Source organism: Rahnella victoriana, assembly GCF_004330295.1.
Classification (GTDB): domain Bacteria; phylum Pseudomonadota; class Gammaproteobacteria; order Enterobacterales; family Enterobacteriaceae; genus Rahnella; species Rahnella victoriana.
The window spans coordinates 1-57671 of the sequence record NZ_SJOJ01000009.1; the positions used below are offsets into that span (position 1 = coordinate 1).

The 57671-nt window shown below is 54.1% G+C and carries 43 protein-coding genes (1 of these 43 running past the window's edge); 23 read left to right on the forward strand and 20 right to left on the reverse strand.

The window, feature by feature from the left end; all coding sequences use genetic code 11:
* The 5 genes from EYY67_RS24600 to leuD all read left to right on the forward strand — a co-directional run.
* Positions 1-228 (forward strand): hypothetical protein (locus tag EYY67_RS24600; protein WP_207391085.1); only part of this gene is annotated, 228 nt, incomplete at its 5' end.
* A gap of 319 nt (positions 229-547) precedes the next feature.
* Positions 548-2137 carry a 2-isopropylmalate synthase gene (gene leuA, locus EYY67_RS09205; protein ID WP_095924637.1) on the forward strand — a complete coding sequence of 530 codons (1590 nt, stop codon included), beginning with the start codon at positions 548-550 and terminating at the stop codon, positions 2135-2137.
* 2 nt (positions 2138-2139) lie between these two features.
* Positions 2140-3231 carry a 3-isopropylmalate dehydrogenase gene (gene leuB / locus EYY67_RS09210; protein WP_095924636.1) on the forward strand — a complete coding sequence of 364 codons (1092 nt, stop codon included), beginning with the start codon at positions 2140-2142 and terminating at the stop codon, positions 3229-3231.
* A 1-nt stretch (position 3232) separates the two neighbouring features.
* The gene (gene leuC, locus EYY67_RS09215; protein ID WP_119822519.1) at positions 3233-4633 is read left to right on the forward strand and encodes a 3-isopropylmalate dehydratase large subunit; all 1401 of its coding nucleotides are present in this window, start codon (positions 3233-3235) and stop codon (positions 4631-4633) included.
* A gap of 10 nt (positions 4634-4643) precedes the next feature.
* Complete coding sequence (gene leuD / locus EYY67_RS09220) at positions 4644-5246, forward strand: 3-isopropylmalate dehydratase small subunit (protein WP_119822518.1); 603 nt, start codon at positions 4644-4646, stop codon at positions 5244-5246.
* Between the two features lie 72 nt (positions 5247-5318).
* On the opposite strand, the gene EYY67_RS09225 is transcribed toward leuD, so the two are convergent.
* On the reverse strand, positions 5319-6482 hold the full coding sequence (locus EYY67_RS09225) for an MFS transporter (RefSeq protein WP_095924633.1): 1164 nt from the start codon (positions 6480-6482) through the stop codon (positions 5319-5321).
* Positions 6483-6662: 180 nt separating this feature from the next.
* Entirely contained in the window at positions 6663-6848 is a 186-nt protein-coding gene (sgrT, locus tag EYY67_RS09230; protein WP_095924632.1) for a glucose uptake inhibitor SgrT, read from the reverse strand.
* A gap of 102 nt (positions 6849-6950) precedes the next feature.
* Here sgrT and sgrR point away from each other — a divergent pair, with 102 nt between their 5' ends.
* The 4 genes from sgrR to thiQ all read left to right on the forward strand — a co-directional run bounded on the left by sgrR (position 6951) and on the right by thiQ (position 12209).
* Entirely contained in the window at positions 6951-8612 is a 1662-nt protein-coding gene (gene sgrR, locus EYY67_RS09235; RefSeq protein WP_095924631.1) for an HTH-type transcriptional regulator SgrR, read from the forward strand.
* A gap of 333 nt (positions 8613-8945) precedes the next feature.
* Positions 8946-9929 carry a thiamine ABC transporter substrate binding subunit gene (gene thiB, locus EYY67_RS09240; RefSeq protein WP_119822515.1) on the forward strand — a complete coding sequence of 328 codons (984 nt, stop codon included), beginning with the start codon at positions 8946-8948 and terminating at the stop codon, positions 9927-9929.
* On the forward strand, positions 9905-11515 hold the full coding sequence (gene thiP / locus EYY67_RS09245; RefSeq protein ID WP_131693372.1) for a thiamine/thiamine pyrophosphate ABC transporter permease ThiP: 1611 nt from the start codon (positions 9905-9907) through the stop codon (positions 11513-11515). The genes thiB and thiP overlap by 25 nt, the downstream gene beginning before the upstream one ends.
* Positions 11499-12209 carry a thiamine ABC transporter ATP-binding protein ThiQ gene (thiQ, locus tag EYY67_RS09250; protein ID WP_131693373.1) on the forward strand — a complete coding sequence of 237 codons (711 nt, stop codon included), beginning with the start codon at positions 11499-11501 and terminating at the stop codon, positions 12207-12209. Before thiP ends, thiQ begins: the two co-directional genes overlap by 17 nt.
* On the opposite strand, the gene EYY67_RS09255 is transcribed toward thiQ, so the two are convergent.
* Positions 12199-12966: a DedA family protein gene (locus EYY67_RS09255; protein WP_095924627.1), complete on the reverse strand. Its 768-nt coding sequence runs from the start codon at positions 12964-12966 to the stop codon at positions 12199-12201. The two genes, thiQ and EYY67_RS09255, sit on opposite strands and share 11 nt — an antisense overlap.
* A gap of 250 nt (positions 12967-13216) precedes the next feature.
* Here EYY67_RS09255 and EYY67_RS09260 point away from each other — a divergent pair, with 250 nt between their 5' ends.
* From EYY67_RS09260 to EYY67_RS09275, 4 genes are all read left to right on the forward strand, one after another.
* Positions 13217-15610: a DNA polymerase II gene (locus EYY67_RS09260; protein ID WP_278248208.1), complete on the forward strand. Its 2394-nt coding sequence runs from the start codon at positions 13217-13219 to the stop codon at positions 15608-15610.
* A 209-nt stretch (positions 15611-15819) separates the two neighbouring features.
* The gene (gene rapA / locus EYY67_RS09265; RefSeq protein ID WP_095924625.1) at positions 15820-18717 is read left to right on the forward strand and encodes an RNA polymerase-associated protein RapA; all 2898 of its coding nucleotides are present in this window, start codon (positions 15820-15822) and stop codon (positions 18715-18717) included.
* A gap of 66 nt (positions 18718-18783) precedes the next feature.
* Positions 18784-19485 (forward strand): bifunctional tRNA pseudouridine(32) synthase/23S rRNA pseudouridine(746) synthase RluA, encoded by a 702-nt coding sequence (gene rluA / locus EYY67_RS09270; RefSeq protein WP_095924624.1) that lies wholly within the window; start codon positions 18784-18786, stop codon positions 19483-19485.
* Positions 19486-19683: 198 nt separating this feature from the next.
* On the forward strand, positions 19684-23478 hold the full coding sequence (locus EYY67_RS09275) for a S6 family peptidase (RefSeq protein ID WP_131693375.1): 3795 nt from the start codon (positions 19684-19686) through the stop codon (positions 23476-23478).
* 66 nt (positions 23479-23544) lie between these two features.
* Here EYY67_RS09275 and djlA read toward each other — a convergent pair whose 3' ends face one another.
* Positions 23545-24366, reverse strand: coding sequence for a co-chaperone DjlA (gene djlA, locus EYY67_RS09280; RefSeq protein ID WP_095924623.1), 822 nt, complete (start codon positions 24364-24366; stop codon positions 23545-23547).
* Positions 24367-24547: 181 nt separating this feature from the next.
* On the opposite strand from djlA, the gene lptD reads away from it, so the two are divergent.
* From lptD to apaH, 6 genes are all read left to right on the forward strand, one after another.
* On the forward strand, positions 24548-26923 hold the full coding sequence (gene lptD, locus EYY67_RS09285; protein ID WP_095924622.1) for an LPS assembly protein LptD: 2376 nt from the start codon (positions 24548-24550) through the stop codon (positions 26921-26923).
* Positions 26924-26990: 67 nt separating this feature from the next.
* Positions 26991-28286 carry a peptidylprolyl isomerase SurA gene (gene surA, locus EYY67_RS09290; RefSeq protein ID WP_095924621.1) on the forward strand — a complete coding sequence of 432 codons (1296 nt, stop codon included), beginning with the start codon at positions 26991-26993 and terminating at the stop codon, positions 28284-28286.
* Entirely contained in the window at positions 28276-29283 is a 1008-nt protein-coding gene (gene pdxA, locus EYY67_RS09295) for a 4-hydroxythreonine-4-phosphate dehydrogenase PdxA (protein WP_131693376.1), read from the forward strand. Before surA ends, pdxA begins: the two co-directional genes overlap by 11 nt.
* 5 nt (positions 29284-29288) lie before the next feature.
* Positions 29289-30116: a 16S rRNA (adenine(1518)-N(6)/adenine(1519)-N(6))-dimethyltransferase RsmA gene (gene rsmA, locus EYY67_RS09300; RefSeq protein WP_095924619.1), complete on the forward strand. Its 828-nt coding sequence runs from the start codon at positions 29289-29291 to the stop codon at positions 30114-30116.
* A 4-nt stretch (positions 30117-30120) separates the two neighbouring features.
* Positions 30121-30498: a Co2+/Mg2+ efflux protein ApaG gene (gene apaG, locus EYY67_RS09305; RefSeq protein ID WP_112286979.1), complete on the forward strand. Its 378-nt coding sequence runs from the start codon at positions 30121-30123 to the stop codon at positions 30496-30498.
* Positions 30499-30503: 5 nt separating this feature from the next.
* On the forward strand, positions 30504-31358 hold the full coding sequence (gene apaH / locus EYY67_RS09310; RefSeq protein WP_131693377.1) for a bis(5'-nucleosyl)-tetraphosphatase (symmetrical) ApaH: 855 nt from the start codon (positions 30504-30506) through the stop codon (positions 31356-31358).
* Between the two features lie 73 nt (positions 31359-31431).
* Here the strand turns inward: apaH and folA are convergent, their stop codons facing one another.
* On the reverse strand, positions 31432-31917 hold the full coding sequence (gene folA / locus EYY67_RS09315; RefSeq protein ID WP_095924616.1) for a type 3 dihydrofolate reductase: 486 nt from the start codon (positions 31915-31917) through the stop codon (positions 31432-31434).
* A 413-nt stretch (positions 31918-32330) separates the two neighbouring features.
* On the opposite strand from folA, the gene EYY67_RS09320 reads away from it, so the two are divergent.
* Positions 32331-32945 (forward strand): LysE family translocator, encoded by a 615-nt coding sequence (locus EYY67_RS09320; protein WP_095924615.1) that lies wholly within the window; start codon positions 32331-32333, stop codon positions 32943-32945.
* A gap of 56 nt (positions 32946-33001) precedes the next feature.
* Here EYY67_RS09320 and kefC read toward each other — a convergent pair whose 3' ends face one another.
* The 6 genes from kefC to dapB all read right to left on the reverse strand — a co-directional run bounded on the left by kefC (position 33002) and on the right by dapB (position 44141).
* On the reverse strand, positions 33002-34855 hold the full coding sequence (gene kefC, locus EYY67_RS09325) for a glutathione-regulated potassium-efflux system protein KefC (protein WP_131693378.1): 1854 nt from the start codon (positions 34853-34855) through the stop codon (positions 33002-33004).
* The gene (kefF, locus tag EYY67_RS09330; RefSeq protein WP_095925275.1) at positions 34848-35402 is read right to left on the reverse strand and encodes a glutathione-regulated potassium-efflux system oxidoreductase KefF; all 555 of its coding nucleotides are present in this window, start codon (positions 35400-35402) and stop codon (positions 34848-34850) included. The genes kefC and kefF overlap by 8 nt, the downstream gene beginning before the upstream one ends.
* Positions 35403-35519: 117 nt before the next feature.
* Positions 35520-38111 carry a glycosyl hydrolase family 18 protein gene (locus EYY67_RS09335; protein WP_131693379.1) on the reverse strand — a complete coding sequence of 864 codons (2592 nt, stop codon included), beginning with the start codon at positions 38109-38111 and terminating at the stop codon, positions 35520-35522.
* 338 nt (positions 38112-38449) lie between these two features.
* Entirely contained in the window at positions 38450-41674 is a 3225-nt protein-coding gene (gene carB, locus EYY67_RS09340) for a carbamoyl-phosphate synthase large subunit (RefSeq protein ID WP_095924612.1), read from the reverse strand.
* A gap of 16 nt (positions 41675-41690) precedes the next feature.
* Positions 41691-42842, reverse strand: coding sequence for a glutamine-hydrolyzing carbamoyl-phosphate synthase small subunit (gene carA, locus EYY67_RS09345; protein ID WP_119822508.1), 1152 nt, complete (start codon positions 42840-42842; stop codon positions 41691-41693).
* 477 nt (positions 42843-43319) lie between these two features.
* Positions 43320-44141: a 4-hydroxy-tetrahydrodipicolinate reductase gene (gene dapB, locus EYY67_RS09350; RefSeq protein ID WP_131693380.1), complete on the reverse strand. Its 822-nt coding sequence runs from the start codon at positions 44139-44141 to the stop codon at positions 43320-43322.
* A gap of 688 nt (positions 44142-44829) precedes the next feature.
* On the opposite strand from dapB, the gene EYY67_RS09355 reads away from it, so the two are divergent.
* Together EYY67_RS09355 and EYY67_RS09360 are read left to right on the forward strand one after the other, a co-directional pair.
* On the forward strand, positions 44830-45975 hold the full coding sequence (locus EYY67_RS09355) for a porin (protein WP_095924609.1): 1146 nt from the start codon (positions 44830-44832) through the stop codon (positions 45973-45975).
* Between the two features lie 159 nt (positions 45976-46134).
* A complete protein-coding gene (locus EYY67_RS09360; RefSeq protein ID WP_131693381.1) occupies positions 46135-47010 on the forward strand; it encodes an SMP-30/gluconolactonase/LRE family protein in 876 nt (291 codons plus the stop codon).
* 66 nt (positions 47011-47076) lie between these two features.
* Here EYY67_RS09360 and ispH read toward each other — a convergent pair whose 3' ends face one another.
* The 5 genes from ispH to ribF all read right to left on the reverse strand — a co-directional run bounded on the left by ispH (position 47077) and on the right by ribF (position 52809).
* Entirely contained in the window at positions 47077-48030 is a 954-nt protein-coding gene (ispH, locus tag EYY67_RS09365) for a 4-hydroxy-3-methylbut-2-enyl diphosphate reductase (RefSeq protein WP_095924607.1), read from the reverse strand.
* On the reverse strand, positions 48011-48481 hold the full coding sequence (fkpB, locus tag EYY67_RS09370; RefSeq protein WP_047605761.1) for an FKBP-type peptidyl-prolyl cis-trans isomerase: 471 nt from the start codon (positions 48479-48481) through the stop codon (positions 48011-48013). Before fkpB ends, ispH begins: the two co-directional genes overlap by 20 nt.
* A 5-nt stretch (positions 48482-48486) precedes the next feature.
* A complete protein-coding gene (gene lspA / locus EYY67_RS09375; protein ID WP_015698717.1) occupies positions 48487-48993 on the reverse strand; it encodes a signal peptidase II in 507 nt (168 codons plus the stop codon).
* The gene (ileS, locus tag EYY67_RS09380; protein WP_131693382.1) at positions 48993-51809 is read right to left on the reverse strand and encodes an isoleucine--tRNA ligase; all 2817 of its coding nucleotides are present in this window, start codon (positions 51807-51809) and stop codon (positions 48993-48995) included. Before ileS ends, lspA begins: the two co-directional genes overlap by 1 nt.
* Positions 51810-51870: 61 nt before the next feature.
* Complete coding sequence (gene ribF / locus EYY67_RS09385) at positions 51871-52809, reverse strand: bifunctional riboflavin kinase/FAD synthetase (protein ID WP_119822504.1); 939 nt, start codon at positions 52807-52809, stop codon at positions 51871-51873.
* A 439-nt stretch (positions 52810-53248) separates the two neighbouring features.
* Between ribF and rpsT the strand changes: the two genes are divergently transcribed.
* The gene (gene rpsT / locus EYY67_RS09395) at positions 53249-53512 is read left to right on the forward strand and encodes a 30S ribosomal protein S20 (protein WP_013577064.1); all 264 of its coding nucleotides are present in this window, start codon (positions 53249-53251) and stop codon (positions 53510-53512) included.
* Positions 53513-53584: 72 nt separating this feature from the next.
* On the opposite strand, the gene nhaR is transcribed toward rpsT, so the two are convergent.
* The 4 genes from nhaR to dnaK form a co-directional block, all read right to left on the reverse strand.
* Positions 53585-54472: a transcriptional activator NhaR gene (nhaR, locus tag EYY67_RS09400; protein WP_095924603.1), complete on the reverse strand. Its 888-nt coding sequence runs from the start codon at positions 54470-54472 to the stop codon at positions 53585-53587.
* A gap of 39 nt (positions 54473-54511) precedes the next feature.
* The gene (nhaA, locus tag EYY67_RS09405; RefSeq protein WP_095924602.1) at positions 54512-55687 is read right to left on the reverse strand and encodes a Na+/H+ antiporter NhaA; all 1176 of its coding nucleotides are present in this window, start codon (positions 55685-55687) and stop codon (positions 54512-54514) included.
* Positions 55688-55917: 230 nt separating this feature from the next.
* On the reverse strand, positions 55918-57051 hold the full coding sequence (gene dnaJ / locus EYY67_RS09410) for a molecular chaperone DnaJ (protein WP_095924601.1): 1134 nt from the start codon (positions 57049-57051) through the stop codon (positions 55918-55920).
* A 99-nt stretch (positions 57052-57150) separates the two neighbouring features.
* Positions 57151-57671, reverse strand: the 3' end of a protein-coding gene (gene dnaK / locus EYY67_RS09415; RefSeq protein WP_119822503.1) for a molecular chaperone DnaK. The gene runs 1381 nt beyond the window's last position; only the last 521 of its 1902 coding nucleotides appear in the window; the start codon falls outside the window, past its right edge; it ends in the stop codon at positions 57151-57153.

Here is a 57671-nt window from a genome sequence, read left to right on the forward strand (position 1 = left end):
TGGCTAATAAAGTGCTGGCCGGGTGAAGATTTTCTGCGCGAAGCGGAACAAAAAACGCAAAAAATGAATAATAAATTAAGCCCGACTAAATCATCTCCAATTACTTGTATTACAAAGACAAATTATTCGTTTAGCCCAAACTGCTGTCTATTTTTTGCGTTTTTTGTTCCGCTTCGCGCAGAAAATCTTCACCCGGCCAGCACTTTATTAGCCAGTGTTTTATGCTAAATGAAACAAAATGTCATCTTAGCGATTTTCCGGAATTTCCACACAGCGAAGGTTGACATACCGCACACATTCCCGTATCACTTTAAGCACTGTTTGAACGATATCCGTTCTGACCACCCATTACGAGAAGCTGAAAACACATGTTCATGATGACCCGTCTCCTAGGCCTACTACTCAACGCAGAAAATTTGCGCGGTAAGCCAGTGGGCGAAAATCAGAACTGATTTCAACTTCCACAGACAATAAACCCGCGCCGATGCGCGGGTTTTTTTTTACCTCCCCGCAGGGCGCGAAAATAAAAGCAGACAAGGAACAACCCATGAGCGAGCAAGTCATTATTTTCGATACCACGCTGCGTGACGGTGAACAGGCGTTACAAGCCAGCCTGAGTGTTAAAGAGAAGATTCAGATTGCAATGGCGCTGGAAAGAATGGGCGTTGACGTGATGGAAGTCGGCTTCCCGGTCTCTTCTCCCGGCGATTTCGAGTCTGTACAAACTATTGCGCGCCAGATTAAAAACAGCCGTGTTTGCGGTCTGGCCCGTTGCGTGGATGGGGATATCGATGCCGCTGCCGAAGCCTTACGCGTCGCAGAAGCTTTCCGTATCCACGTGTTCCTGGCGACCTCAACCCTGCACATTGAATCCAAACTGAAGCGTTCGTTTGATCAGGTGCTGGAGATGGCCACGCATTCCGTGAAACGCGCCCGTAATTACACCGACGACGTGGAATTCTCCTGCGAAGATGCCGGTCGTACGCCGCTGGATAATCTGTGTCGCGTGGTAGAAGCCGCGATCAAAGCCGGTGCGACCACCATTAATATCCCGGACACGGTGGGTTACACCACCCCGGTGCAGTTCGGCGGCATCATCACCAATCTGTATGAGCGCGTTCCAAACATTGATAAAGCGATTATCTCCGTACACTGCCACGACGATCTGGGCATGGCGGTCGGTAACTCCATCGCGGCTATTCAGGCCGGTGCACGTCAGGTGGAAGGCACGCTGAACGGTATCGGTGAACGTGCCGGGAATACCGCGCTGGAAGAAGTGATCATGGCGATCCGCACCCGCAGCGACTACATGAACGTGCACACCAACATCAATCATAAAGAAATCTACCGCACCAGCCAGATTGTCAGCCAGATCACCAACATGCCGATCCCGGGCAACAAAGCGATTGTGGGTTCTAACGCCTTCGCGCACTCCTCCGGTATTCATCAGGACGGCGTGCTGAAAAACCGCGAAAACTACGAAATCATGACCCCGGAATCCATCGGCCTGAATCAGGTGCAGCTGAACCTGACCTCCCGCTCTGGTCGTGCTGCCGTTAAGCATCGTATGGAAGAAATGGGCTACAAAGAAGCCGATTACAACCTGGATCATCTGTATGCCGCATTCCTGAAGCTGGCCGACAAAAAAGGGCAGGTTTTCGACTACGATTTAGAAGCACTGGTGTTTATTAATAAGCAGCAGGAAGAGCCTGAATTCTACCGTCTGGATAATTTCAGCGTGCAGTCAGGGTCCAAAATTACCGCGACCGCGTCAGTCAATCTGGCCTGCGGCGAAGAAATCATCACCGAAGCCGCCACCGGCAACGGTCCGGTGGATGCCGTCTATCAGGCCATCAACCGCATCACCGGTTATCAGATTGAACTGGTGAAATACCAGCTGAGTGCGAAAGGACAGGGCCGCGATGCACTGGGCCAGGTCGACGTCGTCGTCTCCTTCAATGGCCGCCGCTTCCACGGTGTTGGTCTGGCGACCGACATTGTCGAATCCTCCGCAAAAGCGATGGTGCACGTACTGAATAACATCTGGCGCAGCAAACAAGTTGAGATTGAAAAACAACGTTTGCAGCAGGCAGGTCAGCAACACAACAACATTCAAAATAATCAGGAAACGGTGTGAACATGAGCAAGACCCATCATATTGCCGTCTTACCCGGAGACGGAATTGGCCCGGAAGTTATGGCCCAGGCATATAAAGTTCTGGAAGCAGTACGTCAGCGTTTTGGCCTGAAGATCACCACCAGCGAATACGATGTCGGTGGCGCAGCCATCGACAAACACGGCAGCCCGTTGCCGGAAGCGACCGTTGCCGGTTGCGAACAGGCGGATGCGATTTTGTTCGGCTCGGTCGGTGGCCCGAAATGGGAACATCTGCCCCCTAACGATCAGCCTGAGCGTGGCGCATTGTTGCCACTGCGCAAACATTTCAAACTGTTCAGCAACCTGCGCCCTGCCCGTCTGTATCAGGGACTGGAAGAGTTTTGCCCGCTGCGTGCTGACATCGCCGCAAAAGGTTTCGATATTCTGTGTGTGCGTGAACTGACCGGCGGTATTTATTTCGGTCAGCCCAAAGGCCGCGAAGGTCAGGGTATGCACGAGAAAGCCTTTGATACCGAAGTGTATTACCGCTTTGAGATCGAACGTATCGCCCGCATTGCCTTTGAATCTGCGCGCAAACGCCGCAGCAAAGTGACTTCCATCGATAAAGCGAACGTCTTGCAGACCTCGATCATGTGGCGCGAAGTGGTTAACGAAATCGCCAAAGATTACCCGGACGTCAGCCTGAGCCACATGTACATCGATAACGCGACCATGCAGCTGATTAAAGATCCGTCTCAGTTTGACGTGCTGCTGTGTTCCAACCTGTTCGGCGACATCCTGTCCGACGAATGCGCGATGATCACCGGTTCCATGGGTATGTTGCCCTCCGCGAGCATGAATGAGCAGGCATTTGGTCTGTTCGAACCTGCGGGCGGTTCCGCACCGGATATCGCGGGCAAAAATATTGCTAACCCGATTGCCCAAATCCTGTCTGCTGCGCTGTTATTGCGTTACAGCCTGGGTGCGGATGACGCGGCCAACGCCATCGAGCAGGCCGTCAATAAAGTACTGGAAGCAGGTCACCGTACCGGCGATCTGGCTAACGGCCAGCAGGCGCTGGGTACCAGTGAAATGGGCGATATCATTGCCCGCTTTGTGAAAGAAGGGGCATAACATGGCCAAGACGCTGTATCAGAAATTGTTTGATGCCCACGTGGTTTACGAAGCGGAAAACGAAACGCCATTGTTGTACATCGACCGCCATCTGGTTCACGAAGTGACCTCGCCGCAGGCATTCGACGGTCTGCGTGCGATGGGCCGTCCGGTGCGTCAGCCGGGCAAAACCTTTGCGACCATGGACCATAACGTGTCCACGCAAACCAAAGACATCAATGCGAGCGGCGAAATGGCACGCATCCAGATGCAGGAATTAATCAAAAACTGTGCCGAATTCGGTGTGCAGTTGTATGACCTGAATCACCCGTATCAGGGCATCGTTCACGTTATCGGCCCTGAGCAGGGCATGACCTTACCGGGCATGACCATTGTCTGCGGCGATTCCCATACCGCCACGCACGGTGCGTTTGGCTCACTGGCCTTTGGTATCGGGACGTCGGAAGTGGAACACGTTCTGGCAACGCAAACCCTGAAACAGGGTCGCGCCAAAACCATGAAAATCGAAGTGACCGGCGATGCCCCGGTGGGTATCACGGCGAAAGACATCGTTCTGGCGATTATCGGTAAAACCGGCAGCGCGGGCGGTACCGGTCACGTGGTGGAATTCTGCGGCAAAGCGATTGAAGCCTTAAGCATGGAAGGTCGTATGACCCTGTGCAACATGGCGATCGAAATGGGCGCAAAAGCCGGTCTGGTTGCGCCGGATGAAACCACCTTTGCCTACCTGAAAGGTCGTCAGTTCGCACCAAAAGATCAGAACTGGGACGCGGCGGTTGAATACTGGAAAACCCTGAAAACCGAAGATGGCGCGACGTTCGACAGCATTGTCACGCTGGATGCCTCTGAAATCGCGCCACAGGTCACCTGGGGTACCAATCCGGGTCAGGTCATGGCGGTGAATCAGACCATCCCGAATCCGGCCTCCTTTGCCGATCCGGTAGAACGTGCCTCTGCTGAAAAAGCGCTGGCGTATATGGATCTGCAACCGGGCATTAAACTGACCGACGTGGCGATCGATAAAGTCTTCATCGGTTCCTGCACCAACTCCCGTATCGAAGATTTACGTGCTGCGGCAGCCATTGCCAAAGGCCGTAAAGTGGCGAACGGCGTACAGGCGATTGTCGTGCCAGGTTCCGGCCCGGTAAAAGCACAAGCCGAAGAAGAAGGCCTGGATAAGATCTTTATCGAAGCCGGTTTCGAATGGCGTCTGCCGGGCTGCTCAATGTGTCTGGCGATGAACAATGACCGTCTGGAACCGGGCGAACGTTGCGCGTCAACCAGCAACCGTAACTTCGAAGGCCGTCAGGGTCGTGGCGGGCGCACGCATCTGGTCAGCCCGGCAATGGCTGCGGCAGCAGCGGTCACTGGCCGTTTCGCTGATATCCGTGAACTGAACTGAGGAAAACACCATGGCTAAATTTACCCAACACATCGGTCTGGTGGTTCCGCTGGATGCAGCTAACGTCGATACCGATGCCATTATCCCGAAACAGTTTTTACAGAAAGTCACCCGTACCGGTTTCGGCCAGCACCTGTTCAACGACTGGCGTTTTCTGGACGATGCCGGCCAGGTGCCAAACCCTGATTTCGTGCTGAACAAGCCGCGCTATAAAGGCGCGAGCATTTTGCTGGCGCGCGAAAACTTCGGTTGCGGCTCTTCCCGTGAACATGCGCCGTGGGCGCTGACCGATTACGGCTTCCATGCGGTGATCGCGCCAAGCTTTGCCGATATCTTCTACGGTAACTCTTTCAATAACCAGTTGCTGCCGATCACCCTGAGCGAAGCGCAAGTGGATGAATTGTTCGAACTGGTTAAAAACAACGAAGGCATTCAGTTCGAAGTAGATCTGGAAGCGCAAACCGTGAAAGCGGGCGATAAAAGCTATCCGTTTGTCATCGATAGCTTCCGCCGTCACTGCATGATCAACGGTCTGGACAGCATCGGCCTGACGTTGCAGCACGAAGAAAATATCTCCGGCTACGAGAAGAATCAGCCTGCGTTTATGCAGTAATTTCCGGAGACTGAGCATAAAAAAACCCGCGGATTTGCGGGTTTTTCTTTATCTGAAAAGCGACGGGTTATGTCAGACGTCTTTGACTTTATACATCAGCCCGAGCGCCACCACCGCCAGCACAGTCGCCGCCCAGTAGACCGGAAAGTGGCCGAAGTTCTCCACGATAAAGCCCTGCAACAAACCAGCGCAAATCACACCGGTAGAAATGCTGTTGGTGAACAATGTGGTTGCTGACCCCGCCCTGCCCGGCATCAGATCCTGAAAATACAACATGCCGATCCCCGCCACGATACCGATGAAAATCGCATTGAACAGTTGCAGAATCATCAGCGCCGCCTTGAACTGAAACGCCACCAGTCCGGCATAGAAAATGACGCCGCTCGCCACGGCATACAGCATCAGCTTGCGTTTGCCGGTACGTTTCACCAGATAGCCTGCCAGCAACATTGCCGGGATTTCCAGCCCGGCGGCTGTCCCCATCAGCAAACCTGCCAGCCCTTCCGGTAAACCTAAATCACTGGTGATGTACAACGGCATATCAATGACATACATGATATTGCAGGTCCACATCAGCAAAGAGGAAAAGAACAGCAGACGCACATCTTTGTTGCGCCAGGCGCTGACGTGTACCACTTTTTCATCCACCGGTTGTTCGAGGCGCGGCACCGACGGTAGGAAAAACAGGATCATCAGAATACTGCCGACAAACACGGCGGCGGCGCTCAGGTACATCGGAGTAAAACCGTAATTCAGCGCCAGCATGAATGACAGCGGCGGGCCGAGCACCCAGGCCAGCGACAACATCGCACGCATCATTGAGCTGAACATCACCACTTCACTGGCGGAGCGGTCGGCATGTTCACGCGCCAGCGCAAACAACTGCGGCATTGATGCATTCCCTATCGCCGCCAGCAATACGCCGACGGTGATCAGCACCAGATAATCACGGCTGAAGGCGAAAACCAGGCTGTTCCCGAGCGCCATCAGGCAGCAAAACATCAGCAGTTTTCGCCGGTCACCTTTGTTATCCGAACGGTTGGCCAGCAGGAAACTGATGGCAATCCCGGCCACCGCATTGACGGTATAGAACAGACCGACCCACATTGGCCGGACTTTCACTTCATTGGTCAGAAACAAGCTGAGTGTGGGCGCCTGCAACGCTCCCGCGATACCACACAGCAAAGACACCACCAGAAAGGTGACATAAATGGCATTAATACGAGGTTTTGACATGACGCCGTCCCTGAGAAATGAAAGCCCATAAAACAAGACAGACAGTGTAGCGAAGTTTCAGGAAGTTCTGGGGAATGAACAAAAAAAGCGTGTAAAAAAACCAGTGAGTTTCCTCACTGGCTGGTGACATTACACCATTACTCAGAAAATCGAATTTTGACGGGCCTGCCATGAGCCGGATTACAAATGCTGGCGATAGTCTTTTTCATCCACAGAATCTAAATCCCACTGCGTGAGACGGGACAAAATATCCAGGCGGTATTGCACCGGCACCCAGGACAACCAGTCAGCATGATTTTTAGAGGCGTTCCTCTTAATGGCTTCAAAATAACGCTGGTAAAAACGGGCGTTCAGACTGCGTTTCATGCTGACCTCCGGTCATTCACAACAGGCTTTCGTTGAGAAACAGTATCGGAGTATTATGAGGAAAGATAAATTGATGAAGATCGCCCACGGAGTTCCTCTTTTATGTCCTCGTCCCGTTTGCAACAGCAGTTCATCCGCCTGTGGCAAAGCTGCCACGGTGAAGAAACCGAAACCACGTTGCAGGCGTTGTCTGAGGTTCTCAATTGTTCACGCAGACATATGCGATCCTTGCTCAGTACCATGCAGGAACAGGGCTGGCTGCAATGGGATGCCGAAGCCGGACGCGGCAAACGTTCCACGCTGAAATTCCTGTATACCGGGCTGGCTCTCCAGCAACAGCGCGCCGAAGAGCTGCTGGAACAGGACCGGATTGATCAGCTGGTGCAACTGGTCGGCGATAAGGATCGGGTGCGTCAGATGTTGCTGTCCCAGCTCGGACGCAGCTTCCGTCAGGGTAAACATATTCTGCGCGTGCTGTATTACCGCCCGCTGATTAACCTGCTGCCCGGCACCATGTTACGCCGTTCAGAAACGCATATTGCCCGGCAAATTTTCAGCGGCCTGACACGCATAAATGAGGAAAACGGGGAAGTAGAAGGGGATCTTGCCCATCACTGGCAGGAAATTTCTCCGTTGCACTGGCGTTTTTATCTGCGTCCGGCCATTCATTTTCATCATGGCCGTGAACTGGAGATGGCCGACATCATCGCCACGTTCACCCGCCTGACCGCCCATCCGCTGTTCAGCAACCTGAAAACGGTCACCACGCCCACGCCGAATGTCATTGATATCCATCTGAATGCCCCTGACCGCTGGCTGCCGTGGCTGTTCGGCAATATCCACGCGATGATCCTGCCGCAGGAATGGCAATCCCTGCCTGATTTTGCCCGTCATCCGGTCGGTACCGGCCCTTACGCTGTGGTGCGTAATCTTAAAACACAACTGCGCATACGCGCCTTTGATGAGTATTTTGGCTTCCGGGCGCTGATAGACGAAGTGAATATCTGGGTGCTGCCGGAACTGAGTGAAGAACTGGTGCATTCCGGCGTACAGCTTCAGGCCGATGAATCCGGCAAAAGTGAGCTGGAAAGTCGTCTGGAAGAAGGCTGCTATTTCCTGCTTTTTGACCAGCGTTCGCCGGTCGGACAATGCGATGCAACGCGCCAGTGGTTGTGCGATTTACTGAATCCCATCGCCCTGCTGAACAATGCAGAACCGATTTATCAGCGCTACTGGTCTCCGGCGTATGGCTTGTTGCCGCGCTGGCACCATAAAGCCCCGCAGCCGCGTCCGCCCCGACCGCAAGGTCTGACACAGGTGACCCTGACCTTCTACGGCGAGCATTCTGAACATCAGGCAATTTGTAATGCCCTGCAACCGCTGCTGGCGGCGGAAGGCATCGAACTGATCATTCAGGTGGTGGATTACGCCGTCTGGCACCGCGGCGACGCCAAAAGTGATCTGTGGCTCGGCAGTGCCAACTTTACCCTGCCGCTGGAATTCTCACTGTTTGCGCATTTCCATGAATTGCCGCTGGCGAAACATTGCTTCAGTGAAGGAATGGAAGAGGACGCCGCGCAGTGGCACGCGGGCAATTTGTCGATGGCGAAATGGAGTCAGAAACAGACAGTCAGCCATCAGATCCACCCGCTGTTCCATCACTGGCTGGTGTTGCAGGGGCAACGAAGCATGCGCGGCGTACGTATGAATACCCTCGGCTGGTTCGACTTTAAATCCGCGTGGTTTGCGCCACCGGACAGTTAATCGGACTATCGCATCGCGCCGTTAGTCTCTAGAATGACATCCGTTCTCAACGGGGTGCCAGAGTGATTTCTTTTTTAAGAAGAATGAACTCGATCTTTAAACGCCGCGAGCGCGTGTTCAGCGGGTGAAGTCCAGCGCACAGAAAGCGGAGCGTACACAAAGTACGTGAGCATTTCGAGCACTGCACGACGCCCGATCAACACACGCACAGCAAGTTTAAAAGGCTGAGAGTATACCCGTCGAACCTGATCCGGTTAATCCCGGCGGAGGGATTTGAGACTGCGCGATGCTTACTCAAAATCCTTTGCCCTTTCATTTTTTTGGAGCGCAAAGTTGAAAAAATTATTGTCCTGCCTGCTGTTACTTTCTGCACCTGCATTTGCGGCAAAACCTGTTCTGACGGTTTATACCTATGATTCTTTTTCTGCCGACTGGGGTCCGGGTCCGGCGATCAAAAAAGCCTTTGAAGCCCAATGCGGCTGCGAGCTGAAATACGTCGCGCTGGAAGATGGTGTGTCTTTGCTGAACCGTTTGCGGATGGAAGGTAAAAACAGCCAGGCCGACGTCGTCCTCGGGCTGGACAACAACCTGTTGCAGGCGGCTGAACAAACCGGTTTATTCGCCAAAGCGCCGAAAACCGACGCCGTACTCACCGTCCCCGGCGGCTGGAATGACAGCACCTTCGTGCCTTACGATTACGGCTATTTCGCCTTCGTCTATGACAAAAACAAACTGAAGAACCCGCCAAAAAGCCTCGATGAGCTGATCAACAGTGACCAGAACTGGAAAGTGATTTACGAAGATCCGCGCACCAGTACGCCGGGTCTGGGCCTGATGCTGTGGATGCAAAAAGTCTACGGCGATAAGGCACCGCAGGCGTGGCAAAAACTGGCGAAGAAAACCGTCACTGTCACTAAAGGCTGGAGCGAGGCCTACGGGTTATTCCTCAAAGGCGAAAGCGATCTGGTGCTGAGCTACACCACCTCTCCGGCGTATCACATCGTCGAGGAGAAGAAAGATAATTACGCGGCAGCGGATTTCACCGAAGGGCATTACATGCAGGTGGAAGTGGCAGGTCAGCTGGCGAACAGCAAGCAACCGAAACTGGCTGAAGCCTTCATGAAATTCATCACCACAGAAGATTTCCAGAAAGTGATCCCGGCCGGCAACTGGATGTATCCGGTGGTGGATACGCCGCTGCCAGACGCCTTTAAACAGCTGACCGTACCGGCCAAATCTCTGCAATACAGCGCACAAGACGTCGCGACTCACCGTTCACAATGGATCCAGGCATGGCAGAACGCCGTCAGCCGTTGATCCCGCGCTGGCTGTGGCCGGGCGTCATCGCCTCACTGGCTATGCTGCTGGTGGCGGCGCTGGCACTCGGCTCTTTGTGGCGTCATGCGCCACAGATCAGCGGTGCCTCGCTGTGGCAGGATCCCTATCTCTGGCATGTGATCCGCTTTACCTTCTGGCAGGCGCTGCTGTCGGCGCTGTGCTCGGTGCTGCCCGCGATTTTACTGGCACGCACCTTGTTCCGCCGCCGTTTTCCCGGCCGTCAGCTGTTACTGCGTTTATGCGCGATGACGCTGGTCTTGCCGGTTTTAGTCGCCGTGTTTGGCATCCTCAGTGTTTACGGAAGACAGGGCTGGCTGGCGCAAATTTGCGGCTGGCTGGGCGTGGATTACCGTTTCTCGCCGTACGGTCTACAGGGCATTTTGCTGGCGCATGTCTTTTTCAATCTGCCGCTGGCGACACGTCTGTTATTGCAGGCACTGGAGAATATCGCCGTTGAGCAGCGCCAGCTCGCCGCGCAACTGGGCATGAACGTCTGGCAGCAATTCCGCTTTGTGGAGTGGCCCGCGCTGCGCAGGCAGATTTTCCCCGCCGCCGCCTTAATTTTCATGCTGTGTTTCGCCAGCTTCGCCACGGTGCTGTCGCTGGGCGGCGGTCCGCAGGCGACCACCATTGAACTGGCAATTTATCAGGCGCTGAGTTACGACTACGATTTAAGCCGCGCCGCGACACTGGCGCTGATCCAGCTGTTTTGTTGTCTTGCGCTGGTGTTGCTCAGCCAGAAACTCAGTCAGGCGTTGCCGGTCGGACAAACGCATGCTCAGCGCTGGCGTAACCCGGATGACTCGCCGCTGCGTCGCATCGCCGACGGCGTGCTGATTGCCCTCGCGTTGCTGCTGATCCTGCCGCCGTTGCTGGCGGTGATCGCCGATGGCATCAACCGCGCGGTGGTCAGCGTATTACAACAGCCTGCATTGTGGCAGGCGTTATGGACGTCAGTGCGTATCGCGGCCGGTAGCGGGATCTTATGTGTGCTGCTGACCATGATGTTGCTGTGGAGCAGCCGCGAGCTGCGCTTACGCCAGAGAAATGGCTGGGCGCAGGCGATGGATCTCAGCGGCATGCTGATCCTCGCCATGCCGGGCATTGTACTGGCGACCGGCTTTTTCCTGCTGCTCGGCGATACCACCGGTTTGCCGCAATCGCCGTGGCCGCTGGTGATCCTCACCAATGCGCTGATGGCAGTGCCTTACGCCCTGAAAGTGCTGGATAATCCGATGCGCGATGTGGCGGAACGCTACACGCTGCTGTGCCTTTCGCTGGATATGCGCGGCTGGCAGCGGTTGCGCCGGGTGGAACTCAGCGCGCTGAAACGCCCGATTGCCCAGGCGCTGGCGTTTGCCTGTGTGCTGTCGCTGGGGGATTTCGGCGTGATTGCCTTGTTCGGCAATGAAAATTTCCGCACCTTACCGTTTTATCTGTACCAGCAGATTGGCTCTTACCGCAGCCAGGACGGTGCGGTGACGGCGCTGTTATTACTGCTGTTATGCTTTCTGTTATTCACCCTGATTGAGAAACTGCCGGGCCGCCATGCTGACGCTGAATAAACTGACGTATTTGTATGAACATCTGCCGATGCGCTTCGATTTACAGATCGAAGCCGGTGAACGGGTGGCGATCCTCGGCCCGAGCGGCGCGGGAAAAAGCACCCTGCTCAGTCTGGTCGCCGGTTTTCTGGCACCGGTCAGCGGACAAATCCGGCTTAACGGCGCGGATCACAGCACCACGCCACCGGCGAAGCGCCCGGTCTCGATGTTATTTCAGGAAAACAATCTGTTCTCGCATCTGACGGTGCGCCAGAACATGGGGCTGGGACTGCATCCGGGGCTGAAACTCACCCCGCAACAGAAGCAGGAACTGGAAGACATCGCCCGGCAGGTCGGGCTGGAAGAGTGTCTGGATCGCCTGCCATCGCAGCTTTCCGGCGGCCAGCGTCAGCGCGTCGCACTGGCACGCTGCCTGCTGCGCAGCCAGCCAATCTTATTGCTCGACGAACCCTTCTCCGCACTGGATCCGGCGCTGCGCAGTGAGATGCTGAGTTTGCTGGACAGGGTGTGCGGACAGCGCAACCTCACGTTGCTGATGGTGTCGCACAATCTGGATGACGCCGCGCGGATTGCGCCACGGACATTACTGATCGTCGATGGCCGGATTTTTTACGACGGACCGACGCAGGCACTGGCCGACGGCAGTGCGCCGGAAGCCAGAGTTCTCGGGATTATGCCGGGGCTTAGCGGGTGATCACTTTCCACAGCAAATGACCGTAAACCGGCATCATGGGTTGCTGGCTCAGCATCACCAGGCTGACCACTGTCGCGATCAGACTCAGTACGCACACCACGCGTAAACGCGGCAAGGGCAGCCATTTGCTCATCGCATCAGGCGAGGCTTTGCCAGCACGGAACCAGCGCCACAGCAGCCACGCACTCAGCCAGATCAGCACAACCGCCGTAAACAGCAACCATTTGAAGACCGAGCTGTTATGGCTGGCGGGAATATCAATGGCGACACCGGCCAGAATGCCGGGCAGGAAGTAAACAGGTGGCCAGCAAAGACAGCCGATGATATTCGGCGGCGCAAATTTATACGGCGGCAGATTCAGCATACCTGCGACCATCGGCACCAGCGGACGGGTCGGACCAATAAAACGCCCGATAATCACCGTGGCAAAACTGTGGCGATCCAGCGCATAACCGGTTTTATCCAGTAATGACTGGTAACGTTTGAGGAAACGCCAGCGGTGCAGCGGCTCCTTGAAACCCCGGCCGATAAAATACGAGGTCCAGTCACCAAAGAAACAGCCCAGCCCTGCCGCCAGCCAGGCTTCGTACAATCCCACCTGACCGCTGCCGATCAGCGTCCCCAGCGTGGCCATCATGACGGTGCCGGGCAAAATCAGCCCCACCAGCGCCAGTGACTCGAAGAAAGCCACGACAGCGACAATAATTAATGCGAAGCCCACCGACTGAGCGACCAGATGTTGTAGATAGGCTTCCATACATTCCCAGAATTCTGTTACGCCAATTGCGTAGATAAATGAGACAACTGTGAGTTTTACGCCTTCTCATTGTAGTAAATACATCAAGCGGCTGAATTGTCAGCGCATGAACTATCACAGTCAACCGGGTAATTGTATGCGTATTTGGCAGAGTCCGGAGTCGTAGACAAAGACTGTATAAATAACCATACTCTGTTTCTGATCTTTATCTGTTCATCTCTACCGTTCCGAGGCGCTTATTACTTCCACCATTGCCCGTCCCGCTGCTGCCACCCCTGACACCCCGCCGCGTCAGGGATTTGTGCTGACCCGCCACTGGCGCGACACGCCGCGCGGTACGGAGGTGGAATTGTGGCTGGCGACGGACGCAGGCCCGCAGAAAGTGCGCCTGCCGTTACAGGAATCGGTGGCGTTTATTCCGGCCGAACAGCGTGCGACAGCGGAACGCCTGCTGGCCGATGAAAAAAATGTCAGCCTGCGCGAGTTGCCGTTACAGGATTTCCGCTCGCGGCCGGTTCTCGGCCTGTATTGCCCGCAACACCGGCAGCTTATGCGGATGGAAAAACTGCTGAAAGAAGGCGGTGTCAGCATTTTCGAAGCCGATATCCGTCCGCCGGAACGTTTCCTGATGGAACGCTATATCACCGCGCCGGTGTGGTTCAGCGGCAAACCGGGGCCGGGAAATCTGCTGGTGGAGACCAAAATGAAGCCCGCCGACAATTACCGTCCGCCGCTGAAACTGTGTTCGCTGGATATCGAAACCAGCGGCAACGGCGAGCTGTACTGCATCGGTCTGGAAGGCTGCGGGCAGCGCCACGTGTATATGCTCGGCCCGCCAAACGGTGCGCCTGACGCGCAGTTTGATTTCAACATGGTTTACGTCGACAGCCGTCCGCAGTTGCTGGAAAAACTCAATGAGTGGCTGGAGAGGTACGATCCCGACGCGATCATCGGCTGGAGCGTGGTGCAGTTTGACCTGCGCGTTTTACAGAAACACGCGGATCGTTACAAAATTCCGCTCAAATTCGGGCGCGGCGGCGGTGAACTGGAATGGCGCGAGCACGGTTTCAAACAGGGCCACTTTTTTGCGGCCGCCGCCGGACGCCTGATCATCGACGGCATTGAAGCCCTGAAATCGGCATTCTGGAACTTCAACTCGTTCAGTCTGGAATTTGTCTCGCAAAGTTTATTGGGCGAAGGCAAAGCCAGCGACAATCCCTATCAGCGGCTGGCCGAAATCGAACAGCGTTTTCGTGAAGATAAACCGGCGCTGGCACGCTATAACCTGAAAGACTGCGAACTGGTCACGCGGATTTTCGCCAAAACCGAGCTGATGCCGTTTTTGCTGGAACGCGCCTCGGTGACCGGTCTGGCGGTCGACCGCAGCGGCGGGTCGGTGGCGGCATTCACCCATCTTTATTTACCCCGTATGCACCGCGCCGGTTACGTCGCGCCCAATCTGGGCGAATTAGAGGGCGAAATGAGCCCGGGTGGCTTTGTGATGGATTCGCGCCCCGGCCTGTATGATTCGGTGCTGGTGCTCGATTATAAAAGCCTGTACCCGTCGATTATCCGCACCTTTCTGATTGACCCGGTCGGGCTGGTCGCCGGACTGCAACAACCGGATGACGAACATTCCGTGCCCGGCTACCGTAACGCCCGCTTCTCGCGGGAAAAACATTGTCTGCCGGAAATTGTCCGCCAGATCTGGATGGGACGCGAAGACGCTAAAAAGCAAAAAAACAAACCACTGTCGCAGGCACTGAAAATCATCATGAACGCCTTTTATGGCGTGCTCGGCTCCAGCGGCTGCCGTTTCTTTGATCCGCGCCTTGCGTCCTCCATTACCCTGCGCGGGCACGACATCATGCGCCAGACCCGCGAGCTGATTGAAGCCGAAGGCTTTCAGGTGATTTACGGCGACACCGATTCCACTTTTGTCTGGCTGAACAAAGCCCATTCGCAGGAAGAGGCCGACGCGATTGGCCGCCGTCTGGTTGAACAGGTGAATGCGTGGTGGAAAGGCCATCTGCAACAGGAATACGGGCTGGAAAGCGCACTGGAACTGGAATTCGAAACGCATTATCAGCGTTTCCTGATGCCGACCATTCGCGGCTCGGAAACCGGCAGCAAAAAACGTTATGCCGGTCTGGTGAAAGACGCCGACGGCGAGCACATCGTTTATAAAGGGCTGGAAACGGTGCGCACCGACTGGACACCGCTGGCGCAGGAGTTTCAGCAGGCGCTGTATGAGCGGGTGTTTCACCGCCAGCCGTATCAGGATTACGTGCGCGATTACGTGGCGCGCACGCTCAGCGGCGAGTTTGATGACAAACTGGTGTACCGCAAACGCCTGCGCCGCAAGCTGAGCGATTATGAGAAAAACGTCCCGCCGCATGTCCGCGCGGCGCGGCTGGCGGATGACTATAATGTGCTGCACGGTCGCGCCAAACAGTATCAGAATGGCGGCTGGATCAGCTACGTGATGACCACGTCCGGCCCTGAACCGCTGGAAAACCGTCAGTCGCCCATCGACTATGACCATTATATCGAGCGTCAGCTGGAGCCGGTCGCCGATGGCATTTTACCTTTCCTTCACGACGATTTTGCTACACTCATTACAGGGCAGATGGGATTATTCTGAGCAAAAAACGGGGCACTTTGGGATTCACAGGTGACGAAACGCTTACCTTCCATTACCATAGCGCCCTTTCCCATTTCTGAATCATCCTCACACAGTGAACAACTCCGCGCCATCTGGCGGGGAAAGAAAACTATTGCCCGTGAAACATCGCGGGCTGAGCAAGCATTGCGCAGTCGCCGTATACAGAGCACACAACACAGAGAGAGATTATGCCGTTTACATTGGGTCAACGCTGGATAAGCGATACGGAAAGCGAATTAGGATTAGGAACCGTGGTCGCGCTGGATGTGCGCATGGTCACCCTGCTTTTCCCCGCCACCGGTGAAAACCGTTTGTATGCCCGAAATGATTCCCCGATCACCCGCGTGATGTTCAATCCCGGTGATACCATCAGCTGTCACGAAGGCTGGCAGTTGCAGGTCGAAGAAGTCGTTGAAGACAAAGGTCTGTTGACCTATATCGGCACCCGTCTGGACACCGAAGAAACCGGCGTCGCCATGCGCGAAGTGCTGCTCGACAGCAAACTGACTTTCAGTAAACCGCAGGATCGCCTGTTCGCCGGTCAGATCGACCGTATGGACCGCTTCGCCCTGCGTTTCCGCGCCCGTAAATACCAGCGTGAACAGTTCCGTCTGGAATTCGGCGGCCTGCGCGGTATGCGTGCCAGCCTGATCCCGCATCAGTTGCACATCGCTTACGAAGTCGGTCAGCGTCATGCGCCACGCGTTTTACTGGCCGATGAAGTGGGTCTGGGTAAAACCATCGAAGCAGGCATGATTATCCATCAGCAACTGCTGTCCGGCCGTGCCGAGCGTGTGCTGATCGTGGTGCCGGAAACCCTGCAACACCAGTGGCTGGTGGAAATGCTACGCCGCTTCAACCTGCGCTTCTCTCTGTTTGATGACGACCGCTATGCCGAGTCCGTCCACGAAGCGACCAATCCGTTCGAAACCGAACAGCTGGTGATCTGCTCGCTTGATTTCGTGCGCCGCAATAAATCCCGTCTTGAGCAGCTTTCCGATGCGGCGTGGGACATGCTGGTGGTCGACGAAGCGCACCATCTGGTGTGGAGCGAAGATGCGCCGAGCCGCGAATATCAGGTAATCGAGCAGCTTTCCCAGCAAATCCCGAGTGTTCTGTTGCTGACCGCCACGCCGGAACAATTGGGTCAGGAAAGCCACTTTGCGCGTCTGCGCCTGCTGGATCCGGATCGTTTCCACGACTACGAAGAATTCATCGAAGAACAACAGCAGTATCAGCCGGTGGCCGATGCCGTCACGCTGTTACTCAACAAAGAACCGCTGACGCCGGAAGCCCTGGCGTTGCTGGGTGAAAGTGTCGGCAACGCCGATACCGATGCCCTGCTGACCGCCGCCAATAAAGGCGACGAAGCCGCAGCGAAACAACTGGTTTCCATGCTGATGGATCGCCACGGCACCAGCCGCGTGCTGTTCCGTAACACCCGTAACGGTGTGAAAGGTTTCCCTGAGCGTCACCTGCATGCGGTGAAACTGCCGCTGCCGACCCAGTATCAGACCGCAATTAAAGTCTCGGGCATCATGGGCGCGAAGAAAACCGCCGAAGCCCGCGCCCATGACATGCTGTATCCGGAGCAGATTTATCAGGAATTCGAAGGCGAGAACGCCACCTGGTGGAACTTTGATCCGCGCGTCGAATGGCTGCTCGGTTATCTGACCGCCAACCGCGACGAGAAAGTGCTGGTGATCTGTGCCAAAGCCGCCACCGCCTTGCAGCTGGAACAGGTACTGCGTGAGCGTGAAGCGATCCGTGCCGCCGTATTCCATGAAGGGTTGTCGATCATCGAACGTGACCGCGCGGCAGCCTATTTTGCCTCGCAGGAAGAAGGCGCGCAGGTGCTGCTGTGTTCTGAAATCGGCTCCGAAGGCCGTAACTTCCAGTTCGCCAGCAAAATGGTGATGTTCGACTTGCCGTTCAACCCGGATCTGCTGGAACAGCGTATCGGGCGTCTGGATCGTATCGGTCAGCAAAACAATATCGACATCATGGTGCCTTACCTCGAGCAGACCGCGCAGTCGGTGCTGGTGCGCTGGTTCCATGAAGGTCTGGATGCGTTCGAACATACCTGTCCGACCGGCCGTACCATTTACGACAGCGCCTACGAGCAGCTGATCGCCTTCCTGGCCACGCCTGCCGAGCAGACGGGTCTGGACGAATTTATCCTCGAATGTCGCGCAGAACATGACGCGCTGAAAGAGAAGCTGGAAAATGGCCGTGACCGTCTGCTGGAGATGCATTCCAACGGCGGCGAACGTGCGCAGCAACTGGCGAAGGAAATCGGCGAGCAGGATAACGACGTTAATCTGGTGAACTTTGCGCTGAATCTCTTCGATATCGTCGGCATTAATCAGGAAGACCGCAGCGATAACCTGATCGTGCTGACGCCGTCCGATCACATGCTGGTGCCGGATTTCCCGGGCCTGCCGGAAGATGGCTGTACCGTGACATTCGATCGTGAACAGGCGCTGTCCCGTGAAGATGCGCAGTTCATCAGCTGGGAACATCCGATCGTGCGTAACGGTCTGGATCTGATCCTGTCCGGCGATACCGGCAGCTGTGCGGTGTCGATCCTGAAAAACAAAGCCCTGCCGGTGGGTACACTGCTGGCGGAACTGGTTTACGTGGTGGAATGTCAGGCGCCGAAACATCTGCAACTGACCCGTTTCCTGCCTCCGACACCGGTGCGTATGCTGATGGATCGCAAAGGCACCAATCTGGCGGCGCAGGTCGAGTTTGAGAGCTTTAACCGTCAGCTGAACGCCATTAACCGTCATAACTCCAGCAAGCTGGTCAACGCGGTGCAACAGGACGTTCACGCCATGCTGCAACAGGCGGAAGCCGAAATTGCTGAGCAGGCGCGTGCGCTGATCGAAGCGGCCAAAGTGGAAGCCGACGAGCAGCTGACCCAGGAGCTGGATCGCCTGAAAGCGCTGAAAGAGGTCAACCCGAACATTCGCGATGACGAACTGGAATCGGTAGACTCGAACCGTAAGCAAGTGCTGGCGAATCTGAACGATGCCAGCTGGCGTCTGGATGCGATCCGCCTGGTGGTGGTCAGCCATCAGTAAGCCCGACGGGATGCAGCCGGTCTGCATCCCTCCTTTATTTCACCCCGAACGCAGACTGAAACCGCTATGAGCGAACACCAACCGACTATCCCTGAACCGTCGAAAACCCGGCCGCTGGAGAATTACAATCCGCCGACCGATCCCTGGTTACAGGTGATTTTTCAGGATGAACACATCATGGTGGTCAATAAACCCAGCGGGCTGCTTTCGGTGCCGGGCAAACTGGCCGAGCATCAGGACAGCCTGATGACGCGCATTCAGCAGCAATTTCCTGAAGCCGAATCTGTCCATCGTCTGGATATGTCCACCAGCGGCGTGATCGTGGTGGCGCTGACCAAAGACGCTGAGCGTGAGCTGAAACGTCAGTTCCGTGAACGCGAAACCAAGAAAGTGTATATCGCGCGGGTCTGGGGACGGGTTGAAGAAGATTACGGCATTATCGATTTGCCGCTGATTTGCGATTATCCCAACCGGCCGAAACAAAAAGTCTGTCATGAGACCGGCAAGAAAGCGCTGACGCAGTATGAAGTGATGTCCTGGGACGATGACGGCACCACCCGCGTCAAACTGCGGCCAATAACCGGACGTTCTCACCAGTTGCGCGTGCACCTTCTGGCACTCGGGCATCCGATTCTGGGCGATAAATTCTATGCTCATCCGCAGGCGCTGGCGGCGGCAGACCGTTTGCAACTGCATGCGCAGGAATTATCGTTCTATCACCCGATAACGGATACACCGCTGGTTTATCACTGCGAGCCTGACTTTTAACCATTTAAATAATACATATTGCTTCAATCATTATTAAGTAATATGTATTACATTACCATCGCGTTGTTTTATCAGAATTTACTTTCCCAAAAAATATAATACCCGCTCCTGTTCTTATTTCATGCCCTGTCATTATTACCCGCACGCCTGATAACATCGCTTCCTTTTTTAATTATTTCCACCCTCAGGGAAAATATAATGGCATGGAAACCAAAGCTACTCAGTAGCTTAATTGCATTGGCGATTTTTGACGCCGATGCAGGCATTATGCGCGAGGATGTTGCCGTACAGGATTACCGGGACTTTGCTGAAAATCTGGGCAAATACCTCCCCGGTGAAGAAAACATCGAAGTTTTCAAAAAGGATGGCACGTCCGCGGGTATTCTTAATTTCCCTATGCCTGATTTTGGCGCCGTCAACAGCCTAGGATTCGCGACATTAATTTCTCCCTCTTATGTTGCCAGCGTCGCCCATAATACCGGTTATACCTCTGTTGATTTTGGCAATCACGCCAAATACAGAACCACCTATAAGTTAATCAGCCGAAATATTCACCCAGCTTATGAAACATGGGATAAAGACTTTCATGTTCCCCGCCTGAATAAAGTCGTGACCGAAGCCGCACCCGTGCCAATGGTGGATACGCAGCAAGTACGTAATAACCCTGAGCGTTATGTTTACTTTGCGCGGGTTGGCTCAGGCACGCAGTATCAGGTCGATCCGGTCACCAGGAAACCCGTCTATATCACCGGGGCTTACGATTGGAAAAGCGGCGGCACGATGGTTAATCCCACCTTTGAACCGTCACGTCTGCGCTGGGTAAACTACGGGCCGCCGGACACACGTGCTCAGCCATTCAGTTCTGCGATACAAGCCGGCGACAGCGGAAGCCCACTTTACGTGTATGATAACCTTGAAAAAGAGTGGAAAATCTATGGTGTCTCACCCTGGGGTGGCACAGGGAAGACTGGGTATGAGTACACCAGTTATACGCTGGATATGCAGCTGAATTTCCTCAAGGGGGTTATCGCTGAAAATACCGATCCGGATGTGACCGATATCGCCGCCGATGGCGACATTCACTGGGCAGCGGCCGATATTACTCAGGGCGAAAACAGCTGGCAGTGGCACGGTGTCAATACCGAACTGCCTTCTCAGGCCACAGCAGATGAACTTAATGCCTCCAAAGACCTGCGTTTTGCCGGTGATGGCGGTCTGATCATACTCGACAGCGCGGTGAATCACGGCGCGGCAAAACTGCAGTTTTCCAACGATTACCGCGTCGTCTCTGCCGAAGGCGCCGACAGCACCTGGGTGGGCGGCGGCATCGAAGTCGATGCGGGGAAAACCGTCGACTGGGAAGTCAATGGATTAGACGGAGACACCCTGCATAAAATCGGTGAAGGCACGCTGTACGTCAATGCCGTGGGGAATAACGGCGGTGCGCTGAACGTCGGCGACGGGCTGGTGGTGTTAGCCCAGCAGGCCAATGAAGCCGGGGAGCAAAAAGCCTTCTCCAAAGTCACCATTGTCAGCGGTCGCCCGACCGTGCAGATCGGCGGCGAAAACCAGATTGCCGGCAGCGACATTTACTTTGGTTATCGCGGCGGCAATCTGGATCTGAATGGCTATGATATGGCTTTCAGCAGCATCAATCACAGTGATTCAGGTGCCGCCATTATTAACGGCAATGCAGACCAGATCAGCACCCTGACGCTGAACAACAGCAGTAACCAGACCTTCGTCGGCCATCTCGGCAGTCAGGAAACGGCGTCAAATTTAAACGTCGATTATGCGCCGGACTCCTCCGCAGGCGTCTGGGAACTGGCGGGCGGTGCCGATCTGAATCAGCTCTCCGTGCAAAATGGCATTATGAGACTCGCCGGTCGTCCGACCCCGCATGCCGGTGACGTCGTGTTCAGCGACGACTGGATTGATGAAACCTACACGATAAACAATGTGGATGTGGCCAGCCGCGCCACCCTGCGCGTGAACGAGCACGCCACGCTGGATGCCAACGTGACGCTCAACGAGCGGGCAAACCTGATGCTGAACAGTAAATCGCATCTGAGCGGCAAGGTGGAATTCGCCGCTGACAGTGTGATTTCTGTCGATCAGACCGACAGCAAGACCACCAGCACCGACGGCAATAATGACGTGGTGATTGACGCCACGATTTCCGGTCACGGCACCCTGAAGAAAATGGCGCCGGGCGCGCTGTACATCAACAGCGAGAATACCTTCACCGGTGACACCCATATCTACAGCGGCGCGCTGATCCTCAACGGCTCCCTTGCCTCCACCGTCACGATGGAGAAAAACACCGTTCTGGCCGGTAACAACACCGTCGCCGATCTCATCCTGAAAGATGACGTGCAGCTTCTGCCGCACTGGCCAGCCGAAAACGAGAGCGAGAGCGACACCTTTGTTGCGGCCACGCAAACCGTTAACGGCACCCTGGCGGCGGGCAGCAATAACCTGCTCAGCCTGCGCACGCATTTCGATCCGGCGTTCACTCAAACCGACAAGCTGCTGATCAACGGCGACATGGTTTCCTCCGGGCCGGTGACTGTTCAGGTCACGCCGTCAGGGGCGGGTTTCTTCACCGATACGGATAACGATGGCGCGGCGGATAATCAGGAAGGCGTGTCGCTGATCCAGGTGGCCGGTAAGGCAACCAAAGACAGCTTCAGACTGGCGGGCGAGTACGTGGCGCGCGGCGCTTATGCGTATAACCTGTATGCCTTCGCACCGGGGCGCAGCTCTGAAGAACAGCGTGACGTGGCGGGCAGCGGCGATCAGTTCTGGGATTACCGTCTGCAAAACAACATGCTGACCGAAGGCGACAATACGGTGCCGGTCGATAACACGCCGGTTCCGCCAGAACCGACGCCGGATGATGAAGACGATGGCGGGGACGACGATACGCCGGTTCCTGAGCCAAAGCCGGATGACGGTGACGATACGCCGGATGAAGGCGATGACACACCGGTTCCGCCGGCACCGACGCCAGATGATGACAGCGGGAAAAATGCACGTCCGGCCGTCACGCCGCAGGTGCCTTCTTATCTGTCCCTGCCTTCGGCCCTGCTGAGCTACAACAGCCGCGTCAGTGAAACCTTCCGCAATCAGGTGCTGGCGCAGGATGATAAGAAACTGAATATCTTCTTCCAGTATCTCAACGGGGAAGATAACTATCATTCATCACTCGGCTTTATGAATTATGGCTACGACTACACCCAGAAAGAAGAAGGCTGGCTGTTCGGTGCCAAAGTGATGCAACTGGGGAATGACACCCATTCGCTGGGCCTGAGCCTCGGCCTGTCCAGCGCCAATCTGGATGTCACGCCGGATGCCGCCGACGGCAACAGCAAAACGCAATACACCACCTGGGGACTCTCTTCGCTGCTGTCGTATCAGTACGTGAGCGGTCTGACGGTGGATGTGGCGTCCGACGTCGCCATCTACGACGGCAATGTGTCGACCGACCTGCGCGGCAGTGAAGTGGCGGACATCAGCGCGACCTCCTTCGGCGGCTCTGTGGATGTGGGCTATAAAATCAAAGCGGGAAATCATGAATTCACACCTTTAGCCGGTCTGGGTATTCAGCGCCTGCAGGTGGATGATTTCACTGATATCGATAATACGACCGTGCATTACGACGATATTACCCGTCCGACCGCCCGTCTGGGGATGCGTTACCGCTATGACTGGGATACCACAAGTACCGGTAAATGGGCGGTGACGGCGAATACACTGTTCATTAAAGACCTGAGTGATGACGCTGCGGTGGATATCGGTGACAGCTACAGCAACGTCAGCAACAGCTTCCGCAGCGGTGCGACCGGCAGTTCCGGCATGATTGATCTGGGGATTATCAATAACCCGACGCCGAACGTGTCACTGAACACCGGCGTGCAGTATCAGCACAGAATTGAAGATGAAGGGGTTGATTACTGGCAGGCCGTCGCAGGCGTGAAGGTGAGCTTCTGATCACTGACCGACGGTGAAGCGATAAATAAAAGGCGTCCTGCAACGGACGCCTTTTTTATAATGATGTTATTTAAAACCTTTCTCGCGTTTGATCAGGTCATACGCCGCCTGGATCGCCTGCGCTTTCTCTTTAGCCATTTCCATCATTTCCGGCGGTAAACCTTTCGCCACCAGTTTATCCGGATGGTGTTCGCCCATCAGCTTACGATAGGCGCGCTTAATGGTGGTCGCATCATCGGTGGCGCTGACGCCCAGCACTTTACAGGCATCGGCCAGTGTCGGCCCCTGCTGTGTCCGGTGATAACCGCCGCCATAGGAATGACCGCCCTGCTGACTGCCGCCGAACTGCTGTCCGCCTTCCATCATGCGCAGGAACTGATCGAACTGCATGCGGGAAATCCCCAGTTCTTCAGCAATCACATACAGCACTTCACGTTCATTGGGATGCAATGAACCGTCGGCGTACGCGGCCTGGATCTGAATTTCCAGAAAAGTCCGTATCAGGTCGAAACGACCAAAACATGCACTGCGCAGTTCACGCATTTTTTCCCGCAAAGGATAATTCGCTTCTTTGCCATCGCGGAAGGCACGCTGCGCGGCTTCACGCTGTTCGCCGTGCAACTGCATACGTTCCATGTAAAGACTGGCGATCTGAATATCCGCCTCGGTAACTCTGCCTTTTGATTTAGTCAGATTCCCCATCACTTCAAACGTGGTGCGGAAAAAGATGGTTTGACGTGTCTGTTGATCGGCAAAATAGCCCCGGCGTTTCGCGGAACGCGCGGTGTCAAACATGTGCCCTATCAACAGCCCTGAAACAATTCCCCAGAAGCCTAAACCAGACCATAAGCCCAGGATAAGTCCGAGCAGTTTTCCCCAATACTGCATATACTCCTCAATTCGCCATGCCGTCGCTGAAAAATTGCTTTATCATAACCGGCATTTATCGTTGTGCCTAACGGCGGCAACGTAACCGGTGGGATTTAACACTAGCGCAACCATGATGAGTGAGATAGTCTCTGACCGTTTGCCGGCATGATGCCTCTGATGACGGAACACCATTTTACGTATGAAAAACAGACGTCTGAAAACACGCTTACCGACAATGCTGGCCGCCACAATCTGGTCAGTATTGTACAGTCACGGCGCAATGGCCGACCTTGCAGCGCAATGTATGCTCGGCGTTCCGACCTATGACAAACCTCTGGTGCAGGGTGATCCTAATTCACTGCCTGTCACCATCAACGCCGATAAGGCGACCGGCAACTATCCTGACAGCGCACTGTTCAGCGGCAACGTCAATGTTGTCCAGGGCAACAGCACGCTGGATGCCGATCAGGTTCAGCTCAATCAAATCGCCAATCCCAATCAGCCGACACCTACCCGTACCGCCACGGCGACCGGGAACGTGCGTTATAACGATAACCAGATCAAGCTGAATGGCCCGAAAGGCTTTGCCAACCTGACCACCAAAGATACCGATGTACAGGACGGTACCTATCAGATGGTAGGACGTCAGGGTCGTGGTGATGCTGACAAGATGAAGCAGCGTGACAACAACCGCTACACCATCATGGACAACGGCACCTTTACCACCTGTCTGCCGGGTGATAACAGCTGGAGCGTTGTCGGCTCAGAAGTGATCCAGGACCGTCAGGAAGAAGTGGCGGAAATCTGGAACGCCCGCTTCCACATCGGCCCGGTGCCGGTGTTTTACAGCCCGTATATGCAGTTACCGATTGGTGACCGCCGCCGTTCCGGTTTCCTGATCCCGAACGCCAAATACAGCAGCAATAACGGTTTCGGGGCCACCGTTCCGTTTTACTGGAACATCGCGCCAAACTACGACGCCACCATTACTCCGAACTACATGAGTACCCGTGGTCTGCAATTGCAGAATGAATTCCGTTATCTGACTGTGGCCGGTGCCGGTCTGATGGAGTTCGATTATCTGGGTAACGATAAGAAAATCGATCAGCAGTTTGTGGATGATGAAAACCGCACCAGCGATAACACCAAGCGCTGGATGTACTACTGGCGTCATGCCGGTGTCTACGACAAGGTGTGGCGTTTCAACGTTGACTATACCAAGGTCAGCGACCCGTATTACTTCACCGATTTCGATTCCACCTACGGTTCCAGTACGGACGGCTACGCCACGCAGAAATTCAGCGTGGGTTACGCCAATGAGAACTGGGATGTCACGCTGGCCAGTAAACAGTTCCAGGTGTTCTCGAACGCCGGTAACCAGAACGCCTATCGTGCGCAGCCACAGCTGGACATCAACTATTACAAAAATGACCTGGGTCCGTTCGACCTGCACCTTTATGGTCAGGCGGTGAAATTCACCAGCGTTAACCCGGATAACCCGGAAGCGGTGCGAACGCACTTCGAACCGACGCTCAGCCTGCCGCTCAGTAACGGTTGGGGAAGTCTGGATAACGAAGTGAAGCTGATGGCGACCCACTATCAGCAGGATATTCCTGACAATTATTACGAGGATAATCCGGACACCAAACTGCGTTCCTCCGTGAACCGTGTGATGCCTGAGTTTAAAAGTGACGGCAAAATGGTCTTCGACCGGTCAATGGACTGGAACGCAGACTATACCCAGACGCTCGAACCGCGCGTGCAATACCTGTACATCCCGTACCGTAACCAGAGCTCGATCAATACCTATGACTCGACCCTGTTGCAGTCCGACTATACCGGTCTGTTCCGTGATAAGAGTTACAGTGGCCTTGACCGTATCGCCTCAGCGAACCAGGTGGCCGGTGGTTTAACCACCCGTATTTACGACGACAATCTGGAAGAACGCTTTAACGCCTCGGCCGGTCAGATTTATTACTTCCAGCCGCCGCGTACCGGCGATCAGGACAGCGTGCTGGATAAAAATGATGACACAGGCAGCCTGGTGTGGGCCGGTGACACCTACTACAAAATCGATAATTTCTGGGGCATCCGTGGCGGTATTCAATACGATACCCGTCTCGATGCGGTTTCCCTGGGCGATGCGGTGCTCGAATACCGTGCTGACTCAGAGAAAATGATCCAGCTGAGTTATCGTTACGCCAGCCCGGAATATATCCAGGCGACATTGCCAAGCGTCAGACATCCGGGTTATCAGGACGGTATCTCTCAGGTCGGTGGTATCGCCAGCTGGCCGATTGCTGACCGCTGGGCCATTGTCGGTGCCTATTATTACGATACCAAAGCACAGCAACCGGCTGACCAGCTGATTGGTCTGCAATACAACACCTGCTGTTGGGCTATCAATGTTGGCTATGAACGTAAGATCACCAACTACGATTCTGTGAAGTCAGAAAGTAAGTATGACAATAAGATTGGATTCAATATTGAACTTAGAGGCCTTGGGAACAATCAAACCCTCGGAACGAAAGAAATGTTGGCCAGCGGCATACTGCCTTATCAACGCGCTTTCTAGACCCGACGACAATTTAAACTCAGTGAACTTGAAACCCGCGCTTGCGGATTAGACAAATGGAAAAAGTATGAAGAACTGGAGAACACTTCTCCTCGGCGTGACGCTTTGTGCCAGCACTGCGTTTGCAGCCCCTCAGGAAGTTGATAAAGTTGCTGCCGTCGTGAACAACGGCGTGGTGCTGCAAAGTGACGTAGACAGTCTGTTTAATTCCGTGAAACAGCAGGCTCAGCAGGCTAAACAACAGCTGCCGGATGATGCGACATTACGTCACCAGATCCTTGACCGTCTGATCATGGATCAAATCCAGTTACAGATGGCCAGCCGTATGGGCATCACCCCGACCGATCAGGATGTGGATAAAGCCATTGCCGGTATCGCACAGCAAAACAACATCTCTGTTGATCAGCTGCGCAGCCGTCTGGCTTACGACGGCATGAACTACAACACTTACCGCGCTCAGATCCGCAAGGAAATGATCATCAGCGAAGTACGTAACAGCGAAGTCCGTCGTCGCGTCACCATTTTGCCGCAGGAAGTGGATCAGTTGTCTAAACAGGTCGCGGCACAAAACGGCGGCAGTGCTGAATTCAACCTCAGCCACATTCTGTTGCCATTGCCGGAAAACCCGACGCAGGATCAGGTTGATGCTGCGGAAGAACTGGCGAAGAAAATCGTGACCGATCTGAACAACGGTGCGGATTTCGGCAAGCTGGCCATCACCTACTCTGCCGATTCCCAGGCGCTGAAAGGCGGCAACATGGGTTGGGGCAAATTGCAGGAACTGCCTTCCCTGTTTGCGCAGGCATTAAGCACCGCGCAGAAAGGTCAGGTTATCGGCCCGATCCGCTCAGGTGTGGGTTTCCACATCCTGAAAGTGAATGATATCCGTGGCGATAACAAAACCGTTTCGGTGACTGAAGTGCATGCCCGTCACATCCTGCTGAAACCCTCTGTCGTCATGACCGATGCGCAGGCGCGTGCCAAACTGGAACAGGTTGCAGCGGATATTAAGAGCGGCAAAGCCACCTTCGCGGATGAAGCGAAACAGCTTTCTCAGGATCCGGGTTCTGCCAATCAGGGCGGCGATTTAGGTTGGGCGTCTCCGGACATGTACGATCCGGCGTTCCGCGATGCGTTGATGAACCTGAAAAAAGGTGAAATGAGCGCACCGGTTCACTCGTCGTTCGGCTGGCATTTGATTCAGCTGATGGATACCCGTCAGGTTGATAAAACCGATGCTGCTCAGAAAGAACGTGCTTACCGCATGCTGTTCAACCGTAAATTTGCAGAAGAAGCGCAGACCTGGATGCAGGAACAACGTGCTGAAGCTTATGTGAAAATTATGGATGGTAATGGAAAATAATACTTCCGTGACAAAATCTGTGGTCATCACCCCCGGCGAGCCAGCCGGGGTTGGGCCGGATCTGGTACTGGCGCTGGCTCAGCAGGCATGGCCTGTTGAGTTAGTGGTATGTGCCGATCCGGCCTTACTGCTTGAACGGGCCGCTAAACTGGGTCTGACGATCCGCCTGCGCGATTATCAGTCAGGCAGACCGGCAGAGCCACAGGCCGCCGGAACATTGACGATATTACCCGTTAAGCTCGCCGCTCCGGTCACCGCCGGACAACTCGATGTCGCCAATGCGCCCTATGTGGTAGAAACGCTGGCGCGAGCCTGCGACGGTGCCATTAACGGCGAGTTCGCGGCGCTGATCACAGGTCCGGTTCAAAAAAGCATTATCAATGATGCTGGCATTCCCTTCATCGGCCATACCGAATTCTTTGCTGACCGCAGCCATTGCGACCGTGTTGTGATGATGCTGGCGACAGAGGAATTACGTGTGGCGCTGGCGACCACGCACCTGCCTTTACTGGCCGTGCCGGGTGCGATTACGCGCCAGTGCCTGCATGAAGTGATCACCATTTTGCATCATGATCTGAAAACGAAATTTGGTATTACCGAGCCGCAAATTTATGTGTGTGGTCTGAATCCACATGCGGGCGAAGGTGGCCACATGGGGCACGAAGAGATCGACATTATCATTCCTGCACTGGACGAACTGCGCCAGCAAGGGATAAATCTCATCGGCCCGCTGCCCGCTGATACGTTATTCCAGCCTAAATATCTGCAACATGCCGATGCTGTTTTATCGATGTATCACGATCAGGGCCTTCCGGTGCTAAAATATCAGGGATTCGGTCGCGCAGTGAATATCACGCTTGGCCTGCCTTTTATCCGGACTTCCGTTGATCACGGTACCGCCCTTGAACTCGCCGCTACCGGCACCGCTGATGCGGGCAGTTTCAAGACAGCAATAAATCTCGCCATCCACATGGCAAATAACAGCAACGATAAATAACAACAATGAATAGTAGAGTCCACCAAGGTCACTTTGCCCGTAAACGTTTTGGGCAAAACTTCTTAACCGATCAGTTTGTTATCGACAGCATCGTATCGGCCATTCACCCTATGCCGGGCGAAGCTGTGGTTGAAATCGGTCCGGGTCTGGCGGCATTAACTGAGCCGGTCGCTTCACGTCTGGACAGCATGACGGTGATCGAACTCGACCGCGATCTGGCTACGCGCCTGGAAAATAATCCTAAGTTTCAGGGCAAGCTGCGCGTCATCCAGTCCGATGCAATGAAAATCAATTTCGGCGAACTGTCTGAAGAACTCGGCCAGCCACTGCGCGTTTTTGGTAACCTGCCGTACAACATTTCTACGCCGCTGATGTTCCACCTGTTCACCTATACCAACGCCATCAAAGACATGCACTTTATGTTGCAGAAGGAAGTGGTTAATCGTCTGGTTGCAGGCCCGAACAGCAAAGCGTATGGTCGTTTAACGGTGATGGCGCAATATTACTGTAACGTGATCCCGGTGCTGGAAGTGCCACCTGAATCCTTTACACCGGCGCCTAAAGTCGAATCCGCCGTGGTGCGTTTAGTGCCGCATGAAGTGATCCCGTATCCGGTACCGGATATTCGCATTCTGAGCCGCCTGACGACTGACGCCTTTAACCAGCGTCGTAAAACCGTGCGCAACAGCCTCGGCCACCTGTTCACTCCGGAACAAATGACCGAACTGGGCTTAGATCTCAGCATGCGTGCTGAAAATATTTCTGTAGAGCAATTCTGTAAACTGGCTAACTGGTTATCCACACGACCTAAGAATCCGGAACCTCAGGAGTAGCGTTATGCTTAATTCGCCCCGTGTTTGTGTTCAGGTGCAAAGTATCTACGTTGAGTCACAGTCGATACCGGAAGAAGAACGTTTTGTCTTCGCTTACACCATCACCATCCGCAATCTGGGGCGTTTTAACGTGCAACTGCTGCGTCGTTACTGGTTGATCACCAACAGTAATGGCCGCCAGACTGAAGTCCAGGGTGAAGGGGTCATCGGCGAACAGCCGCTGATCCTGCCTGGCAATGAATTTCACTATACCAGTGGCGCGATTTTAGAAACGCCGCTGGGCACGATGGAAGGCCACTATGAAATGGTCGCACAAGACGGTGAAGCCTTCCGTGTGCCGGTTCCGGTCTTCCGCCTCGCCATCCCTACGCTGATCAATTAATCCTCATGTCGACATATCTTATTGGTGACGTTCACGGTTGCATCGATGAACTCAAGGCGCTATTGGCGCAGGTGGATTTTAATCCGCAACATGACGTGCTCTGGCTGACCGGCGATCTGGTCGCAAGAGGGCCGTCCTCTCTCGAAGTGCTGCGGTTTGTCAGCGGCCTGGGCGACGCCGTGCGTATGGTGTTGGGTAATCACGATCTGCATTTACTGGCCGTGTACGCCGGCATCAGTTTCAACAAGCCGAAAGATCGCATCACACCGCTGCTTGAAGCCGGGGATGCGGATGAGCTGATCAACTGGCTGCGCCGTCAGCCGGTGTTGCAGGTAGACGAGGAACTGAAGCTGGTCATGGCGCACGCCGGGATCACGCCTCAGTGGGATCTTGAAACGGCACAGATGTGCGCCCGTGAAGTGGAATCTGTGCTGAGCAGCGACACCTATCCGCTGTTTCTGGATGCAATGTACGGCGATATGCCGAACAACTGGCATCCTGAACTGACCGGTCTGGCACGTTTGCGTTTCAGCACCAATGCCTTCACGCGCATGCGTTACTGTTTCCCGAACGGTCAGCTGGATATGATCTGCAAAGATGTGCCGGAAAATGCGCCGAAACCGCTGAAACCCTGGTTTGATATTCCGGGTCCGTTGCAGGAAGCGGGCTACAGTATCGCTTTCGGACACTGGGCCTCGCTGGAAGGAAAAGGGGCGCCGGAAGGCATTTATGCGCTGGATACCGGCTGCTGCTGGGGCGGTGATCTGACGATGTTGCGCTGGGAAGACAAAACCTATTTCACTCAGCCTTCAAACCGCCAGAGCGAAAAAGAACACGCTGAGATCCCGAAAGCGATTTAACCCCCTCGCTGTTCCTCAGAAAGCAAAAAGGCACCGTGACAGGTGCCTTTTTCTGTTTTACGCGATCCTGAAATCAGACGCGACGATCGAGGATTTCGAAGCAATAACCGTGTGAGTTTTGCTCATCGGCATCATGGAATTCGCTGAAGGTGCTTTCCCAGTCATCCGGCTCGTAGTCAGGGAAATGCGTGTCACCTTCCACTTCCGCATCGATGTGGGTGAGATACAGACGGTTGGCTTTTGGCAGTAACTGCTCGTAAACCCGTCCCCCGCCCATCACCATCACTTCTTCGACATCACCGGCAGCCGCCAGTGCAGCGTCAACAGAGGTTACCCAGGTCACGCCGTCATGCTCACCAGGGTTTGAACTGATGACGATATTCAGCCGGCCAGGCAAAGGGCGTCCGATTGACTCAAACGTCTTGCGTCCCATGATGACAGGTTTGTTGAGCGTATTACGCTTAAACCAGGCCAGATCACCAGGTAAATGCCAAGGCATAGCGTTTTCCATGCCAATAACGCGATCGGTCGCCAGTGCGGCGATCAGGCTAATAATCATTGTGAAGCCCTGTGTAGATAAGGAATTTGTGCGTGACCCCAAAAAAGAGCTGCCACTATACGGAAAGCCCCATCAGCCGTCGATAGGAAGACTCACGCTTTACAAAGATATAAGAGAGCAATGACCTGTGCGGGATATTCCCCCTCAAAAGCACCAGCCCATCCGCCAAATCACGGTCATAAACCGGCAGTATTGCGGATAATTCAGAGGATCACTCTGCTTGCGCTCACCGGCTTTTGCATTATCACTCCGCGATGTACAACGGGGCTTACACGCCGGGGCGATAACGGTACAGCCGCGCGAAAGATCAGTATAGCTGCCTGCAAAAAAAGCCCTAAGAGTGATTTAACTTACGGAGGATTGGCGTATCATGCCGCCTTCTTTTGTTCTGAACATTGACGACGGTTATTTTCATGCTTGAAACCACCCTTTTTGTTGCCAGTATCGCCTTCCTCGGCATGCTCTCTCCCGGCCCTGATTTCTTTCTGGTGATCAAAAATGCGGCCCGCTATCCGCGTATCGCGGCACTGATGACCTCGCTCGGTGTGATTTGTGGCGTGATTACGCACATGTCTTACTGCGTGGCGGGTCTGGCGGTGGTGATCACCACCACACCGTGGTTATTCGATTTGCTGAAATATGTCGGCGCGGCCTATCTGATCTGGGTGGGGATTCAGGCGTTGTTCTCACGCAGCAACAGCAAGATGAACCTTGATGGTCTGGAACCTCAGCAGGTGAAACTGCGCACCGCGTTCGTGCAGGGTTATCTGTGCAACCTGCTGAATCCCAAGGCGACGTTGTTTTTCCTGGCGATGTTCACACAGGTCTTGCAGATCAATTCCACCTTCGGTGAGAAGCTGTGGTACGCCTCGATTATCGTCGGATTGTCGGTCATCTGGTGGCCGTCGCTGGCATTGCTGATCCAAAGCCCGCCGGTGCGCCGCGGTCTGGCGAAAGCACAGAAACTGATTGATAAACTGCTGGGCGGGGTATTGATTGGGCTGGGCATTAAAGTCGCCCTGAGCTGATATCCGGAAGAAAAAAACCGGTGCATCAGGCACCGGTTTTCTGTTTTTACGCGTCTTTATCCCTTCGCCTCAATCACTTCTTTTTCCGGCGCTTTTCCGTCGATACTGCCGCGCCAGCCCTGCTGCTGACCGGAAGCCAGACGCTCCTGATCCTGCTCAATGGCGGCAGTCAGCATATCTTTCGCACGCTGCATGCTGGCGATACGGAATTCGGTATCTTCATAATTCTCGATCGTCGCTTCCAGCATTTTCAGGTTATAGCGGCGGAACAGATCGGCTTTCTCGCGGGCTTCATAGGCATCCAGCCCCAGCGCTTCCAGCACATCGCGGCCCACGCGCAGCGAGCCTTCAAACAGTTCACGTTCCGGCGCTTCCACGCCCAGCTGACGCAACTGATACCAGTGATCGACATCGCGGGCACGGGCAATGATTTTCAGGTTCGGGAAATGTTCTTTCGCCAGTGCGGTCAGCTGAAGGTTCGCCTCCACATCGTCGATGGCGTTAATCAGTACTTTGGCCTGCGCGGCACCAGCCGACTCCAGCAAGTCCACCCGGGTGGCATCGCCGTAAAAGACTTTAGTGCCAAACTTACGCAGCGTTTCAATATGGTCCGGGTCGTGATCCAGTACCACGGTGTGCACATTGTTCGCCAGCAACAAACGACCGGCAATCTGACCAAAACGTCCGAAACCGGCGATAATCACCTGCGCGTTTTCATCATCAATGGTGTCATGCGGACGGTCATCTTTCGGTGCATTACGCTCAAGCCGTGCGGATACCACCAGCAGTAATGGCGTGACGGCCATTGACAGCGCCACGGCCAGCGTCAGGGCTTTCGACCATTCCACCGGCAATACGCCCGCCATTTGCGCCGTGCTGAAAATCACAAATGCAAACTCACTGCCCTGCCCGATCAGAATGGCAAACAGGCCGCGCTGCTTTTTCGGCACACCCAGCCACGGCGCAACCAGCCACAGCAAAGCGGCTTTCAGCGCCATAAATCCGACCAGCAACGTGGCGATCAGCAACGGCTGATGGACCAGCGTGCCGAAGTCGATCGACATACCGACACCGATAAAGAACAAGCCGAGCAGCAGGCCTTTGAACGGCTGGATATCGCTTTCCAGCGCGTGACGGTATTCAGAGCTTGCCAGCAATACGCCCGCCAGAAACGCGCCCATCGCCATCGACATGCCTGCCATTTCCAGCAAAATACCGAAACCGAAAACCAGAAACAGCGCGACGGCACTGAACACTTCGCGCATACCGGAGCGGGCGACAAAGTGCAGCAAGGGCCGCGTGACATAGCGTCCGAGCAGGATGACCAGCACCAGTGCACCGGCCACTTTCGCGGCGGACAAACCAAAACTCATCAGCGTTGTCGCGTCACCGGTGCTCGCCAGTAAAGGGATCATCGCCACCAGCGGGATCGCGGCGATATCCTGGAACAGCAACACGGCGAACGAACTGCGGCCAATCGGTGAAGGCGTCAGGCTGCGCTCACTCATCGCCTGCATGGCAATCGCCGTGGAGGACAGCGCCAGCGTCAGGCCAATCAGCAGCGCAATTTTCCAGTCCAGTCCGAGGAAATAACAGAACACGCTGAGCACCACGCCGCAGCCAACCATCTGAATGCTGCCGCCGCCAAAGACCGAGGCTCGCATCGTCCACAGCCGTTTAGGATCCAGCTCCAGCCCGATGACAAACAGCATCAGCACCACACCGATTTCGGCAAAGGTCAGAATCGACTCCGCGTCGGAGACCAGTTTCAGCCCCCACGGCCCGATAATGCAGCCCGCAATCAGGTAACCGAGCACCGACCCCAGTCCCAGGCGCACAGCAATCGGCACAAACAGCGCCGCCGAGCCGAGATAAATCAGCCCTTCAATCATCAGGTTATGATTATCCAAGACTCACCTCCGGCGGACAGCCTTCTTTCAGGCTGAGACAGGCGGTCAGACGGCGGCGGTATTCTTCGCCCGCCGCTTTCAGCGCTGCCTCATCGCAAATAAACGTATTGTGCACAGCGAAATATGGCAGCCAGTGCATACCGCAATAAATGGCTGTCGCCTGTAACGGCTGCGCCAGCACGTCAAAATCAGGGTGATCGCCCAGCTCAAAATGATGCTCGTTACCGCCCGTGGTCACCGCCCACAGACAATGTTTGCCGTTGAGCGCGTTGCCTTCATGGCCGTACGCCCAGCCGTGTTCGAGCACTTTGTCGATCCACAGTTTCATCAGCGGCGGCAGGCTGTACCACTGGATTGGATGCTGAAAAACCACCAAATCCGCGCGTTCAACCGCTTTCTGTTCAGCGGCGATGTCGATATTGAAATCGGGATAGAGGTCGTAGAGCGAACGCACTTCGACGTTGGGCAGATCACTGACTGCCGACAACAGCCCCTGATTGGCTCTTGAATGACGCGGATAAGGATGGGCGTAAATTATTAAAATCATCAGTGAACTCATATCGACAGAATATGGATTCATCATAAAGTATTTTTAACATTAATAACTGCCGTAAATACGATGAAAAACAGGGCCATCTGGCCCTGTTGATTTATCGCGCAGGATTTACGGACAACTGATTGCTCCGAGATCCAGCCAGTTGTCACCGGCAACCGGCGTAACGCCTTGTGTCCAGACTTTCGCTTTCCAGTTATGGCCGCCAGAGGTGGCCATTTCGCCCTGCAGGTAGGTCGCCGCATTGTCGTAAGGAAGCGTGACATTGCTGACCAGTTGCCACTGATCGCTGCTGCGTAAAGGTGGATTGTTTTGCGTCCAGTATTTTGCTTTCCATATCAGCTGGTTATAGCTCACCGCATCGCCCGTATTATAGATTTTGCTGCTGACCCAGGCAGGCACGCTTGCAGCAGCCGGGTCCGTTGTCACGCCACATCCGCCGGAACTTTCCGGGATAACCGTCAGCTGTAAGCTGGCCGTGGCGGATGATTTTCCGTCGCTGACCACCACACTGACCGGATATACCGTGCTGCTGGTGACCGCGGGTGCCGTGATGTTGATGGAACTGGCAGTGAGCGAGTTGGCGCTCAGACCGGCGGGCAGCGTCCACTGATAGGTTAACGGATCACTGTTGGCATCCGTCGCCTGCGCCACCAGCGCGAAGGTGTTCCCCGCCGTCACGGTCATGGTCGCTGGCAACGTCACTACCGGCGGCTGATTCGCCTGCACTGCGGAGTTTGTCACCTGAACCTGCGCGGTGGCACTCAGCCCCTGCGGGTCGGTGACTTTAAGCTGGAATACCCAGACCTGATCCTGCGTGGTGCTGAGCACACTAAACTGCGCTTTGGCTTTATCGGCATTGGTCAGCGTCACGGCCGGGCCGGAAACTTTGCTCCACAGATAGGTCAGCGCGCCATTTTCCGGATCACGGGAAGCCGCGCCATCAAGCGTCACGCTAACCGGGCCGGTCACATTCTGATTTGTCCCGGCGTTCGCCAGTGGTGCAAGATTCGTCGAACCACCGCCGCTGCCGTCCCCTAAACCTTCGTGCATGGCATTTAAAATATCGCCGTTATCCGCATCGATTTCCCATGCGAACAGGCCACCGAGCTGATTCGCAAGCACATATTTCCCTTTGGCAATCACGGAACGGGTGTCGTCATAAGTGATCAGATCGCCGGTGGATGGCTTCCATAAATACGGCGCTTCAGCGGCCGCATCATAGTTGTACTGCCAGTCACTGCTGGCTTTAAGTTTCGCCACCTGACGGTAATCGAGAATGCCATTCTCCCAGGTTCCGGCGGTCGGACCGGTGGCCGTGCCGGTGAACGGGTCATTATTTTGCATATTCTTAACGCCCGTCCAGCCGCGCCCGTACATGGCCGCGCCCACCACAATTTTGCCCGGTGTCACGCCCTGAGTTAACAAAGCCTGAACGCCGTGATCGGTGGTGTAATCGGTATCGAGTTTCGACGCGGAGCCATACAGGGCGGTCTGGTGTCCCAGCGTTGTCAGGGAGAAAGCACCATAGAAGTCGTAGCTCATCAGGAATATATGATCCATATACTGCTGCGCGGCGCTGTAATCGACGTTATCAATTTTGTCCCGACCGGCGCTGATCGCCGAACTCAGTTCGTAGGTTTTCCCGGTTTGGGCAGATAACTCATTGAGCATCGTCCGCAGATCTTTCATCAGCTGCACATAAGTCTCGCCATCCGCCGTGCTGCCCAGTGCCGGGTTCTCACCGCCACCGCCCGGGAATTCCCAGTCAATATCCACCCCGTCGAAGAACTTCCAGGTTTGCAGGAATTCTTTCACCGAGGCCACAAAGACATCCCGTTTGGCCTTATCCTTCATGAAATAGAACGGATCAGATAACGTCCAGCCACCGATCGAAGGAACAATTTTCAGGTTGGGATAGGCCTTTTTCAGCGCCATCATCTGACCGAAATTGCCTTTATAAGGCGCAGAATATTCACTGACACCCTGCTGAGGCATTTGTACCGCAGCCCAGGGATCGTGGATCGCCACTTTAAAGTCCTGGCGTCCGGCACAGGCACGTTGCAAAGCCTGAAAACTGCCCTCGATGCTTTTTAAACTGTCGTTAATGCCGTCACCGCCGCAAATTGGCGTGAAGCCGTACAGGATGTGCGTCAGATTCTGTGCAGGAATTTTATCTACCGGGAATCCGCGCCCGTAAACACCCCATTCAACAAAATAGGCACCCACGACTTTTCCGGATTTGTTGTTATACGGCTGGTTGTTTTCTTTCAGCGTGCTGGTCAAAGGCAATAAATGGCTGCCGTCGGTATCCGCCACCACAATTTGCTTGGCATCGCTGGTGGTACAGCCTTCGCTGTTACATAAGGCGACCTGTAACTGATAACGCCCGCCTTTATTGACAGCAAACGTGGCGCTGCCTGTCGCGCCGGAGGGGCCGCTCCAGACCTGCGCACCATTGAGTAAAACTTTGGCCGTCTGGCCCGCGTCGCCGGTCCATAAATTCCAGGTGACCGTCACATCCGCCGCATTTTTTACCGTCACCAGCTGGTTATAGGCTGAGGCAGACTGATTGATATCAACGATTGCAAAGGTGGTTTCATCCGCGCCAAGGGTCGGCTTTCCGGGCAGTGCCGCCTGTGATACCGGCGCAAGAACCGCGCCGATAAGTAACGCCAGAAGGGTAACAGGTGTTTTGTACATGTGAGATTCCTCATTTTTGACTGAAAGCACAGCAAGAAGGGTTAATTCTCTGTGTGAACTAACCAAGGCAATGAGTATAAATTCACGCACAAATACATAACAATAATTAAACATACAATACACATGACACTCATCACATTAACCAAAAATAATGATCTAAAATAATGAGTTAGGTTAAAATCACTTTCATCCGAAAGGAATTATGCGCACTATGTATAATTAGTTTGATAAACATATTTAATATATATAATTAACATCTCACTTTTGTGCAGGCATAAAAAAACGTCCGCTCCCTGAGGGAACGGACGTTTCAGCGACCGCAGCAATTTAGTACATAATCACTTGCCGATTTTCGCGTGCATCTCCTGCACTGAGATCACCTGTTCAGTCGGGTCAGATGACAGCGCCATCGCCGTAGCGAAACCACCGTTCAGCGTGGTGTCGTAATGCACTTTGTATTGCAGTGCGCTGCGACGGATAAGCTTGGAGTCTTCAATCGCCTGACGTCCCGCCGTGGTGTTCACGATATACACATATTCACCGTTCTTGATACGGTCCTGAATATGCGGACGGCCTTCATGCACCTTGTTGACCAGACGCGGGTTTATCCCGGCTTCGCCCAGTACCACTGCGGTGCCGTGCGTCGCATCCAGCTCGAAACCGCGTTTCAGCAGTTTCGCGGCTAAATCCACCACGCGGCCTTTGTCGCCTTCACGAACCGACAACAGTGCGCGACCGGCTTTCTTCATACCGGAGTTGCTTCCCAGTTGCGCTTTGGCAAAGGCTTCGGCGAAAGTACGGCCCACGCCCATGACTTCACCGGTAGAGCGCATTTCCGGCCCCAGAATCGGGTCAACGCCAGGGAATTTGTTGAACGGCAGCACCACTTCTTTTACGGAGTAGTAAGGCGGGATCACTTCTTCGGTGATGCCCTGCTGCGCCAGTGTCTGCCCCGCCATCACGCGCGCCGCCACTTTCGCCAGCGCCACGCCGGTCGCCTTGGAGACGAACGGTACGGTACGCGCAGCACGCGGGTTGACTTCAATCAGGTAGACTTCGTTGTTCTTCACAGCGAACTGGACGTTCATCAGACCGCGAACGCTCAGCTCAAAGGCCAGTTTCTCGACCTGCTGACGCATCACATCCTGAATTTCCTGGCTCAGCGTGTAGCAAGGCAGTGAACATGCGGAGTCACCGGAGTGCACGCCAGCCTGCTCGATGTGTTCCATGATGCCGCCAATCAGCACGCGCTCGCCGTCGCAGATGGCATCAACGTCAACTTCTACGGCGTCGTCAAGGAAGCGGTCCAGCAGCACCGGCGCATCGTTAGACACGCTGACGGCATTCTGGAAGTAACGACGCAGGTCGATTTCGTCGTAAACGATTTCCATCGCACGGCCGCCCAGCACATAAGAAGGACGCACCACCAGCGGATAACCGATACCCGCCGCTTTTTCGACAGCCTGTTCGATCGTCGCGACCGTGGCGTTTGCCGGTTGTTTCAGACCCAGACGGTTAACCGCCTGCTGGAAACGTTCACGGTCTTCGGCGCGGTCAATCGCATCCGGGCTGGTGCCGATAATCGGCACGCCAGCGGCTTCCAGTTCACGCGCCAGTTTCAGCGGAGTCTGGCCGCCGTACTGAACAATCACGCCTTTCGGCTGTTCGATACGCACGATTTCCAGCACGTCTTCCAGCGTTACGGATTCAAAGTACAGACGGTCGGAAGTGTCGTAGTCGGTAGACACCGTTTCCGGGTTACAGTTAACCATGATGGTTTCGTAACCGTCTTCGCGCAGCGCCAGTGAGGCGTGTACGCAGCAATAATCGAACTCGATACCCTGACCGATACGGTTTGGACCGCCGCCCAGCACCATGATTTTCGGCTTGTCGTTGGTCGGATTGGATTCGCACTCTTCTTCATACGTTGAATACATGTAGGCGGTATCGGTTGAGAATTCCGCCGCACAGGTATCCACACGTTTGTAGACCGGATGCAGGTTGTATTTGTGGCGCAGTTTGCGCACTTCGCTTTCTGAAACGCCGACCAGTTTCGCCAGACGCAGATCCGCGAAGCCTTTACGCTTGAGCATGCGCAGGTAATCGTGGGTCAGGATGTTGAAGCCGCCTTCGGCCACTTCATTTTCCAGTTTCACCAGTTCTTCAATCTGCACCAGGAACCAGCGGTCAACGTTGGTCAGGTTGAAGATTCCGTCAACCGACATACCGGCACGGAAGGCATCAGCGATGTACCAGATACGCTCGGCACCGGCTTCTTTCAGCTCGCGACGGATTTTGGTCAGTGCTTCCGGGTCATCCAGACTCACTTTCGGGTCGAAACCGCTCGCGCCCACTTCCAGACCGCGCAGGGCTTTTTGCAGAGATTCCTGCTGGGTGCGGCCAATCGCCATCACTTCGCCGACAGATTTCATCTGCGTGGTCAGACGGTCGTTGGCACCGGCAAATTTCTCGAAGTTGAAGCGAGGAATTTTGGTCACTACGTAGTCGATAGACGGTTCGAACGAGGCCGGGGTTTTGCCGCCGGTGATGTCGTTCATCAGTTCATCGAGGGTGTAACCGACGGCCAGTTTCGCCGCCACTTTGGCAATCGGGAAACCGGTCGCTTTAGACGCCAGCGCGGAAGAACGTGATACGCGCGGGTTCATTTCGATAACGATCAGACGGCCGTTTTTCGGGTTCACCGAGAACTGGACGTTAGAGCCGCCGGTTTCTACGCCGATTTCACGCAGTACCGCCATCGAGGCGTTACGCATGATTTGATATTCTTTGTCGGTCAGGGTCTGCGCCGGGGCGACAGTGATGGAGTCACCGGTGTGAATGCCCATCGCATCGAAGTTTTCGATAGAGCAGACGATGATGCAGTTGTCGTTTTTATCACGCACCACTTCCATCTCGTACTCTTTCCAGCCAATCAGCGACTCATCAATCAGCAGCTCTTTGGTCGGGGAAAGATCCAGACCGCGTTCGCAAATCTCTTCAAACTCTTCACGGTTGTACGCGATACCGCCACCGGTGCCGCCCATGGTGAAGGAAGGACGAATGATGCACGGGAAGCCGACGTCAGCGGCAACCGCCAGCGCTTCTTCCATGGTGTGTGCGATACCGGAACGCGCGGTGTCCAGACCAATCTTTTTCATCGCCACGTCGAAACGGCGACGGTCTTCGGCTTTATCAATGGCGTCTGCGGTCGCGCCAATCATGGTCACGCCGAATTCTTCCAGCACACCCTGACGTTCCAGTTCCAGCGCACAGTTCAGTGCGGTCTGACCGCCCATGGTTGGCAGCACGGCGTCCGGACGTTCTTTCTCGATAATCTTGCGCACCACTTCCCAGTGAATCGGCTCGATATAGGTCGCGTCCGCCATTTCAGGGTCAGTCATGATGGTGGCCGGGTTGGAGTTCACCAGAATGACGCGGTAACCCTCTTCACGCAGCGCTTTACACGCCTGTGCACCGGAGTAGTCAAATTCACAAGCCTGGCCGATAACAATCGGGCCGGCGCCCAGAATCAGGATGCTTTTTATGTCTGTACGTTTTGGCATTTTTTATTCGCTCCTGTTATCTGGCGTTGTTTGTGCGAAAAGCTTCAATCAGTTCGATAAAGTGGTCAAACAGCGGTGCCGCATCGTGCGGGCCCGGGCTGGCTTCAGGGTGGCCCTGGAAGCTGAACGCCGCTTTATCGGTACGGTGGATACCCTGCACCGTATGGTCAAACAGAGATTTGTGCGTCACGCGCAGGCTGGCTGGCAGGTCAGATTCATCCACCGCAAAGCCGTGGTTCTGTGCGGTGATCATCACGATATCTTTATCGAGATCTTTCACCGGGTGGTTACCGCCGTGGTGGCCGAGTTTCATTTTCACCGTCTTCGCGCCGCTGGCCAGTGCCAGTAACTGATGGCCGAGGCAGATGCCAAAGACCGGAATGTCGGTTTCCAGGAAAGTTTTGATGGCCGCGATAGCGTAGTCGCAAGGCTCCGGGTCGCCCGGTCCGTTGGACAGGAAGATGCCGTCCGGATTCATTTTCAGCACGTCTTCTGCCGGGGTCTGCGCCGGAACCACCGTCAGGCGGCAACCGCGATCCACCAGCATGCGCAGGATGTTGCGTTTCGCGCCGTAGTCATAAGCCACTACGTGGAATGGCAGGTCTTCAGCTTTCTTCACTTCAGGCAATTCGCCTTCCAGCGTCCAGCTTCCTTGTTGCCAGCTGTAAGATTCCGTCGTGGTCACTTCTTTCGCCAGATCCATGCCTTTCAGGCCCGGGAACGCTTTGGCTTTTTGCAGCGCCAGTTCAGCATCCGGTGAATCGCCCGCGATGATGCAACCGTTCTGTGCGCCTTTTTCGCGTAACAGACGGGTCAGCTTGCGGGTATCAATATCGGCGATGGCAACGATGTTATTGCGCTTGAGGTAATCAGAAAGGTTTTCTTCACTGCGGTAGTTGCTGGCAATCAGAGGTAAATCGCGAATGACCAGGCCCTGAGCGTGTACTGCGGAGGATTCTTCATCAGCGGCATTGGTGCCGACATTACCGATATGGGGATACGTGAGAGTGACAATCTGGCGGGAATAGGAAGGATCAGTGAGGATTTCTTGATAACCGGTCATCGACGTATTGAAGACCACTTCCCCCACTGCCGACCCTTCTGCCCCGATGGCCCGACCGTGGAATTGGGTTCCGTCTTCCAGAACCAATAGCGCTGACTTTATCAAAGCATCCTCCAAGAATAATAAATCACAATATCTGCATATTAATTCAGATAACCCGATCTAAATCAATGCAAAAATCGCTCCCAAAGCCAATTTTTGGCAAATTGCGCGCATTCTAATGATGGCCGTCGGGTTTGTCTACCAAAAGCACCAATATTTCTCTGTTTTTTGCACCACTCAGCGAAAACGCGCGCTTACCGCCATAAAAAGACAGTCTAAGTAAGCATAGTAACCGTTTGCGGAACAGGATGTCTGAAAAATGACGAAGAAAGCGGATTTGTAACAAGACGGGGAAGTCGTGGCGTTCAAAAAACAAGCAACCCACACTTCATAATTGACGAAAAGAATGAAAAACACGGGTTACAGCCAAAAATAAACACCAGGACGATATTTTCAATAAAAAAGAGAAGGGCAATCAAGGAACTGCCCTTTTATCAAAAGATTATGATCAAAACAACCACATCACATCTAAACTATGGATTACAAATCATCTAAGCCCAGCACATCCCGCATGTCATAAAGACCGCTTTTATGGGAAAAAAGCCATTTACCCGCACGAACAGCGCCATTTGCGAATGTCATGCGGCTGGAAGCCTTGTGAGTTATCTCAACACGCTCCCCGATATCTGCAAACATCGCGGTATGTTCCCCGACGATATCGCCGGCACGGATGGTGGCAAACCCAATGCTTTTTGGATCACGCTCACCGGTATGCCCTTCCCGTGCGTACACCGCACAATCTTTCAGATCACGCCCTAAGGCATCGGCAATCGCTTCACCCATCGCCAGCGCAGTCCCTGATGGTGCATCAACTTTATGACGGTGGTGCGCTTCCACGATTTCAATATCTGTATAGTCGCCCATGACTTTGGCGGCTTTTTCCAGCAGCTTGAGGACCACATTCACGCCCACGCTGAAGTTGGCCGCGAAAACCACCGGGATCACCTCTGAAGCCTGTTTAATTGCGGCCTTCCCGGCGTCATCAAAGCCCGTAGTGCCGATAATCATGCCTTTATGGTGTTTCTGGCAAAATTCCAGATGCGCCAGTGTGCCTTCGGGACGGGTGAAGTCGATCAGAATATCGAAGTCATCCGCCACGGTTTCCAGATTGTCATGCACCGTTATGCCCGCTGAACCGACACCCGCCAGTTCGCCTGCATCGGCGCCCACTAAGGAAGAACCGGAACGTTCCAGCGCTGCGCCCAATACCACGCCTTCGGCATCAGTGACGGCCTGAATCAGCTGGCGGCCCATACGGCCACCGGCACCAACAATGGCCATGCGAATATCAGCGTTACTCATAATTACTCTCTTCTTATTGTGGTTCTGCCGTGAAACAGAATCAGGTTATCGACCCCGCAATCAGGGAGCCAGCGAAATTGCCTCATAATTAGAAAATTATGATACAGACCCGTTAATATCAGTAAAAGCCATCTGGTTTCAGGTTACGCAATCGATGATTTTGTGTTAACCGGTTGACGCAACTGGAACTGGTTAAGGAAAAACGGTCAAAAAGTCCCGAAAAACGCCCTTCGCATAATCATGCAATTTCATGCATAAGTCCCCGCTTAGCTACGCCCTTCATGCATCATCCGCACGCCACGGATTTTACCACCGTCCCGCAGGGCACCCCCTGACAATATGTCTCACCGGATAAAAGCGATGATGAGCGCGCGAGACGAAACGCGTATTCCCTTCCCCCGATGAATGACAAATAAGCAGCGAACCGCGTATTTCTTAGATCTGAAACATTAAATTTTTATTATATGTAGTGAAATAATATTGATAAAACCAATGATTGTGGTAATAAATAGCAACCTAATTTTAACTGCCGAAATTTGATTTAACGACAGTAAAATAAGTAGCCTGGCTCCATAAGGCGCGTCTTCACCCTTACCAGACAGTCATCAGTAAGGGGAAAATAATAAATAGCTATCGCCAATTTTGTTGCTGGTTTTTTCCGATCAGTATATTGGCGCAGGGACTTAACATGAAATTCAAACTGAACAACGTCACGCAAGTGGCGACCGCAGGCCTGTTGTTTGGCTTAGCGTCTTTTGCTGCACACGCAGAAATCACCCTGATTAAACAAGATCCACAGCCTAACGATCCGCTGAGCCGCCTGAACTTCCAGGTCGGCGGCAGTATTCGTCCACAGTTCCAGTTCCAGAACGGCGTGAAAAACTACAAAACCAACGGTTTTGACGGCGGTACACGTTTCCGTTTCTCTGCTGATTATTATCTGTTTGATGACATCAGCTGGATCAACTACTACGAGTTGGGTGTCAATATTCCTGCCCTGACCGGCTGGGACAATCACCACGCCGATGGCGCGCATAACACCTCCCGCCGTATGCTTTACACCGGTCTGAAAAGCAAAACTTACGGCCAGTTGACCTTCGGTCAGCAAAACAGCGTGTATTACGATGTGGTCGGGGCGAAAACCGATATCTGGGATTACGACATGCTCGCTCAGGCACCGGGTAACGGTGTTAACGGCGACTACGACGGATCTTACCGTTCCCGTAAGATGCTGAAATACAAAAACACCTTCGGCGACGCGGATGTTTACGCTTCTTACCTGTTTGAAGACAGCGAACTGCTGACCGGCAAAAATGGCCTGCGTTACAAACGTAACGGCGGCGGTTCTGTCGGTGTGGATTACCACATCACCAAAGACCTGACATGGGGTACGGCGTACAACTACACCGACGCAGAAATGAGAAATCCGGGTGATAACACCTCGAAAGATTACAACCAGAGCATTGTCGGTACGGCGCTGAGCTGGAAACCAGGCAACTGGACAGCATCCTTCGGCGGCGGTTACTACCATGACTTCCTGACCACGGGCGTGAAAACCGAAGATCAGTTCTTCGCGGGCGACGCATACGGTCTGGAATACTTCCTGGGTTATACCTTCCCAATCAATCAGCTGGCAGTGAAAACCATTCAGCCATACTTCATGGGTGACCGTCTGAGCTACGTGACCGGCCGTGATTACCAGCGTATTGATAACGGTCTGGGTGTCTCCTTCCAGCTTGATTACGGCTTCCGTGTGGATTACGAACACGTGTTCACTTCCTCTACCGATAACCTCGGCGACATGAACCTGATCCGTCTGCGTTACGACTTCTAAGCCTTAACGACTGCACTTCCGGGGCCAGCTTTACGTCTTATTGACGGGCTGGCCCTTTCTTTTTACGCCATTTCTTCTATCCTCCGCGACCAAAGCCAGACTAGACTGAATACAGACTGTTTTGCTATATCCATTTTGTAACCGCAGGAGAGCTTTGCGATGTCAGCATTTTTCCGGTCCGACATAACAGCCATTGGCGACTATCGAGCCGAATTGGGTGAAACCCCCGTCTGGTGCCAGCGCACACAATCTTTGCTTTGGGTCGATATTCTGGCTCAGCGTGTTTTGCGTTACTGGCCCGATACCAGGCAAACTGAAATTCATGAGCTTCCCGCGCTGACCAGCGCCGTGTTGCTGACGGAAAAGAGAAATCAGTTTCTGCTGGTGTCCGTCGACGGGATCCATCTCTACGATTACTCACAGAAAAGCCGCCAGAAGCTCTGCGATTATCCGGGTGCGGAAGGTACGCGTCCGAACGAGGCCGCCATCGCGCCCGACGGTTCACTGTGGTTTGGTACGCTGGATATAAAAGAAGAAAAAGATAACGGGGAATGGTTCCGTTATGAAGCGGGGGCTGAAAAGCCCGAGATGATGCTCGATAAGGTCGGCTGCACGAATACGCTGGTCTGGTATGAAGGCAAAGTCTGGTTCGCCGACAGCAAGAAAAAACGTTTCTTTTCTGCCAACGCCCGCAGGATCAATCCGCTGAAAATATCCTGTTTTTCTTCCGGTGATAAGATCCCCGACGGTTCCGCACTGGCTCAGAATGGCTGGCTGATCACCGCCTGCTGGGGCTCGAAATGTCTGCTCCGTCAGCAGATCAATCAGGGCGAATTACTGACCCTGGATACGCTGCCGGTGCCGGTCACGCAACCGAGCTGCTGCACCTTTGGCGGCCCGGACATGACGGAGTTATTCATCACCTCGGCACGTAAGAACCTCGATGCGCCACATGCGCTGGAGGGGGCGCTGCTGCACGTCACCACGACGACGGTCGGTGCACCGCAAAATTTATTCAAATTTGAGAATCATTAATCCTGCCAACACGCAGGCACAAAAAAACCGGCCGCAGTGAGCCGGTTTTTCATTTTGAGTCAGCCATCAGTCGATCTGTTTTACATCCACGCGCAGCTCTTTCGGCACTTCGAACACGATATTTTCCTCGCGTCCTTCGATGTTGATCACATCAAGGCCACCGAATGTTTTCAGCTTGCTGATCACGTCCTGCACCAGAATATCCGGTGCGGATGCGCCTGCCGTCACGCCAATGCTTTTCGCATCTTTCAGCCAGCTTTCCTGAATATCTGCCGCAGAGTCAATCAGATAGGAAGGCACGCCGACACGTTGCGCCAGTTCGGCCAGACGGTTGGAGTTCGAGGAGTTCTTCGAACCGACCACCAGCACGACATCCGCGCCATCAGCCAGCGTACGCACGGCTTCCTGACGGTTGGTCGTCGCGTAGCAAATATCGTCTTTACGCGGCCCGATGATTTTCGGGAAGCGATCGCGCAGCGCATCAATCACCGCAGACGTATCATCAACCGACAGTGTCGTTTGCGTCATAAAGCACAGGTTGTTTTCATCTTTGACCTGCAATTTATACACATCTTCAGGCCCTTCAACCAGATACATGCCGCCTTTCGGGTTGCTGTACTGCCCCATGGTGCCTTCGACTTCCGGGTGCCCGGCGTGACCAATCAGAATCGCTTCCGTGCCTTTACGGCTGGCACGGGCCACTTCCATATGCACTTTGGTCACCAGCGGACAGGTCGCGTCAAACAACATGGTCAGATCACGCGCTTTGGCTTCCGCGCGCACCGCCTGAGAGACACCGTGAGCCGAGAAAATCAGAATCGAGCCATCAGGCACTTCGCTGATTTGCTCGATGAAAACAGCACCGCGCTGGCGGAGACTGTCAACCACGTAGCGGTTATGTACCACTTCATGGCGAACGTAGATAGGTGCGCCGTACAGTTCCAGCGCACGTTCTACAATACTGATTGCGCGGTCAACGCCCGCACAAAACCCTCGCGGATTAGCCAGCAATATCTGCATGTTTCCCCTCAAGCTCCGGGTCAATTTCCAGCACTTCAATATCGAAATCGATATGTTGCCCTGCCAGCGGATGGTTGAAATCTACAGTGATGGAATCTTCTGTCACTTCACGGACGACGCCCGGCATTTCGCTGCCATCACGACCGCTGAACAACATGATGGTGCCGACATCCGGCACCCCAGTTTCCTGAAAATCACGACGGGAGAAGAACTGAACCAGATCCGGGCTTTTGCTACCGAATGCCGATTCAGGGGCTAACGTGAATGCCCGTTTATCCCCGACGCTCAGCCCTAACAGCTGATTTTCCAGCGCGTCAGACAAGCTGCTGTCGCCAAGGCGAAACAGTGCAGGTTTGCCATTGGCGCGGGTTGATTCCGCCGTCGAGCCATCTTCCAGCTTCAACGTAAAATGCACCAGTACAGCGCTGTCGTGTTTCACCTGTTGAGACATAAACCTTATCCTTTACTCTTTGTGGCTTCAGAGGGTTTTGCCAGAAAACCTTCCAGCACCACCATGGCTGCGCCGACACAGATAAAGCTGTCGGCCAGATTGAACGTCGCAAAATGCCAGTTACCGACATAAAAATCGATAAAGTCGACCACAAAGCCGTGATACAAGCGGTCAAACAAGTTGCCCAGCGCACCGCCGATAATCATCGCAAACGCGATGTTATTGAGCTTTTGCTTCGCGCTGCCGCGATACATCAGCACGACCAGCGCCACGACGATCACCAGCGCGATTAACGCGAAGAACCAGCGCTGCCAGCCGCCTTTGTCAGCCAGGAAACTGAACGCAGCACCGTGGTTCTGGGCATAGAACAGATTCAGATACGGGATCAAAGGCATAGATTCACCGAGCTGGAAGTTTCCCATAATCAGAAACTTACTGCCGAGATCCACGATAATGACCACGACCGCCAGCCAGAGCCAGCGGAGTCCGGTGGAACAAATCGATTTACTCATTATGCAAACTTACGCTCTTCGCCGTCGCCAGCAATGTTAGTGACACAACGGCCGCAGATATCGCTGTGTTCCGCGTTCTGGCCGACATCGGTAGTGTAATGCCAGCAGCGCGGGCACTTGTCGCCTTCTGCTTTCGCCAGACCAATCTTCAGGCCTTTCAGCAATTCACTCGACTGAGCCGCGTCATCTGCATCACTCAGTGCGGCAACTTTCGCCCCTGAGGTCAGCAGCACAAAGCGCAGTTCATTGCCCAGAGAACGCAGGTCTGTTGCCAGCGCATCATCAGCAAACAGCGTGACCGCTGCTTCCAGAGAACCGCCCAGACGTTTATCCGCACGCGCCTGTTCGATCACTTTGTTCACTTCGCCACGCACTTTCAGCAGTTCATCCCAGAACGCATCGTTCATGGATTCGTTGCCTGCGAGACCGAACAGACCGTCGTACCACTCTTCGGTGAAGACGAATTTCTCACGGCTTCCCGGCAGTTCCGCCCAGATTTCATCGGCTGTGAACGACATGATCGGTGCCATCCAGCGAACCAGCGCTTCACTGATGTGATACAGCGCGGTCTGACAGCTGCGACGTGCAACGCTGTCGCTTTTCGCGGTGTACTGACGATCTTTAATGATATCCAGATAGAAGGAACCCATTTCGATCGAGCAGAACTGCATCAGACGCTGAACAACGCCATGGAAATCATAGGATTCATACGCAGCAATGATTTCTTCCTGAGCGGCTTTCGCACGGCCAACCGCCCAGCGATCCAGCACCACCATGTCCTCCGGAGCCACGCTGTGCAGCGCCGGATCGAAACCGTTAAGGTTCGCCAGCAGGAAGCGTGCGGTGTTACGGATACGGCGGTAAGAATCAGCAGCACGTTTGAGGATTTCGTCGGACACGGCGATTTCTCCAGTGTAATCCGTCGACGCGACCCACAGACGCAGAATGTCGCCACCCAGCTTGTTCATCACGTCTTGCGGCGCGATGGTATTGCCGATGGATTTAGACATTTTGCGGCCCTGACCATCCACGGTGAAACCATGAGTCAGCACTTGTTTGTAAGGCGCTTTGCCTTTCATTGCCGTCGAAATCATCAGGGAAGACATGAACCAGCCACGATGCTGGTCAGAACCTTCCAGATAAAGATCAGGAGAATGCCCGTTGAACTCAGGACGCACATCCACAACGGAAGAATGCGTTGAACCGGAGTCAAACCAGACGTCCAGCGTGTCCGGCACTTTGACGTAATCTGCGGCGTCTGCACCCAGAATGTCTTCCGGATTCAGATCCCACCATGCCTGAATGCCATCCACTTCAACACGTTTCGCCACTTCTTCCATCAGCTCAAGGCTGCGCGGATGCAGTTGCTCAGTGTCTTTGTGAACGAACAGAGACATCGGCACGCCCCAGGTACGCTGACGGGAGATACACCAGTCAGGACGGTTAGCGACCATGTTTTCGATACGCGCCTGACCCCAGTCCGGGATCCACTGCACGCCTTTGATCTCTTCCAGAGACTGCTGACGCAGGCCCTTCTGATCCATGCTGATGAACCATTGCGGCGTCGCGCGGAAGATGATTGGCGTTTTGTGGCGCCAGCAGCAAGGATAGCTGTGCGTGATTTTCTCAACGTGCAGCAATGCGCCTTTTTCACGCAGCAACTCAACGATCAGGTCGTTGGCTTTAAAGACAAATTTACCGTCCAGCGTCGGGTAAGTGCCCGGCAGGTAGCAACCGTTCGGCCCTACCGGATTCGCCACTTCCAGACCGTATTTCTGGCCGATAACAAAATCGTCAGGGCCGTGGCCTGGTGCGGTATGCACGGCACCGGTACCCGCATCGAGCGTCACGTGATCGCCCAGGATCGCCGGAACGTCGAAACCGAGGAACGGGTGTTTGAAGCGCAGCAGTTCGAGGTCTGCGCCTTTGCACTCGCCCAGAACGGTCCATCCGGCAATACCGGCACGTTTCATGACGCTTTCAACCAGATCGGTTGCCAGGATCAGACACTGACCTTCGACCTGAATCAGCTGATAAGCAAACTCAGGATTCAGTGAAATGGCGCGGTTAGCGGGCATGGTCCACGGTGTCGTGGTCCAGATAACCAGCGAGATCGGGCCATTAAAGGCAGTAACGCCAAATTTCGCTGCCACGGCTGCGGCATCCGTCGCGTTGAACGCCACATCAATAGAAGGCGAGGCTTTGTCGTAATATTCGACTTCGGCTTCGGCCAGCGACGAACCGCAATCTGTACACCAGTGCACCGGCTTGGCGCCTTTATGCAGGTGGCCGTTACCGATGATTTTGCCCAGCGCACGGATGATGTTGGCTTCGGTTTTGAAATCCATCGTCAGGTACGGATGATCCCAGTCGCCCAGCACGCCCAGACGGATGAAGTCTTTCTTCTGGCCTTCAACCTGTTCTGCGGCATATTTACGGCAGGCTTCACGGAATTCCGCCGCCGTGACTTTCTCGCCCGGCTTACCGATCAGTTGTTCGACTTTCAGCTCGATCGGCAGACCATGACAATCCCAGCCCGGCACATACGGCGCATCAAAGCCCGCAAGTCCTTTGGACTTGATAATCATGTCTTTAAGAATTTTGTTTACTGAGTGACCAATATGAATGCTGCCGTTCGCATACGGAGGGCCGTCATGCAAAATAAAGGTTTTTTTGCCTTTCTTGGCAGCACGAATAATCCCGTACAGATCCTGGTCATACCAATTTTTCAGCATGTCAGGTTCACGCTTGGCCAGATCGCCACGCATCGGGAACCCTGTTTCCGGCAAATTCAGGGTGTTCTTGTAGTCACTCATAGATTCTCGGTTCCGTTTTCGGCTGGATTCCAGGCGTTGTGACACGCCTGTCAGTACATGTTTAGCGTAGTGTCTTTAACCCGAAGAACTCACGGGCCGTCACTTCATCGTTCGCAATTTGTTGCTTTAAAGCATCAAGCGAGGAGAAACGCTGTTCGTTGCGCAATTTCGCGCGGAGCACCACATCAATGTGGCGCCCGTATAAATCTAATGTGGTGTCGAGAAGGTGCACTTCCAACTGCTTGCGCACGCCACCGACCGTCGGACGTATTCCAATATTGGCCACGCCCGGCAGAGGTTCAGGTCCGAGACCTAACACATCCACCGCATACACGCCGCGCACCGGCGACACGACCCGCTTCAACGGCACGTTCGCCGTCGGGAAGCCAATGGTACGCCCCAGCTTATCGCCGTGTACGACACGGCCTGAGATGCTGAACGGGTGACCGAGTAAATTCGCGGCCAGCGCTAAGTCATCATCGCGCAACGCATTACGGATCGCGGTGCTGCTGATGCGGTTCCCGCCTTCCCGGAAAGTTTGCGTGCTGATCACTTCGAAGCCGTATTCTTCACCGGCTTTCTGTAATAGCTCAAAATCCCCAAGACGACTGGCACCAAAGCGGAAATCATCCCCGACCGTCAGGAATTTGACGCCCAGTTTTTCCACCAGCAGTTGCGAGATAAACGCCTGCGCCATGTGTGCCGCGAACCGTGGCTCGAAACGGACACATAAAAGGTAATCAACCCCGCACTCCGCCAGATATTTGGCTTTGTCGCGTAAACTGGTTAAACGTGCAGGTGCTTTATCACCGGCAAACAGTTCCAGAGGTTGTGGCTCAAAAATCATGACCATCACCGGCAGTCCCAGACGTTGACCTTCCAGCTTCAGCTGTTCAATCAGGGCCTGATGACCACGGTGTACACCATCAAAATTGCCAATAGTCAGCACACATCCATGATGACGTGCTCGAATATTGTGTATTCCGCGAATTAGCTCCATAGCTGGCTCAAATCCAATGCTGACTCATAACGATGGAAATCGGCGGATTATACCTTGTACAGCCTCCAAGGTTAACCAGCGATTAGCAGGATCACACCATTCTCTCTTGCATACGGCAGATATTGCGGTTCAAATGGCGGCGTGGCGATGAAAATCTTTCGTTGCATACAGGGAATGCGTGACTTTTCGCATAAACAAAGCGTTAATGGCCGTAGTGGGCAGTTTGTACACTCTCCTGTCGATTTTTCTCGCGAAAGACTGTATTCCGATGCCGGAAGCTGTTAAAATCCTGCGCCATCACAACGTAACAAGCGACGAGTAAAGTTCACTCTTTAAAACGCCGCTTATTTGCACAAATCCGTTGACAAAAGAAGACCGAAAAGGCATATTCCTCGGCCTTTGAATTGTTCATCAATAGAAAAATATTTGGGAGTTGGCCTTGGCTAATATCAAATCAGCTAAGAAACGCGCCGTACAGTCAGAAAAACGCCGTAAGCACAACGCGAGCCGTCGTTCTATGATGCGTACCTTTATCAAGAAGGTATACGCGGCTATTGCAGCAGGCGACAAAGCTGCTGCACAAAACGCATTTAACGAAATGCAACCAATCGTGGACCGTCAGTCTTGCAAAGGCCTGATCCACAAAAACAAAGCAGCGCGTCATAAGTCAAACCTGACTGCGCAAATCAACGCAATGCAATAATCGCATTACGCTGAAATGCTTGATAAAAAAACCGGCTCACGCCGGTTTTTTTATATCTGAAATTCAGGCGGGTTATTCAAACAACGCCGAAAAGTCGGTATGACAAATCTGCTGTACTGAAGGATGCTGAATCATTCTCTCAGCAAAAATGACGTAATACTCTTCCATGATCCCTTCTACACGCCCGACTTCCTCAATTTTCTCATCCTGAAATTCTGTTGAAGAATAGATCGCCGGTGCGACAAAAATCGCGTCGTTGTTCATTCCGAATGCTTTCATCAACGCAGCATCATCAAACTCGCCCAGAATGTTTACCTTCAGTCCCTGGGTATTAAACCAGTTCAGCAATTTGCGGCCGAGCATTGAACGGCGACCGGGGATCAGCAAAGGACGCTGTTCCAGACAGGCAGGAAAATCCACACCTGTCGGCGGAGTACAGCAGAAGAAGCTTATCGGGCTTTCACCCAGTTTTACCGAGAACAGCCCCTCCTGCTGGGTGGAATCCACCGGGCAGTCAGACAAAATCATATCCAGTTTATGCAGGCTCAGTTGTTCGAGCAGCATTTCGTGCGTCGATTCAAAACAGCGCAGGTGAATTTGCGCATTGTCCGGCACCGCCGCTTCCAGTACACGGCTGACCAGTCGTTTGGATAACGCATCCGCCACGCCCACATCAAACAGCAGACTCGACTCTTTGCGGTAATTCACGATATCCAGCATTTCCTGGCTGAGCGTAAACATCTTATCGGCATAACGGTAAATCAGTTGTCCCAGTTCAGAAGGCACCAGACCGCGCCCCTGACGCTTAAACAGTTTGCCGCCCAGCCTTTCTTCCAGCGATTTAATCTGCCCGGTGATGGTCTGCGGAGTCAGATACAACGCCTCTGCGGCTCCCACAACAGAACCTGATTTACACACGTGCCAGAAATAATACAAATGGTTGTAATTAATATGAGGCATGCTTTCATCCTTTCCTGAAGTATCGAACCCACCTGACGATTATCGGGTGATTTTCTTCGGTAATGCGCGACTCAGTAACAGGTAACCCAATACGGCTGACGCCACCGACCCCATCAGGATGCCCATTTTCGCGTACGTCAGCAGTGCCGCATCCAGCTCAGCAAACGCCAGTGAACCGATGAAAATCGACATGGTAAAACCAATACCGCACAGCACGGAGACCGCAGCGATCTGGCTAAACGTAATGCCGGATGGCAAACGGGTAATCCCGGATTTCAATGCCAGACCCCCGAACAAAATGATGCCCAGTGGTTTGCCCAGCAGAAGCCCCGCTGCGATGCCCATCGGTAACAAAGAAAATGCACCGGCAGCCGTTGCGCCCTGCAACGAAATTCCCGCATTGGCGAATGCAAACATTGGCAAAATAAACCAGGCCACATACGGATGGATCCCGTGCTCCAGACGGCGCGCAGGTGAAGCCTTATTGCTCCGGGTATTTAGCGGGATCAGGAAGCCGAGGATCACACCGGCTAATGTCGCGTGAATACCTGACTTCAGCACACAGACCCAGAATACCGCGCCAACCAGCAGGTAAGGCGTCAGCTTTGTCACGCCACGCCAGTTCAGTAACGCCAGCACCGCGATGCACGCCGCTGACAGTCCCAGCGCCATCATCGAGACATCGTGGCTGTAAAAAAGCGCGATGATCACAATCGCACCCAGATCATCAATAATGGCCAGCGCCAGCAGGAACACTTTCAGGCCGGTCGGCACGCGGGAACCCAGCAAAGCCATCACACCCAGCGCAAATGCAATATCCGTTGCGGCCGGAATCGCCCAACCCTGACGTGCAATCTCATCGCCGCCGTTAAACAGTAAATAAATTAAGGCCGGAACCACCATGCCGCCGAGCGCAGCAATCGCCGGAAACATCGCCTGCTCGCGGTTCGCCAGTGCGCCTTCGCACAACTCACGTTTCACTTCGAGGCCGATCATCAGAAAGAACACCGCCATCAGGCCGTCGTTAATCCACAGCAACAGCGGTTTGTCGATCAGCAACTCAGAGAAACGCAGCGTGACCGGGATATCCAGAAACGCCTGATAGGCGCCCTGCAACGGGCTGTTCGCCATCACCAGCGCGATAACAGCGGCAACGATCAGGACGATACCGCCCGCCGCTTCCATACGTAAAAACTGACGGATTACATTCGGCATTCTGACTCTCCTGTAGAAAAAACCGTGGCGCAAAAAGGATTGCCACAATGGAATGCGAATTGTACGCAGCTCATCACTTCGTAAAAAGTCGATTATTTCTGCAGTATACCTCGGTTTTTACGAATCATTTATTTTAAACACTGACTTAAAAATCCCATAAAAAAATCCCCGGAGCGTGAACCGCTGCCGGGGATTTCATCTGGCTTTCCACCGCTGTATTCAGCGAAGGATTAGCGGGTCAGATCATCAAAGAACTTTTTCACGCCATCCAGGAAGCTTTTAGAGCGCGGGCTGTTTTTTTCACCAGACACGCCACCAAAACTTTCTTCCAGATCACGCAACAGCTGTTTCTGTTTTTCGCTCAGGCTGACCGGCGTTTCCACGACCACACGGCACATTAAATCGCCCTGCACACCGCCACGAACAGATTTCACACCGCGTCCGCGCATACGGAACATCTTACCCGTTTGCGTTTCAGCCGGAATTTTCAGGTTCACGCGGCCATCCAGCGTTGGCACTTCGATTTCGCCGCCTAAAGCTGCCATGGCGAAATTGATCGGCACTTCGCAGTACAGGTTATTGCCTTCACGCTCAAAGATTTTGTGCGCTTTGACCTGAACCTGAACGTACAGATCGCCTGACGGAGCGCCATGCTCACCGGCTTCGCCTTCACCTTCCAGACGAATACGGTCGCCGGTATCCACACCCGCAGGAATTTTCACCGACAACGTTTTAGAACGTTCTACACGGCCATGACCATGACATTTGTTGCACGGGTCTTTAATGACTTTCCCGCGTCCCTGACAGGTCGGACACGCCTGTTGCACCGTGAAGAAGCCCTGACGCATCTGCACCTGACCCGCACCGTGACAGGTCGGACAGGTGGTCGGAGAGCTACCCGCTTTCGCGCCGCTGCCGTGGCAGACGTCACATTCATCCAGCGTCGGGATGCGGATCTCTTTGGTGACACCACGAACGGCCTCTTCCAGAGTCAGATCCATGTTGTAACGCAGGTCTGAACCCCGGCTGGCACGCTGACGGCGACCGCCGCCAAAGATGTCGCCAAAGACGTCACCAAAGATGTCGCTGAAATCTGCACCGCCGCCGTAACCACCGCCGCCACCGCCCATGCCACCCTGTTCAAAGGCTGCATGACCGTACTGGTCGTAGGCCGCACGCTTTTGCGCATCGGTCAGAATTTCATAAGCTTCTTTAATTTCTTTGAATTTGCTTTCAGATTCTTTATCGCCCTGATTTCGGTCAGGGTGATGTTTCATCGCCAGGCGCTTATAAGCCTTTTTGATTTCACGCTCATCCGCTGTTTTGGATACGCCTAAAATCTCGTAATAATCTTGCTTCGCCATGCTTTAACCTACCCTCAACATGCGTGCACGGGCGTAGAGTTTCCTCGACGCCCGTGCTGGTTATCAGTAAAACTTCTTACTGTGCCCGCTTAAGGGCGATTATTTTTTGTCTTTGACTTCTTCGAATTCAGCGTCAACAACGTCGTCATCTTTCTGCGCGCTGGTGTCGCCGCCTTCGGCCTGGCCTTGCTGCTGAGCCATTTCCATCAGTTTGCCGGAAACCTGTACCAGCGCCTGGATTTTCGCTTCGATGTCAGCCTTGTCTTCACCTTTAGCAGAAACTTCCAGTGCTTTCAGGGCTTCTTCTACCGCGGTTTTGTCTTCAGCTGGCAGTTTATCGCCGGCTTCTTCCAGTTGCTTACGGGTACCGTGGATCAGGTGGTCCGCCTGGTTGCGGGTCTGAACCAGTTCTTCAAACTTACGGTCAGCTTCAGCATTGGCTTCGGCATCGCTTACCATTTTCTGGATTTCTTCTTCGCTCAGACCAGAAGATGCCTTGATGGTGATCTTCTGCTCACGGCCGGTATTTTTGTCTTTCGCAGACACATGCAGGATACCATCGGCATCAAGGTCGAAGGTAACTTCGATCTGAGCCTGGCCGCGTGGTGCTGCCTGAATAC

Bases quoted from the DNA above. Each gene is read 5' to 3' on its own strand.
- leuA (WP_095924637.1), top strand. From the start codon at position 548: ATGAGCGAGCAAGTCATTATTTTCGATACCACGCTGCGTGACGGTGAA.
- leuB (WP_095924636.1), top strand. From the start codon at position 2,140: ATGAGCAAGACCCATCATATTGCCGTCTTACCCGGAGACGGAATTGGC.
- leuC (WP_119822519.1), top strand. From the start codon at position 3,233: ATGGCCAAGACGCTGTATCAGAAATTGTTTGATGCCCACGTGGTTTAC.
- leuD (WP_119822518.1), top strand. From the start codon at position 4,644: ATGGCTAAATTTACCCAACACATCGGTCTGGTGGTTCCGCTGGATGCA.
- EYY67_RS09225 (WP_095924633.1), bottom strand. From the start codon at position 6,482: ATGTCAAAACCTCGTATTAATGCCATTTATGTCACCTTTCTGGTGGTG.
- sgrT (WP_095924632.1), bottom strand. From the start codon at position 6,848: ATGAAACGCAGTCTGAACGCCCGTTTTTACCAGCGTTATTTTGAAGCC.
- sgrR (WP_095924631.1), top strand. From the start codon at position 6,951: ATGTCCTCGTCCCGTTTGCAACAGCAGTTCATCCGCCTGTGGCAAAGC.
- thiP (WP_131693372.1), top strand. From the start codon at position 9,905: ATGGCAGAACGCCGTCAGCCGTTGATCCCGCGCTGGCTGTGGCCGGGC.
- thiQ (WP_131693373.1), top strand. From the start codon at position 11,499: ATGCTGACGCTGAATAAACTGACGTATTTGTATGAACATCTGCCGATG.
- EYY67_RS09255 (WP_095924627.1), bottom strand. From the start codon at position 12,966: ATGGAAGCCTATCTACAACATCTGGTCGCTCAGTCGGTGGGCTTCGCA.
- rapA (WP_095924625.1), top strand. From the start codon at position 15,820: ATGCCGTTTACATTGGGTCAACGCTGGATAAGCGATACGGAAAGCGAA.
- rluA (WP_095924624.1), top strand. From the start codon at position 18,784: ATGAGCGAACACCAACCGACTATCCCTGAACCGTCGAAAACCCGGCCG.
- EYY67_RS09275 (WP_131693375.1), top strand. From the start codon at position 19,684: ATGGCATGGAAACCAAAGCTACTCAGTAGCTTAATTGCATTGGCGATT.
- djlA (WP_095924623.1), bottom strand. From the start codon at position 24,366: ATGCAGTATTGGGGAAAACTGCTCGGACTTATCCTGGGCTTATGGTCT.
- lptD (WP_095924622.1), top strand. From the start codon at position 24,548: ATGAAAAACAGACGTCTGAAAACACGCTTACCGACAATGCTGGCCGCC.
- surA (WP_095924621.1), top strand. From the start codon at position 26,991: ATGAAGAACTGGAGAACACTTCTCCTCGGCGTGACGCTTTGTGCCAGC.
- pdxA (WP_131693376.1), top strand. From the start codon at position 28,276: ATGGAAAATAATACTTCCGTGACAAAATCTGTGGTCATCACCCCCGGC.
- rsmA (WP_095924619.1), top strand. From the start codon at position 29,289: ATGAATAGTAGAGTCCACCAAGGTCACTTTGCCCGTAAACGTTTTGGG.
- apaG (WP_112286979.1), top strand. From the start codon at position 30,121: ATGCTTAATTCGCCCCGTGTTTGTGTTCAGGTGCAAAGTATCTACGTT.
- apaH (WP_131693377.1), top strand. From the start codon at position 30,504: ATGTCGACATATCTTATTGGTGACGTTCACGGTTGCATCGATGAACTC.
- folA (WP_095924616.1), bottom strand. From the start codon at position 31,917: ATGATTATTAGCCTGATCGCCGCACTGGCGACCGATCGCGTTATTGGC.
- EYY67_RS09320 (WP_095924615.1), top strand. From the start codon at position 32,331: ATGCTTGAAACCACCCTTTTTGTTGCCAGTATCGCCTTCCTCGGCATG.
- kefF (WP_095925275.1), bottom strand. From the start codon at position 35,402: ATGATTTTAATAATTTACGCCCATCCTTATCCGCGTCATTCAAGAGCC.
- EYY67_RS09335 (WP_131693379.1), bottom strand. From the start codon at position 38,111: ATGTACAAAACACCTGTTACCCTTCTGGCGTTACTTATCGGCGCGGTT.
- carB (WP_095924612.1), bottom strand. From the start codon at position 41,674: ATGCCAAAACGTACAGACATAAAAAGCATCCTGATTCTGGGCGCCGGC.
- dapB (WP_131693380.1), bottom strand. From the start codon at position 44,141: ATGAGTAACGCTGATATTCGCATGGCCATTGTTGGTGCCGGTGGCCGT.
- EYY67_RS09355 (WP_095924609.1), top strand. From the start codon at position 44,830: ATGAAATTCAAACTGAACAACGTCACGCAAGTGGCGACCGCAGGCCTG.
- EYY67_RS09360 (WP_131693381.1), top strand. From the start codon at position 46,135: ATGTCAGCATTTTTCCGGTCCGACATAACAGCCATTGGCGACTATCGA.
- ispH (WP_095924607.1), bottom strand. From the start codon at position 48,030: ATGCAGATATTGCTGGCTAATCCGCGAGGGTTTTGTGCGGGCGTTGAC.
- fkpB (WP_047605761.1), bottom strand. From the start codon at position 48,481: ATGTCTCAACAGGTGAAACACGACAGCGCTGTACTGGTGCATTTTACG.
- lspA (WP_015698717.1), bottom strand. From the start codon at position 48,993: ATGAGTAAATCGATTTGTTCCACCGGACTCCGCTGGCTCTGGCTGGCG.
- ileS (WP_131693382.1), bottom strand. From the start codon at position 51,809: ATGAGTGACTACAAGAACACCCTGAATTTGCCGGAAACAGGGTTCCCG.
- ribF (WP_119822504.1), bottom strand. From the start codon at position 52,809: ATGGAGCTAATTCGCGGAATACACAATATTCGAGCACGTCATCATGGA.
- nhaR (WP_095924603.1), bottom strand. From the start codon at position 54,472: ATGCCTCATATTAATTACAACCATTTGTATTATTTCTGGCACGTGTGT.
- nhaA (WP_095924602.1), bottom strand. From the start codon at position 55,687: ATGCCGAATGTAATCCGTCAGTTTTTACGTATGGAAGCGGCGGGCGGT.
- dnaJ (WP_095924601.1), bottom strand. From the start codon at position 57,051: ATGGCGAAGCAAGATTATTACGAGATTTTAGGCGTATCCAAAACAGCG.